Source organism: Acinetobacter rathckeae (assembly GCF_015627125.1).
GTDB classification, from domain to species: Bacteria; Pseudomonadota; Gammaproteobacteria; order Pseudomonadales; family Moraxellaceae; genus Acinetobacter; species Acinetobacter rathckeae.
In genome coordinates this window covers 57,672-106,465 of record NZ_VTDO01000007.1, presented here as the reverse complement: position 1 = coordinate 106,465, position 48,794 = coordinate 57,672, and the positions used below count along the sequence as shown (strand labels likewise).

43 protein-coding genes, 2 tRNA genes, 1 pseudogene and 1 riboswitch (1 of these 47 only partly in view) are annotated in these 48,794 nt (G+C 39.8%); of the genes and pseudogenes, 17 read left to right on the top strand and 29 right to left on the bottom strand.

What is annotated here, in order from left to right:
• The 6 genes from I2F31_RS11165 to I2F31_RS11140 form a co-directional block, all read right to left on the bottom strand.
• On the bottom strand, positions 1–418 hold a 418-nt coding region (locus I2F31_RS11165; RefSeq protein WP_195773905.1), incomplete at its 3' end, for a hypothetical protein.
• Positions 419–426: 8 nt separating this feature from the next.
• Positions 427–1,374 carry a hypothetical protein gene (locus tag I2F31_RS11160; RefSeq protein ID WP_195770158.1) on the bottom strand — a complete coding sequence of 316 codons (948 nt, stop codon included), beginning with the start codon at positions 1,372–1,374 and terminating at the stop codon, positions 427–429.
• Between the two features lie 255 nt (positions 1,375–1,629).
• Entirely contained in the window at positions 1,630–2,391 is a 762-nt protein-coding gene (locus I2F31_RS11155) for a hypothetical protein (RefSeq protein ID WP_195770160.1), read from the bottom strand.
• Between the two features lie 38 nt (positions 2,392–2,429).
• A complete protein-coding gene (locus tag I2F31_RS11150) occupies positions 2,430–3,722 on the bottom strand; it encodes a TolC family outer membrane protein (protein WP_195773904.1) in 1,293 nt (430 codons plus the stop codon).
• Between the two features lie 2 nt (positions 3,723–3,724).
• The gene (locus I2F31_RS11145) at positions 3,725–5,185 is read right to left on the bottom strand and encodes an HlyD family type I secretion periplasmic adaptor subunit (RefSeq protein WP_195770164.1); all 1,461 of its coding nucleotides are present in this window, start codon (positions 5,183–5,185) and stop codon (positions 3,725–3,727) included.
• A gap of 9 nt (positions 5,186–5,194) precedes the next feature.
• Entirely contained in the window at positions 5,195–7,309 is a 2,115-nt protein-coding gene (locus I2F31_RS11140; protein WP_195773906.1) for a type I secretion system permease/ATPase, read from the bottom strand.
• A 535-nt stretch (positions 7,310–7,844) separates the two neighbouring features.
• Here I2F31_RS11140 and I2F31_RS13355 point away from each other — a divergent pair.
• Positions 7,845–8,117: pseudogene (locus I2F31_RS13355) on the top strand (transposase); the annotation flags it as partial.
• A gap of 118 nt (positions 8,118–8,235) precedes the next feature.
• On the opposite strand, the gene I2F31_RS11130 reads toward I2F31_RS13355, so the two are convergent.
• From I2F31_RS11130 to I2F31_RS11100, 7 genes are all read right to left on the bottom strand, one after another.
• Positions 8,236–9,210 carry a HesA/MoeB/ThiF family protein gene (locus tag I2F31_RS11130; protein ID WP_195769561.1) on the bottom strand — a complete coding sequence of 325 codons (975 nt, stop codon included), beginning with the start codon at positions 9,208–9,210 and terminating at the stop codon, positions 8,236–8,238.
• Between the two features lie 8 nt (positions 9,211–9,218).
• Positions 9,219–9,980, bottom strand: coding sequence for a thiazole synthase (locus I2F31_RS11125; RefSeq protein WP_195769560.1), 762 nt, complete (start codon positions 9,978–9,980; stop codon positions 9,219–9,221).
• A gap of 4 nt (positions 9,981–9,984) precedes the next feature.
• Positions 9,985–10,182: a sulfur carrier protein ThiS gene (thiS, locus tag I2F31_RS11120; RefSeq protein WP_195769559.1), complete on the bottom strand. Its 198-nt coding sequence runs from the start codon at positions 10,180–10,182 to the stop codon at positions 9,985–9,987.
• Complete coding sequence (locus tag I2F31_RS11115; RefSeq protein WP_213014874.1) at positions 10,182–11,108, bottom strand: FAD-dependent oxidoreductase; 927 nt, start codon at positions 11,106–11,108, stop codon at positions 10,182–10,184. The genes thiS and I2F31_RS11115 overlap by 1 nt, the downstream gene beginning before the upstream one ends.
• A gap of 71 nt (positions 11,109–11,179) precedes the next feature.
• A riboswitch (TPP riboswitch) is annotated at positions 11,180–11,284 on the bottom strand.
• 137 nt (positions 11,285–11,421) lie between these two features.
• Positions 11,422–12,162: a copper resistance protein B gene (locus I2F31_RS11110; protein ID WP_195769557.1), complete on the bottom strand. Its 741-nt coding sequence runs from the start codon at positions 12,160–12,162 to the stop codon at positions 11,422–11,424.
• On the bottom strand, positions 12,149–14,155 hold the full coding sequence (locus I2F31_RS11105) for a multicopper oxidase domain-containing protein (protein WP_195769556.1): 2,007 nt from the start codon (positions 14,153–14,155) through the stop codon (positions 12,149–12,151). The genes I2F31_RS11110 and I2F31_RS11105 overlap by 14 nt, the downstream gene beginning before the upstream one ends.
• Before the next feature lie 53 nt (positions 14,156–14,208).
• Positions 14,209–14,433 (bottom strand): hypothetical protein, encoded by a 225-nt coding sequence (locus I2F31_RS11100; RefSeq protein WP_195769555.1) that lies wholly within the window; start codon positions 14,431–14,433, stop codon positions 14,209–14,211.
• 153 nt (positions 14,434–14,586) lie between these two features.
• Between I2F31_RS11100 and I2F31_RS11095 the strand changes: the two genes are divergently transcribed.
• Both I2F31_RS11095 and I2F31_RS11090 read left to right on the top strand, forming a co-directional pair.
• Positions 14,587–15,267: a heavy metal response regulator transcription factor gene (locus tag I2F31_RS11095; protein ID WP_195769565.1), complete on the top strand. Its 681-nt coding sequence runs from the start codon at positions 14,587–14,589 to the stop codon at positions 15,265–15,267.
• Positions 15,257–16,651 carry a heavy metal sensor histidine kinase gene (locus I2F31_RS11090; protein ID WP_195769554.1) on the top strand — a complete coding sequence of 465 codons (1,395 nt, stop codon included), beginning with the start codon at positions 15,257–15,259 and terminating at the stop codon, positions 16,649–16,651. The genes I2F31_RS11095 and I2F31_RS11090 overlap by 11 nt, the downstream gene beginning before the upstream one ends.
• Here the strand turns inward: I2F31_RS11090 and I2F31_RS11085 are convergent.
• Entirely contained in the window at positions 16,648–17,529 is an 882-nt protein-coding gene (locus tag I2F31_RS11085; RefSeq protein WP_195769553.1) for a copper resistance D family protein, read from the bottom strand. The genes I2F31_RS11090 and I2F31_RS11085 overlap by 4 nt on opposite strands.
• Before the next feature lie 99 nt (positions 17,530–17,628).
• Complete coding sequence (locus I2F31_RS11080) at positions 17,629–18,009, bottom strand: copper resistance CopC family protein (protein WP_195769552.1); 381 nt, start codon at positions 18,007–18,009, stop codon at positions 17,629–17,631.
• A gap of 354 nt (positions 18,010–18,363) precedes the next feature.
• Between I2F31_RS11080 and I2F31_RS11075 the strand changes: the two genes are divergently transcribed.
• Together I2F31_RS11075 and I2F31_RS11070 are read left to right on the top strand one after the other, a co-directional pair.
• The gene (locus I2F31_RS11075; protein ID WP_195769551.1) at positions 18,364–18,726 is read left to right on the top strand and encodes a hypothetical protein; all 363 of its coding nucleotides are present in this window, start codon (positions 18,364–18,366) and stop codon (positions 18,724–18,726) included.
• Between the two features lie 186 nt (positions 18,727–18,912).
• Positions 18,913–19,422, top strand: coding sequence for a hypothetical protein (locus tag I2F31_RS11070; protein ID WP_195769550.1), 510 nt, complete (start codon positions 18,913–18,915; stop codon positions 19,420–19,422).
• 21 nt (positions 19,423–19,443) lie between these two features.
• Here the strand turns inward: I2F31_RS11070 and I2F31_RS11065 are convergent, their stop codons facing one another.
• A complete protein-coding gene (locus tag I2F31_RS11065; protein ID WP_195769549.1) occupies positions 19,444–20,829 on the bottom strand; it encodes a phosphate--AMP phosphotransferase in 1,386 nt (461 codons plus the stop codon).
• 130 nt (positions 20,830–20,959) lie between these two features.
• Between I2F31_RS11065 and I2F31_RS11060 the strand changes: the two genes are divergently transcribed.
• The 6 genes from I2F31_RS11060 to I2F31_RS11035 all read left to right on the top strand — a co-directional run bounded on the left by I2F31_RS11060 (position 20,960) and on the right by I2F31_RS11035 (position 29,161).
• Positions 20,960–21,676 (top strand): FFLEELY motif protein, encoded by a 717-nt coding sequence (locus I2F31_RS11060; protein ID WP_195769548.1) that lies wholly within the window; start codon positions 20,960–20,962, stop codon positions 21,674–21,676.
• 140 nt (positions 21,677–21,816) lie between these two features.
• Positions 21,817–22,731: a bifunctional demethylmenaquinone methyltransferase/2-methoxy-6-polyprenyl-1,4-benzoquinol methylase UbiE gene (gene ubiE / locus I2F31_RS11055; protein WP_195769547.1), complete on the top strand. Its 915-nt coding sequence runs from the start codon at positions 21,817–21,819 to the stop codon at positions 22,729–22,731.
• An 87-nt stretch (positions 22,732–22,818) separates the two neighbouring features.
• A complete protein-coding gene (locus tag I2F31_RS11050) occupies positions 22,819–24,438 on the top strand; it encodes an ABC1 kinase family protein (RefSeq protein ID WP_195769546.1) in 1,620 nt (539 codons plus the stop codon).
• A gap of 91 nt (positions 24,439–24,529) precedes the next feature.
• Positions 24,530–25,318, top strand: a complete 789-nt coding sequence (gene hisIE / locus I2F31_RS11045) for a bifunctional phosphoribosyl-AMP cyclohydrolase/phosphoribosyl-ATP diphosphatase HisIE (protein WP_195769545.1) — start codon at positions 24,530–24,532, stop codon at positions 25,316–25,318.
• Positions 25,318–26,793: a UvrD-helicase domain-containing protein gene (locus I2F31_RS11040; RefSeq protein WP_195773902.1), complete on the top strand. Its 1,476-nt coding sequence runs from the start codon at positions 25,318–25,320 to the stop codon at positions 26,791–26,793. The genes hisIE and I2F31_RS11040 overlap by 1 nt, the downstream gene beginning before the upstream one ends.
• A 211-nt stretch (positions 26,794–27,004) precedes the next feature.
• Entirely contained in the window at positions 27,005–29,161 is a 2,157-nt protein-coding gene (locus I2F31_RS11035) for a TonB-dependent siderophore receptor (RefSeq protein WP_195769543.1), read from the top strand.
• Positions 29,162–29,221: 60 nt separating this feature from the next.
• Here the strand turns inward: I2F31_RS11035 and fbaA are convergent, their stop codons facing one another.
• Positions 29,222–30,301, bottom strand: a complete 1,080-nt coding sequence (gene fbaA / locus I2F31_RS11030) for a class II fructose-bisphosphate aldolase (protein ID WP_195769542.1) — start codon at positions 30,299–30,301, stop codon at positions 29,222–29,224.
• A gap of 767 nt (positions 30,302–31,068) precedes the next feature.
• Here fbaA and I2F31_RS11025 point away from each other — a divergent pair.
• Genes I2F31_RS11025 through I2F31_RS11000 form a run of 6 tightly spaced genes read left to right on the top strand, consistent with a single transcriptional unit; the run spans position 31,069 to position 37,310 of the window.
• A complete protein-coding gene (locus I2F31_RS11025; RefSeq protein WP_195773901.1) occupies positions 31,069–33,894 on the top strand; it encodes a monovalent cation/H+ antiporter subunit A in 2,826 nt (941 codons plus the stop codon).
• Positions 33,895–33,900: 6 nt separating this feature from the next.
• The gene (locus tag I2F31_RS11020; RefSeq protein WP_195769540.1) at positions 33,901–34,272 is read left to right on the top strand and encodes a Na+/H+ antiporter subunit C; all 372 of its coding nucleotides are present in this window, start codon (positions 33,901–33,903) and stop codon (positions 34,270–34,272) included.
• On the top strand, positions 34,269–36,092 hold the full coding sequence (locus I2F31_RS11015) for a monovalent cation/H+ antiporter subunit D (RefSeq protein WP_195769539.1): 1,824 nt from the start codon (positions 34,269–34,271) through the stop codon (positions 36,090–36,092). Before I2F31_RS11020 ends, I2F31_RS11015 begins: the two co-directional genes overlap by 4 nt.
• The gene (locus I2F31_RS11010; protein WP_195769538.1) at positions 36,093–36,614 is read left to right on the top strand and encodes a Na+/H+ antiporter subunit E; all 522 of its coding nucleotides are present in this window, start codon (positions 36,093–36,095) and stop codon (positions 36,612–36,614) included.
• Entirely contained in the window at positions 36,611–36,886 is a 276-nt protein-coding gene (locus I2F31_RS11005) for a monovalent cation/H+ antiporter complex subunit F (RefSeq protein WP_195769537.1), read from the top strand. Before I2F31_RS11010 ends, I2F31_RS11005 begins: the two co-directional genes overlap by 4 nt.
• Positions 36,887–36,896: 10 nt before the next feature.
• Entirely contained in the window at positions 36,897–37,310 is a 414-nt protein-coding gene (locus tag I2F31_RS11000; RefSeq protein ID WP_195769536.1) for a Na+/H+ antiporter subunit G, read from the top strand.
• Between the two features lie 47 nt (positions 37,311–37,357).
• Here I2F31_RS11000 and I2F31_RS10995 read toward each other — a convergent pair whose 3' ends face one another.
• The 12 genes from I2F31_RS10995 to I2F31_RS10940 all read right to left on the bottom strand — a co-directional run.
• A complete protein-coding gene (locus I2F31_RS10995; RefSeq protein ID WP_195769535.1) occupies positions 37,358–37,756 on the bottom strand; it encodes a ribosome-binding factor A in 399 nt (132 codons plus the stop codon).
• Between the two features lie 3 nt (positions 37,757–37,759).
• On the bottom strand, positions 37,760–40,462 hold the full coding sequence (gene infB, locus I2F31_RS10990; protein WP_195769534.1) for a translation initiation factor IF-2: 2,703 nt from the start codon (positions 40,460–40,462) through the stop codon (positions 37,760–37,762).
• Between the two features lie 10 nt (positions 40,463–40,472).
• Complete coding sequence (gene nusA / locus I2F31_RS10985) at positions 40,473–41,957, bottom strand: transcription termination factor NusA (RefSeq protein WP_195769533.1); 1,485 nt, start codon at positions 41,955–41,957, stop codon at positions 40,473–40,475.
• Between the two features lie 33 nt (positions 41,958–41,990).
• Complete coding sequence (gene rimP / locus I2F31_RS10980; RefSeq protein ID WP_195769532.1) at positions 41,991–42,515, bottom strand: ribosome maturation factor RimP; 525 nt, start codon at positions 42,513–42,515, stop codon at positions 41,991–41,993.
• A 205-nt stretch (positions 42,516–42,720) separates the two neighbouring features.
• Positions 42,721–42,797, bottom strand: a tRNA-Met gene (locus tag I2F31_RS10975).
• An 80-nt stretch (positions 42,798–42,877) separates the two neighbouring features.
• Positions 42,878–42,954: transfer RNA gene (locus I2F31_RS10970), tRNA-Met, on the bottom strand.
• Between the two features lie 175 nt (positions 42,955–43,129).
• A complete protein-coding gene (locus I2F31_RS10965) occupies positions 43,130–44,749 on the bottom strand; it encodes a PglL family O-oligosaccharyltransferase (RefSeq protein WP_195773900.1) in 1,620 nt (539 codons plus the stop codon).
• 46 nt (positions 44,750–44,795) lie between these two features.
• Positions 44,796–45,245 carry a pilin gene (locus I2F31_RS10960; protein ID WP_195773899.1) on the bottom strand — a complete coding sequence of 150 codons (450 nt, stop codon included), beginning with the start codon at positions 45,243–45,245 and terminating at the stop codon, positions 44,796–44,798.
• A gap of 276 nt (positions 45,246–45,521) precedes the next feature.
• Entirely contained in the window at positions 45,522–46,082 is a 561-nt protein-coding gene (locus I2F31_RS10955) for a TPM domain-containing protein (protein WP_195773898.1), read from the bottom strand.
• On the bottom strand, positions 46,076–47,152 hold the full coding sequence (locus I2F31_RS10950; RefSeq protein ID WP_195773897.1) for a TPM domain-containing protein: 1,077 nt from the start codon (positions 47,150–47,152) through the stop codon (positions 46,076–46,078). The genes I2F31_RS10955 and I2F31_RS10950 overlap by 7 nt, the downstream gene beginning before the upstream one ends.
• A gap of 18 nt (positions 47,153–47,170) precedes the next feature.
• Positions 47,171–47,764: a LemA family protein gene (locus tag I2F31_RS10945; protein WP_195769527.1), complete on the bottom strand. Its 594-nt coding sequence runs from the start codon at positions 47,762–47,764 to the stop codon at positions 47,171–47,173.
• Positions 47,765–47,956: 192 nt separating this feature from the next.
• Positions 47,957–48,794: the 3' portion of an FAD-dependent oxidoreductase gene (locus I2F31_RS10940; protein WP_195769526.1), read on the bottom strand. Its footprint extends 584 nt past the window's final position; 838 of the gene's 1,422 nt are visible here — the last part of the coding sequence; its start codon lies off the right edge, out of view; the stop codon is at positions 47,957–47,959.

Sequence of the window (48,794 nt, the reverse complement as noted above, 5' to 3'; positions counted from 1 at the left end):
CATCGTTAATTACCCCTGCCACAATTTTAAAGTTTTCTTTTAGGCTTTTATGAATGTCCATACCTTCTATTAAAGTAATAAATTCTTTATAGTCTTTGGCACTTAAAGGCGATAAATACATGGCACGAAAAGAAGGGACAAAGTAACTCATTCTGCCACTCTTGGTTTCTCTAGGTCGTGGCACCACATGATTCAAAACCCGATCAAACAAATAGATACGGCTTTTATCCATGAAATGGTCTTTGTTGGCCACAATATCTATATTGGGTGGGTTGCCACAATTTTTTCTATAGGCATGATGTGCGATTTCTTCTTGCTGAAACCGGTAGTATTTAATGGCTTTATGAATAAAATAATACGCAGTCAAACTGACGCACATTAAAATAAAGATTGTCCATTTGGGGTGTTTGATCTTCACGGGTTACTCTACTTTAAGTCAATGTTGTGACAGGTATCTACAGGGTCTGACTGTTCTCGTCCGTTAATACCAGAACTTGGTATTTTGGTATCTTTTCCAAACTGCACATAATCTTTTGTTTCAAAACGCCCGATTTGTCCAATCAGTTCGATATCACTGGTTTTTAAACCTAGATTAGGGTCTTTTTTTAAAGCTTCTGCTAAATTAGTAATATCTTTTAGTCTATAAATATCTTCTTTAGGATTTCTTTCTTTCATATACTTTTGTTGCTCTAATAATTCGTTTACATCACAACAATAACGATAAAATGGAAACTTTAAGTAATGGGTTAAATACTTCATAGGTGGGTATGGGTCTGCCTCAATGTCGGCTTTTTCTTCAAAGGTAATTAAACCGTCTTGTAAAGGAATAAACTTGATTGGATTAATTGGATCTTCATCATGTAAGATACTAAACTTACGTAAGTTATTCTTAAAGAATGTGATGTAATCTTCACGGCTCACATCTTGATTAGCAATGAAATAACGCACTTGCCCACCATCGTTAATTACCCCTGCCACAATTTTAAAGTTTTCTTTTAAGCTTTTATGAATGTCCATGCCTTCTATTAAAGTAATAAATTCTTTATAGTCTTTGGCACCTAAAGGTGACAAATACATGGCACGAAAAGAAGGGACAAAGTAACTCATTCTGCCACTCTTGGTTTCTCTAGGTCGTGGCACCACATGATTCAAAACCCGATCAAACAAATAGATACGGCTTTTATCCATGAAATGGTCTTTGTTGGCCACAATATCTATATTGGGTGGGTTGCCACAATTTTTTCTATAGGCATGGTGTGCGATTTCTTCTTGCTGAAACTGGTGGTGTTTAATGGCTTTATGAATAAAATAATACGCAGTCAAACTGATGCACATTAAAATAAAGATTGTCCATTTGGGGTGTTTTATTTTCATGTTTTACCCTACTTTAAATTTATGCTGTGACAGGTATCTACAGTGTCTGACTGTTCTCGTCCGTTAATACCAGCACTTGGTATTTTGGTATCTTTTCCAAACTGCACGTAATCACAAAAAAGGGCACTATTACATTCTGCCAGTAACCCAACCATCAATAGCTTGACGATAAAACCTGCCGAGGGTCTGTATTTAAATTTCATTTTCATTAAAAAAATCAATTTGGCTGTATGATTACATTAAGTTGGAAAATACTTATTTCTGGGTTAACAAACTTTTAGGCCTTACGCTTTCAGCATCTTTAAATAAACTAAACGTTTGGTTTACATAATTCACAACACCTGATATTTGTTCCATATAGTTTAATAATTCAGGTGTTTTCTCAGCTTTAATAAGCTTAGTAGAACGCGAAGGATCAAACCCATCAAACTGACAATAAAATAAAGGTTCACCACGTTTTAAAATTAAATCTTGCGTTGTATCATGCCATTCAAATGCCCACATTAAAGGTCTTGGCCAAATGTGAATCGGAAAACGTCCACCAAAAATAGTGCCAGGCAGTGGATTCTTTCGATAATGACAAAATGCATCTAATTGCGTGATATAAGCAACCTCATCTGCAACAAAACAATATGGAAGTTTGAGTTGGAGAATCGGAATCTGTGGTGATCGCCATTCTTTTTCTTGTACTAAACTTAAAAGTTTAGACAATTTATTTTGTCGAACTGCTGATTTATCACCCAAAACATTGACAAGAGTAGGCTTACCTTCTGAGTCTCTCGCAAACCTTAAGTGCAAGTCATACGGACAATTAATCACAAAATAGCGACTTTCTAATTGTAAAATTGCAGGACAACGAGATGCAGATTTAGCATGTCTATTCTGAGACATACTTCTTAATCGGTAAGGTGCTTCAAAAAGTAGAGCACCCTGCTCTTCCGTTAAAAACCAGCCCACTTGTAAAGGCCCATCTAAAGCCTTTTGCTCACAATCACCTATTGTAAAATTTATTTCCATCTACTTTCCCCAAATCACTTTCATTTACGTATCAATGATTAAAACAAATCAAACACTCTTGAACTAAAGCCCCCTGTAATTTGTAGTAAATTGATTTGTGCTTGTAAAAACTGATATTTCGCTTGCGTCAGCTTTAACCGTGCGTCATACAACTCTTTTTCAGCCCGTATACGTTCAACATTGCTCATTAAGCCATAGCGTTGCCCTAAAGTACTTGAAGTGACTTTAGTTTCATTGGTGTATACCAATGTTTCTAATGCATGTATACGCTGTTGCCCTGTTTGAACTTTGCTGTAGTTTTCAATTACGCTTAAACGAACTTTGTCTTGAGTAATACGCAACTCACTTTGTGCCACTTGTAGACTTGCTTGCGCTTGTCTAACTTGGGCTTTGGTTTGCCCACCGGTAAAAATGGGCAGATTAATACCAACCCCTACATAGGCTGTACGTGTATCTTCAGCTTGGTAAATGCCTGTATCACTGGGGTTGTAGGTATAGCCAGAAGACAACTCAACTGTGGGATAGTAGTTCGCTTTAGCAATTTTCAACTCCTGCTGTGCTTTATTAATGAGTTGTTCTTGCATTTTTATTTCTAGGTTGTGTGATGTTGCTTTACTTTGCCATGTAGATAATGTCTCTTCTGGAAAGTGAAGCATGTTTAATTGGGTGTTCTTCATTTCACTCAGTGCAATCGAACGTCCAACATAAGTTTCTAATTGAGCCAATGCTTGTTGTAATTGAGCTTGAATATCTAATTCATCTGCAAATGCCGATTCATATCCTGCTTGTGCTTCTTGCACATCTACAATAGAGACCACCCCTTTTTCAAATTGAACTTTTGCTTGCTTTTGTTGCATTAAAAAAGAGGCTTGGGCTTTTTGGCTACTGAGTAACGACTCTTGTGCAATAAGCACATTAAAGTAGGCTTCTGATACTTTTAATAAAAGCTGTTGCTCGGTTAAGTCGAGTTGCTGATGGGCAATCTGAAGGATGACATCTGCATTTTTGTACTTATACCACTGGCTTAAGTTGAAAATGGTTTGTGTCGCACTCAACCTAAAACTTTGGCTATTTCGTTGTAGCTGTCTAGGTTGAATCTGTTTTTGTAACTGATACGCACCACTCATGCCAATTTGTGGTAACAATGCGGCTTGAGCAAGGGGTTTTTGCTGTGCTGTCACCATATATTCATAACGGCTTTTCTCTAATACCGCAGCATGGTTTTGTGCAGATAGCATGGCTTCTTTTAGGCTTAAGGCATATGTGAGTGGTGTAGTCCCTAAAAGTAATCCAACCATGAGTGCACGATAAAGAGGAGATCGAATAGTCATGGTTATCGCTCTCTCATACTTTCATCAACTTTGGTTTGCAATGGGCTTAACAGATACGAAATAACACGACGTTTGCCTGTTTTAATTTCTGCAGAAACATTCATCCCTGCATCTAATCGTACCTCTTTTCCATCAATATTTAGCTTGTCTCGATCAAGAGTAATAATGGCACTATAAACTAAGCCTAAATCCTTATTTTCTACAGCATCAAAGCTCACGCTTTTTACTTTTCCTGTTAAATAGCCATAGCGGGTATATGGGAAAGATTCCACTTTAATTACAACCTCTTGTCCTGCACGAACAAAGCCAATATCTTTGTTCGGTACAATGGCTTCGACCTCTAGTCGGTCTTGTGGAACAATGGTCATGAGCGGTTGTGCGGCTGTAACCACGCCACCTAAGGTATGTGTAGCCAATTGTTGTACTGTGCCATCTACAGGTGAATTAATTTGCATAAACTGTTTACGTTGCTGACTTTTAAGTAACTCAGCAGCCAATTGAGGAATTTGTTCATTGGCTTGTCTGATCTGATCAAAAGCCTCTCGTTTTAAGTTTTGGCTATTGAGTATCAGCTCATCTTCAGCTTGCCGAATAGCATGTTGTACTTGCTCAGCATTTTGTCTTTGACTCATCAAATCATTTTTAGCTTGAATGTATTTACTTTGTTGCTCCAATAAGTTGTGTTTTGCTAAAAAGTTTTGTGAAACTAACTCTTGATAATCTGAGGTTCGTTGCTTTTCAATATCTGTCATAGCCACCAATTTTTGAATCTGTGCTTGAGTAGATGCACGCTCAGCTATGTGTTGCTCTTTTACAGAGATAAGCTGTTTATTCTTAGTGAACCATGCTTGGTATTGGTTAGAGACTAAATGTTCTGCTTGAATTTTTTCTTCTGTACTGATTGATGACAGTACTTGCTGAATGATGACGGAATCGTGAGGTTTGGCAACGGTTATGACTTTGTCTAAAGAGATATATTTTTGTTGATCAAGTGACTGTAAAAGCGATTCTGCACGCCATTTAGCAATATAGGCGGCTTTTAACGCATCATAAGCACGCTGATAATCTGTATCAGAACCAACCCCTGCAAGTTGTAGTAACGTCTCGCCTTTTTTAACCACCTGTCCATCGTGGACATTAATCTTTTCCACCACCGCAGTTTCTAAAGACTGTATGGTTTTACTGCGTCCACCTAGACTCGTTTTCCCTTGTGCTGTCGCAACAATATCGAACTTACCAATCAGTGACCATATCAGTGTTAACAGTGCAAATAGTATAATTAAACGTGCAATCCACTTCGGGGCAGCAGACAATGGGGTTTCCGTCAGCTCTAAATGTGCAGGTAAAAACTCTCGCTCATCTTTATCACGCTTGGGTGGGTCAAGTTGGTCTCGAATGGCCCACACTTGTTTCCATATTTTAATATATCTTTGAATAAAATCTTTAAGGGCTTCTTTATACATAGCACATACCTAAGATGACTGTAGATCAAATAGGTATTTGTAATACCCTTGTTTTTGCAGTAACTCTGCGTGTGAGCCTTGCTCAACAATTTGCCCTTTATCCATGGCCACAATTCGATGACAGCCACGTACGGTAGATAATCGATGGGCAATAATAATTACTGTTCGACCTTGGCAAATAGCACGCATATTTTTCATAATGGCATGTTCAGACTCATAATCAAGCGCACTGGTTGCCTCATCTAAAATAAGAATCCGTGGGTTGACCACCAATGCTCTGGCAATCGCAATACGCTGACGTTGTCCGCCTGAAAGACCTGAACCTTGCTCTCCAACCACCGTGTCATAGCCCTCAGAAAGTTCTGAAATAAACTCATGTGCACCTGCAAGCTGTGCCGCTCGAATCACACGTTCAAGTGACATACCAGGGTCACTTAAAGCAATGTTTTCTCGAATACTACAATTCATTAAAATATTTTCTTGCAGAACGACACCAATTTGTCGACGTAGCCATGCAGAGTCGGCTAATGCTAAATCATTGCCATCAATTAAAACTCGCCCATTTTCTGGAACATATAAACGTTGAATGAGACGTGTAATGGTACTTTTTCCTGAGCCTGACCGACCAACAAGGCCTAATACTTCACCGGCACGTATATTTAAAGAAAAGCCTCTTAAAACTTCAGGTGCATCTGGACGATAGCGAAAAGAGATTCGTTCAAATTGAATTTTTCCTTTAATTTCGGGGAGTGCCATACGACTGGTTGGGTTTTCAGTCGGTGTATTTAAAATATCTCCCAAACGTGCAACAGAAATTCCCACTTGTTGAAAGTCTTGCCACAGTTGAGCCAAGCGAATTACAGGTGCGGCAACTTGTCCTGCAAGCATATTAAAAGCAATCAATTGACCGACTGTTAAATCTCCTGAAATGACTAGTTTGGCACCGAACCACAATGTTGCGACCGTGACGAGCTTTTGAATCAGTTGTATCCCTTGTTGTCCAATAGTCGCCAAACGGGTCACCCTAAACCCTGCCGAAACATATGCTGCAAGTTGTTGATCCCATCGACGAGTCATTTGTGGTTCAACCGCCATCGACTTAATGGTACTAATTGTTGTCACTGACTCTACTAAGAAAGACTGACTGTCGGCATTTCTTGCAAACTTTTCATTCAACCGAGTACGTAAAATTGGACTAATACTGGCAGACCACAGTGCATATAAAGGCAAAGAAGCCAATACAATTAATGTCAGCCAACCACTGTAGTACCACATCACCGCTAAAAAGATGAATGAAAAGCAAAAGTCTAAAACTGAAGTGAGTGCTTGACCGGTCAGAAAGTTACGGATTTGTTCTAATTCACGTACACGAGCAACAGTATCGCCTACTCGGCGTGTTTCAAAGTAACTGATGGGTAAACTGAGTAAATGCCTAAATAAACGGGCACCAAGTTCTACATCTATTCGACTGGTGGTATGTGCAAAAATATAGGTTCTTAGCCCACCTAAAGTAATTTCAAAGAGTGTAACCACTAGAAAAGCGATCGCAATTACATCTAATGTAGAAAACCCACGATGGACTAAGACTTTATCCATCACAACCTGAAAGAATAACGGTGTAATCAGTGCAAAGAGCTGTAAAACCACTGAAACTGCAAGAACTTCTAAAAAAATTCGGCGGTACTTAATGACCGCCGGAATGAACCAAGTAAAATCAAATTTAGCTAAATTACCAAGTACAGAAGCACGTGACGTGACTAAAATTAACTGCCCTGAATAACGCTGCTCAAATTCAAGTTTAGATAAAAGTATGGGACGGTTTTGTTGTAAGTCTTGAATGAGAAATTTATCATTATCAATTTTTGCAAGAATAAAATGTTGCCCATCTTCTCTCCAAACTAAAGCCGGAAGATTAGCTAAATGCAATCGTTCTATTTTTTGGGTGGTAGAGCGTGCTTTTAAACCTAGTTCTTTGGCTGCCAATAACCAAGCGGTTTGGTCTAAACCTTTGCCACTGTGTGCAAATCTATGTTCGATATCTGCCATATTGGCTGCAATACCATGGTATTGAGCCAAGACCATCAGGCCAATTAATGCATAATCTGCTGTTTTTTTTTCAGGCATGGCTGATGATACAGCGCCTTTTGTTTCTTCTAAATGAGTCATAAAATTATTAAAAAACCAAAACTAGTTATCATTTAAGATTGAATTAAGATTATTAAATAATAAAATTATTACAATGTAAATACATATTATATAAAATGTAATTTTATGTACTTTTTAAGGTTTTATAAAAATATATCTTTTTTTGTATATAGAGTAGCTAAAAAATCCTTAGACATTGAAAAATATTGTTTTTCAATATAAAAATTTATAAAGATAAGGTCTTCAATGAACTAAATTACTGAATTATTTTGTACTTTGGATGAGTTTTGCAAAAAACTTAACGTAGCGTTAGAAAAAACCCTCATTTCAAATCAAAAAACACAACAACGAAAATTTAATTTAAGAATCCAAAGACATCTTATGTTTAAAAATTAAGCAACGAGAGAAAAAAGTATTACTGGTTGATTTTATAGGTTTAAGTTACATCTAATCATAAATTACTTAGGAGAGAGAATTAACCTAAAACTAATATCAGCGAGGTGTACATGACACAACGCTCATAGAGCAATTGACACGTGAATTAAAAGACATATTACTTGTTGATAAGAATAGTTACCTGAGTAAAGCAAAGACTGAAATTTTAGTATCAAGAGGATTAAAGCTTATTACCCCAAGATGTCGTAAGATAAAACAAAACCAGCCTGTGCCTGATGATACTAAAGCATTACTTTCAAAACGTGAACTGATTAAACCGTCAATGATCCACTTAAAAAATTACATTATATTGAGCATTCAAAACATCGTTCAGGGCTCAAGTTTATGCTGAATATGATAGCTACTGTTGTTTCAGAGGCTTTGGACACATAAAATATGCAAAACAATTAACATAAGGAAGATTAATTGTATACCTATAAAGCTCTTTTACATACCATGTGCTAAACAGACTATCCATCACCCATCGCTAAAATAGCAATATTTTCAACTCCTTGAGTATCATTTAAATATTGTGCCACGCTTAAAGCACGAACACCCTGCCGACATACCAAGACCAATCTTTTACTCGGGTCAGACCAATGCAATACCTTACATTCATCGACACTCATTCGAATGGTTGCGTCTATTGTAGGTGCTGTTTTTAACTCCTGCTCACTACGTAAATCCACCACATAATCATTTGCTTGCATAGATTGCATATCTATAAATGTCATTGCTACATGCGCTGGCTCTTCTGCCAAATGAAACTTCATGGTTTTATTTTGCCACGTGGTAAAGTCAAATTGAAAAAACTGTCCCAAAACCGAAGGTTTAAAATCTAGCAATAGGCTTAAAGCCACTTGTGCTTGCATCGCCCCAACAACAGCAACTGCCGAACCCATCACACCTTGTGTATTACATGACCCTAACTGCGTTGAAATTCGTGGGAAGACCGCACGGTAACTCGGTGCACCTGCGCAAAATGCCCCAACATAACCCTCTCGCATCATCACCGATGCACTCACAAAAGGAATATGACATGCAAAACATGCATCCGATAACAGATATGTCGTCACAAAATTATCTGCAGCATCAATCACTAGATCAATATCTTGTAATGCCTGTTGAGCCTCTGGCACATATAAACGTGTGGCATGGCCTTCAATCACCACATCGGGGTTCAATGCCTGCAATGTCTGAATGGCAGCATGCACCTTCTTCACCCCAATATCGCTCATACGGTACAAGGTTTGACGATGCAAATTACTTTCATCCACCACATCTGCATCGTACAAACGAATAAACCCGACCCCAGCCCCCACCAAAAGGGGTAATACCTGACAGCCTAGCCCGCCTGCACCCACCACAAGCACACGGGCATTGTGCAATTTGTGTTGCCCTTGCTCACCAATTTCAGCCATTTGGGTTTGGCGACAATAACGCATAACACCTCCTAAAACAGTGAAGCTAAGCCATAGGCAGGCGTGGATGCATGTGCCATATTTCGCTTCGGCATCAAACCTGCCTGATATGCCGCATGCCCTGCTTCAATTGCAGATCTAAATGCGCCCGCCATTTGAACGGGTTTCACCGCTTTTGCCACAGCAGTATTTAGCAAAACGGCATCAAAACCCATTTCCATCACCTGTGCCGCTTGGCTCGGTGCACCAATGCCTGCATCTACAATTAACGGCGTATCAGGGAAATAAGCACGCATGGCACGTAAGCCTTCTATATTACGCACCCCTTGCCCTGAACCAATCGGAGATGCCCACGGCATGAGTACCTGACAACCCACTTGCAATAGTTTTTCAGCCAAAACCAAGTCTTCTGTCATATAAGGAAACACTTGAAAACCATCTTCACATAAAATTCGCGCCGCTTCGACCAATGCAAAAGGATTGGGTTGTAAGGTGTCGGCATGACCAATCACCTCTAATTTAATCCAATTGGTTTCAAAGACTTCACGTGCCATATGTGCGGTGGTCACAGCCTCTTTTACCCCAAAACAACTGGCCGTATTGGGCAAAATTTTCTTATTGGTTCTTTTAAGCAACTCACGAAAATGTGCCCCCCCAGATGCACCCTCTCTGCGTAAACTCACCGTAATAATTTCTGTACCAGAGGCATCAATCGCTTGTTCTAATGTCTCAGGAGATGGATAACCTGCTGTGCCAAGCAACAAACGAGATTGTAAAGGAAAGTCATAAAGCATTGTTTTATCCGCCTTGCATGGGTGAGACCACTTCAATGCTCATCCCTTCAGTTAACTCAGTGGTTGCATATAAAGAACGTGGTACAAAATCAGTATTGACAGCCGTTGCAACTGACTGAATATCAATCTCTTTTGATAATAAAAACTCTTTTAAATATACACAGCTGGTCACAACAACTTGACCATTAAATATAATCTTCATCAATTCACCTTTGATGTACTGAGTAACTGAATAAACTGCTCTGCTAAAACAGGTGCAAGTAAAAACCCATGCCGATACATACCATTAATAAAATACCGTCCCTGCTGATACTCAATTTTAGGTAAATTATCAGGAAATGACGGACGCAAGCCTGTGCCTGTTTCCAAAACTTTGGCTTCGGCAAATGCAGGATTCAATACATACAATGAGGTCAGTAACTCTAATAAAGCCCTTACACTAATTTTCCCTGCATCTTGGCTTTCTAACATGGTTGCACCGAGCATAAACTGCCCCTCTGCACGAGGCACTAAATAGCATGGAAACCGAGGGTGTAAAAAGCGAATTGGACGAGAGAATGTTACATCATGACTTTGTAAAATCAGCATTTCCCCACGCACGGCACGTAAGTTTTGCAACTGATCTGTAGCAGCAATACCCCGACAGTCAATGATTTGACCACTCGGTGCTTTGCTGTGAAACACCACGCCGTGTTCAATAAGTTTTTTTTTGAGCTGTGCCAAAGCATGACGAGGGTCTAAATGTGCTTCATCTGCAAAAAATAAGCCTTTTTCAAAACCATCTGCAAGGTCAGGTTCAAGTGCTCGTGGGTCAACCCACTGATGGTTTTGCGTCCTCTGGGAAAAATACTGTAATTCTTGCCGATCTCTTGCAGGAGCAACCACCAATGTGCCCTTTTTATGCACCGTTTGAATGTTCTTTTGCCACCACTCAATGCCTTTCAGACCTTGTTCAGTGACATACGCACTGGCACTTTCTGCCTCACAGTATGGTGCAAGCATACCACCTGCCCAGTGTGAGGCAGCAATATGCGCTGATGTAATCACTTCACAACGTTCACCCGCTTGCATGAGTGCAGTTGCAACACATAAACCTGTCACGCCATCGCCTAAAATAGACCACGTCATGACCATTTACTCATCTTTAAAAAAATATACATCGTAGTCTCTCTGGTTGAGACCCGTGATTATGCAGAAGATCATCATCTTATATGTCTTCCTACACCCGCATCGACTGGGTCAGGTTCAAAGGGTCGCTCTAATAGCCTCTCAGTCTTAAATACAAGACTCCCCCGACAGCCCACATACTATCCTATATTTTACGCTTATGTCACAAGCCAAGAAAAAACCCATCAAAACCGCCCGAATTTCAGGTCATTTGATGGGTTCATTCTCACTTTCATACCAAGGTATAAAATCACACCTTAAAAGTGCAAAGTATTTAAAAAATCAGCTCTACACCTAAACCATATCGCCAGTCTTTTTCAACTGCCTTGCCTTTCTCGCCTTTTTCATAAGCATAGGCCACATCTACAAAAGGGCGAACCCGCTTATTGATTTCATAACGGGTTTTTATCCCTGTTTTAAACTCAGATAAACCTGATTTTGCGGCCTCTTTAGACTGATCACGAAAAACAAATTCGGCATCAACATACGGCTGCGTAATGAGTTTTTGTGTTAACAAAAAGTCACGCTCTAACGCCACACTTGCACCCAAAAAACCATACTGACCTGCATACACATAGGCTTTGGTTTCAAAAAAGTATGGGGCTAAACCTAAAATACCCACCACAGCATCAACGCGTTGGCTGTCTGAATTATTGCGTTCTGCCTGATACTTTACACCTGCCTGAACATCCCAAAAATCTGAAACATTACGGCTATATAATGCAGATACATTATAATTTGGCTGATGGCTTTCTGCTTTATTAAAACTGGCTTCAACAAATAAACGATTTTCATCTGTACCTATCAAGCTTTCCAAACTTGAGCCAAAAGTCCCTTGACCATCTTTATTCATAGACCATTCATTGGATAATTTAGTGACTTGATACACCTGATCACCATGTTCAGCCATATGATGCATTTCAATCGCATGACTTTGGGCAAAACTTAGCTGAGCAAGTCCAAGTAAGCTCATAGACAGAACGGTTTTAAACATGATTTGATTAGTGGTTTGCATGTGGATTTACCCTCTGTTTTTGTGCAGGCACAGGTGTATTTACATTGGTACTAGCATCAACATTGGCAACGACCAGTTTATTCATCATCCCTGCCGCCATGTGGTACATCAGATGACAATGTATTGCCCATTCACCCAATTCATCAGCGGTGAGTAATGCAGTAACGGTCTGACCTGGTGGCACAATTAAGGTATGTTTATTTGGCATATTGCTTGGGTCTTGCCCATTTTCAAGTTGCATAAACATGCCATGTAAATGCATTGGGTGTGCCATCATGCTTTCATTCACAAATTTCAAACGCACACGCTCGCCATATTTCACCGTCAAAGGTTGTGGTGAATCACTATACTTTTGGCCATTCATAGTCCAAATATAACGTTCCATGTTTCCACCCAAACGTACTTCTATTTCACGATCTGGTGCTCTGGTGTCTTTTTGTGGGGTTAACGATTGTAGGTCACTATATTGCAATGCTTTATCACCCTTCGGTGTTGATGCATTCGCCCAACCATACACAGGCTCATTTTTCTGACCATTTGGCATATCTTTCATCGAAGACATATCATGGTTCATACCTTCATGCGATGGCATGTCTTTCATTGCTGACATATCATGATTCATACCTGCATGTGACGGCATATCTTTCATCGAAGACATATCGTGGTTCATACCTGCGTGTGACGGCATGTCTTTCATCGAAGACATATCATGATTCATACCTGCGTGTGACGGCATATCTTTCATTGCTGACATATCATGATTCATACCTGTATGTGACGGCATATCTTTCATTGCTGACATATCATGATTCATACCTGCATGTGACGGCATATCTTTCATCGAAGACATATCATGATTCATACCTGCGTGTGACGGCATATCTTTCATTGCTGACATATCGTGACCTGCATGACCCATGCCCATGTCTTCCATCGTTAATAAAGCACGAGGACGAGATTCGGGCATGACAATCTGTTTTACAGGTGCAGTATTGGCATTGTGCAATGTACCAATAGAGAAACCACTACGGTCAATCGACTCCGCTTCAATCTGATAATTGGCTTGTTTAGGCTCAACCACCACATCATAAGTTTCTGCTGTACCAATACGGAACTCATCTACAGGCACAGGTTTTACAGGTTGTCCGTCTGCGGCAACCACGGTCATTTTTAAATGAGGAATACGCACATCAAAAAAAGACATCGCCGATGCATTAATAAAGCGTAAGCGAATTTTTTCACCTGACTTGAACTCACCTGTCCAATTTTGTTCAGGTGTTTTACCATTCATTAAATAGGTATAACCCGTCACATCAGACATATCAGTTTTCAGCATACGCATCTGATCCCACATCGAACGATCTTTCCATGTTGCCTTTAGACCATCACGCTTCACTTGGTTCAACACATCAAAGACCGTTTCACGCTGATTTTGATAATAATCTGCTTCTTTCTTCAGATTCTTCATGATCTGTCCACTGGTCGATGCATGAAAATCTGACAACAACACCACATAGTCACGATCAGTTTTTTCATAACTTGCTAGCGGTACTTTGCCTTTTGGATAAATCACCAATGGGCCATACAAGCCATCTTGCTCTTGCCCTTTACTGTGCGAGTGATACCAATAGGTACCATTTTGCACTACTTTAAACTTATATTCGTAGGTCTGATGTGGTGCAATACCATTAAACTGATTGAGTCCAGGTACACCATCCATAATCCCAGGTAAAATCAAACCATGCCAATGCAATGAGGTATCTTGATTTTTAAGATGATTATGCACACGTATCACCGCCTCATCTCCCTCTTCAAACTCAAGCAATGGTGCAACAAACTTGCCATTCACCGTGTGTCTTTTAAGGGGTTTCCCTGTCACATTGACCATCTGCTCATCAATATTCAGGTCATAGATTTTCACTGCAGCAATGCTCAACGTTGATGTAAACAACCCTGCCCCTAACAGTAAAATATGAATAAAACGCTTTGACATGTAATCACCTTTAAAATGCAAAAAACTCATAACGCACACTGGTTATGTATATATTACTTTTGCGTGTTTGCTTCGGACATATTCATTTTTGTATGATCCATATGCTCTTTATCTGACATATGATGATGTGGTGCAGATTGTTTCGTTTTCACTTTACACGGCGTTGCACAATCAGACTCACCTGCTGTATGGCCTTCATGTGCCCACAACTGTGTCGTGCCAACCAACACCGCTATACCAAGCATGAACTGAACACTGTGTTTTGCAATTGCTTTCATTTTATATTCCATCCTTTAGTTTCCATTATTACAATAAAAGAGCTGACCCAACATATAGGTGACATGAAAATGACATCTTTGTAATCTATCCCCATGCGACTCATTATCTCGCTATGATAGGGCGTATAGCACAGGCATCTTTAGGAGTGCATGATGAAAATATTATTGGCAGAAGATGAATTTAAAACAGGGGATTACCTTACCCAAGGACTCTCTGAAGCGGGTTATATTACAGACTGGGTGAAAGATGGCATCAGTGCACAACACCAAGCCCTATGTGAAGAATATGATCTGATTATTTTAGATGTTATGCTCCCGAAGCTTGATGGTTGGCAAGTCATTCAAGCCATTCGAAAACATGGTAAAAGCATGCCGATTTTATTTTTAACCGCAAAAGACCAAATAGAAGATCGCGTTAAAGGCTTAGACTTAGGTGCAGACGACTACCTCGTTAAACCCTTTGCTTTTGCAGAACTTTTAGCACGAATTAAAAGCCTATTACGCCGTGGGCAACAACGAGAAGAAAACAATATTTGTATTGCCGACCTTGAGCTTGATCTCATCAAACGCCGTGTTACTCGCTCAGGGCAACGCATAGACCTGACTGCCAAAGAATTTGCACTGATGGAACTGTTTATGCGTCGACGTGGTGAAATACTGCCTCGTGCCTTAATTGCATCACAAATATGGGATATGAATTTTGACAGCGACACCAATGTGGTTGAGGTGGCGATTAAACGCCTGAGGAATAAAGTAGACCAAGATTTTTCACCAAAGCTGATTCAAAATATTCGTGGCATGGGCTACGTGTTAGAGATCGACAATGAAAAATAAGTTTTTTAAGGCCATTGGCTTTCAAATTGCGATTATTTTTTCTATATCGACCATTACCATTTTGATTATTATGGGCATCGTCATACACCACTTGGTCACCCATCATTTTGAAATGCAAGACCGTAGCCAGCTCGAAGGTAAAGTTCAACTGGTACAACATATTTTAAAACAAAATACCATCAATGAGAATAACTTAGACAGCTACCTCACCGATGCATTGGTCGGACATCACGACTTAATTGTTCAAGTCGAACGCCCAATTGGTCATGTCATTTTCAAGTCGATGCCTGAAGAAATCACACTCCATCAGCTCACCACATCTGCACCACAACAATGGCTTAACTGGACAAGCCAACATACCCACTACCGAGGTTTAATCGACCAACATTCCTCTACGCCTGAGTACCCATCTACAAAAATTATTGTCGGCATTGATACCTCACAGCATTCACATTTTTTAAATGACTTTCGCTACCAACTGCTCTACATTGGTCTAGCAGGCACAGCTTGCCTAATGTTTTTGGGTTGGTTTGCTGCATGGCGTGGCTTACGCCCCATTCAAAACATGGCAAAAGTCGCTGAAGGCATTTCGGCACAACATTTGTCAGAACGTTTAGACATTGAAAATACGCCTTTAGAATTACAGTCCTTAGCCATTGCCTGTAACGACATGCTTGATCGCTTAGAAATGGCATTGGCCAAACTCTCTGACTTTTCATCCGATCTTGCCCATGAAATTCGTACACCACTGAATAATTTAATGACACAAACCCAAGTTTGTTTATCTCGCCCAAGAGAAATGAATGACTACAAAGAAGTGTTATTTTCTAATTTAGAAGAATTAGAGCATTTATCTCGTATGATTTCAGACATGCTTTTTTTGGCAAAAACAGAACATGGCCTACAGCTAACCCAACTGCAACCAATTGATTTGGCCAAAGAAACCCAAGCCTTAATTGACTTTTATGATGCCCTCGCCGCCGAAAAAGACATCACTTTTCAGCATACAGGCACGGCAATGGTCAATGCCAATCCGACCATGTTACGCCGTGCGCTGAGTAATTTATTTTCCAATGCAATTAAATATGGACAAGCACAATCCATCATTTACACCGAATGCCATCAAGACCATGAAAAAACCATCTTCCGCATTAAAAACAACGGCGTTGCATTGTCCAATGAACAATGTGCCCGACTCTTTGACCGTTTTTACAGAACCGATGTGTCTAGACAACGCCTAGAAGAAGGTACAGGATTAGGGCTTGCAATCACAAAATCAATTTTAGATTTACATCACGCAAGCATTGAGGTGCAATCAGATCAGGGCTTTATTATTTTTACGATTGTCTTTAAAGGGCTAAAAACAGCACCACATCAGGCTTAATCTATACCCACCACCGTGGTGATATAACCTGTAGTGAGCAATATACTTAGCCCCAATAGCATCTCAAATAAAATGGCATAGCCAAATATTTTCGCCACGTTTACTTGCTGTAATCTGGGCGTAAAATAGTATTTATTGAGGACAGCCAAACTCAAAATGGCCAATACAAAAACCATTTTAATCATAAAGCCATAGCCATACGGCGTATTCAGCAATACATCTATATTTTGTATGAGCATGAGTGCAACACTGATGCCACAAAGCAATAAAATAGCCACAATAAAAGAAGCAATTACACCAAACAAATGAATACACTGCTTCAGTGGTAAGCCAGCAATTCTCTGCGTACTTAACCATAATGGATACAATGCGCCGAGCCAAATAGACATGGTTAAAACATGCACAGATAATAAAATTTGTGCCAAAACTGTACTGTTGACCACATGACCCAACTGCGAAAAACTATAAATTATCGGCAGTATAAATAGTCCAAGAAGTAACTTTTGCCATGTATAAAAATGAATCGGTTTACGCATTACAACCACAGCTAAGAATAAGGCGATCAATCCAAAACTCAGAATCCGAATCACATGCACATGACCAATAGCGGTATTTAAAAGCAGACTGATATACTGATCATTCAGCATGCCACGCAGGCCTGTATTTGAAAAGCTCCCCACCAAAACAGCAAAACCGAACAGACTCGACACCACACCTAAACATGCACCAAGCAGGATGTATTTCAGTAATTTGTCTTTGATATCTATATATGGCTTGAGTAAAAAACCACTCAAGCTTCCCCCGACCACCATAGCAACTGCAAGGTATAACGTGACTTTGGCGATCCAACTTGCACATGCCCAACTTTCAAAAACCATCGTAAATATCCATGCAGTGAAACACCGTTTAAAATATTAATCATCATGATAAAAAAGGCGAATGTATCAAATATTGACACATCAGCCCCTCAATAATTTTTACTTGGTTGGTTCAATGGTAAAGCTATAGTCACCTGTCATATTGTGACCATCGTTACCCATTGCACCCCAAGTTACGGTGTATTTCCCTTTTGCAGACAAAGTCAAAGGCACATCAAATGATTTTTTCATACCATGATTAATTTCATAGTTCAGTGGCACGTTTTGTTGTTGCGCATCGACTACTTTTATACTCATGAGCATTACCTCATCAGCAAAATTTAAAGTAAGTTTGGTTGGCGTAACTGAGGTTGTCGCATTGATTGCAGGACTTGCACTCATTAAATGAATATGTGCAAAGGCACTGTGTGCTGAAAATAAAATGGTTGTTGCCAGTAAAATACGTTTGAAGCTTGAAGATGTGTTGTGAATTTTTTGCATAATCTAAACCCTTATAAAAGATAAATTGCTCTACGCTTTGTGTGTTTATTATTAAAAACAGAGCAAGACTTTTACATGACTTAGGAATTACATTTTTGTTATTTAAACGATATTCAAAGGAAGTTAACTAAGCTTCAATCAAATTTAAACGCTTAGACTCATCTTATACAGTCACTGATTAATGCTTCAATGACAGATGGCCAATTATGAGTCATGCTAAAAAATCATCAGCTGAACAAAAAACCTATCACGTAACACATACTGTCTAAACTTCAAGATCATATTAGAATCTTATTAAAGATCTTGAAGCATATTTTTCAGACAAACTTCTTAAAATAAAATTTAGGGCTATTTATGAAAATTGAGTTTATCATTAGAACAATCTATGCACTTTGTCTAATAGGTGCAGGACTAAATCATCTCATCACAATTATAATTCACGGTATTTTTTGGGATTATTATAATGCTCCGATATTATCAAGACTCTTTTTTACTTCCTTGACAGTCCTAGACCCTATAGCTGCAATACTATTATTCTTAAAAGCGAGAGCAGGTTTAATATTAACTTTTTTAATCATTCTGGTTGATGTTATACATAATAGTGGACTCCTTTTATACGAAGGGCGTACTTTATTGAATGATATGTTTATTTCACAATTTATATTTTTACTATTTGTGATGTCTACAATACACATTCCATGGAATAAAAACAGATAAATTAATGATAGTGTTGCAACATGAATGAAGATTTTAATCTGTATATTTAATAGCCTATACGCTCAAACCCGTAGCATAAATCTTTGTATGTTTATGTATTTTTCTATTGTCTATCTATGAGAGTAATTTAAAATCAGTAATATAAGCACTTTAGATTGCTAACAAAAATATTTAAGGGATCGTCAAATGAAAATTGAAAATGTACCCGAGTTTATTGACCCAAGATTAAACCTAGAAAAAGCCAAAGAAGAGGCACTCGCTTTAATTAAAAAACGTGCTTACATTTCAGCAGGGGCAGCCATTGTACCTATTCCTTTTTTTGATGTCATGATCGACGTGGGTATCCTGACTGCACTCATTCCGCAAATTAACCAAAGTTTTGGATTGTCTAAAAACTACACCACCGTGTTTAACCCAAAAACCAAAGAAATTCACTGGGACGAGCTCAAAAAACGTGGCATTGAATTTTCAGGGCTGATGGTGGCACGTACAGGGGTAAAAAAATCAATTAATGGTTTTGTCAGTCGTATGCTCACCAAACAAGTGACAAAATTTATTCCACTGGGTGGGCAAATTATTGCAGCCAGTCTAGGTTATATTGTGTTTAAAAAAATTGCTGAATCACACATTGAAGACAGCTATAAATTGGCCAAAAGCATTCAAACAAAAAACCAAGACACCACTATTCAAGGTTAAATACAACAGGCCACTACATACTTATTTTGTAGTGGTCATGTGCTCGATGACCGCCTTTAACACTTCAAGACGAGCACGACGTTTATCATTCGTTGCAATCACATACCACGGTGCATGAACATGATCTGTATAAGCCAGCATATCTGAAGCCGCTTGCACATAATCCGCCCACTTTTCACGGTTTCGCCAATCTTCAGCTGTAATTTTAAACTGCTTACTTGGTGTAGATGCCCGAGATTTAAAACGTTTGCCTTGCTCTTTTTCATCTATCGCTAACCAGAACTTGACCACCAGTGTATTGTGGTTCACCAAGTCCTGCTCGAACTGATTAATTTCCTCATACCCCTTTTGCCACATGGCCACTGGAGTGATTTGTTCTACTCGCTCAACCAACACACGCCCATACCAAGAACGATCAAAAATTGTGAGCTTTTTTTGATTTAAATGACGCCAAAAACGCCATAAATACGGTCGCTGTAGCTCGTATGGTTTTGGTGCAGCAATCGAGTGAATACCATATTCCAAAGGGTCTAAATCTGTAATCACGCGTTCAATCGCACCACCTTTCCCTGCTGCATCCACGCCCTCAAACACCAACACCACACGGCGTTTTTCTTGCCGAAGTAAATCAGCAAACTGTTCGGTGTATTCAGCCAACATGTGCTCATACCTTTCACGGCTAAGTGTGGCTTGCTTGGTCACATTTAAACGTGGCGACAACGTAACTTCTTTAATGTCAGACAGCTCATACTTAGGTAAACTGCTGTGTTGGCAGGTATATAAGATATGCTGTGCAAAGCTCAGACTAGGCGTTGGATCATCTGAGGCAATGTGCACCCAATGTTGCGTAAAAGATTGCCGTAATTGCTGTGCTTTTTGATATTGCTTTTTACTCAACCAATCTATGCCATATTTTTGCTGTACCTGCATGGCTAAAGTGGTCTCTGTAGAGGATTTTTGTTTAAGCTCAGACCATGGTAAATCAAACCAAAAATGCATAACCTCAACACGTTGGTCGATTAAATACCTTTCAAACTGTCCAATTTGCTGTAAAACGTGCTGAAAGTCTACCTTCGTCATGGGCTGATGCATAGCAGTTGCCAACAATTGATCATACCAATGCCCAAGCAACACCGTAATCTGCCCCTCTTGCGGTATATTTTCAACAAATGATTGCCAAAATGGCATCTTTACATCTAAACCACAAACCTGATGTGCATGTATAGATAATCCATGTGGGTCTAACAAAGTGCGTAACTGCTTCACTGCTTGCATTTTTGGGGAAAATGCCACCCCAGACACCAAAATTAAAATACTACGAGCCTGAGACGTACCCTGATAACTTTGTAATGCACGCTGTGCTTTAATTAGTTCAAAAGATAATTGTTTTTTATGTATTTTTTCCAAAATTCTCACTCCTTGTGACGTGTTATACCTCTTCAAACACAGATATACATTTTTTACTTTATAGTCATATTCTTTCTAATCACAATCTTTTATCATCAGTACATCTTTTTATCACCAGACCCATGTGTAAATGTCTAAACTCAGCATACTCGATGAACTGGTTGAACGGTACTATCAACTACAATACCACCAAAATCATGCCTTAAAACAACGCTTAACCGATGTACAACAATGGCAAAAACAGCGACTACAACTGAGCCATCAGACACTCTTTAGCCAGCCTAAAAACCAACATATGGCGAGCTACTTCGTCAGTCGTTTATATGGTAGCCCCGACTTCGATGCGTTAGCCACACAAATTGAACGCATGATTCAACATGCCCATAAAGTAGAAAAACTCATTCCCGCAACAGCCATTCATACAGGTACACATGCCATTAGTTTGGCACTTTTAGCCGTAGAGCTTGATGAACAGCTGGCAAAAAACTTACTACACCACTACCCTGCCAAACTTGCCATTTCAGATGATATGATCGCATCATCGCTCAAAGAACTGAATCAACAACACAAAAGACAACAGCAACTCGACATGACCGACCAACTTGGCGAATATTTAGACCAATACTTACGCTCTCGTCTATTACATACAGCATTTAAACTGGCAAAACCTTTGGCGTATAAGCATCGATTTCATACAGCCTATGACTTCATTGCAGAAGGGTTTCAAGCACTCAAGCCCATGACATCAGCCAATGACTTTGTCAAAGAGTTCACCCAGCAAGAACGCCAAGTACTTTTACAGATACAACATGGCAAAGCTCAACCCTTTCAAATTCAACGTGAATAAATATAAGCAAAATACAGCAATATCTTATTTTTGCCGATATTCTGCCTCGACGTGCACATAATGCACTGCAAAAAATGTAAAATGCTGTCATGATGTGACCCTTTAAAATGATTCTTTCTTTGGTGGTTAGGAGAAATTCCATGTCAAATGAAAACCAAGTGCCTAAAACAGCTCAAAATACGGCCCCCCAAGACACAACAAGCCCATTTTTAACCGAACCATTACCTAAAGGCACACCACAAGGGCAAACGCAAACCCTTAAACAAAACCCGACACACGATGACTTACCTACGGGTGCAACACGTACCGAGCATGTGGGCGAAACGACACACTTTGGTTTTCAGACTGTAAATACGGCCGAAAAAGAACAAAAAGTGGCACAAGTTTTTCACTCTGTCGCACAAAAATATGACCTTATGAATGACGTGATGTCATTTGGTATTCACCGCTTATGGAAACGCTTTGCCATACAAATGTCTGGTGTACGCCAAGGTCAGCACGTCCTTGATATTGCAGGCGGTACAGGCGATCTTGCCAAAGTATTTAGTAAAGAAGTCGGTGCAGAAGGCCGCGTGGTTCTATCTGACATCAATGCATCTATGCTCAAAGTTGGACAAAACCGTCTGCAAGCAAAATGTAAAAACATGGAGTTTATCTTGGCCAATGCCGAGTCGCTCGAACCGTTTGCAGACAACAGCTTTGACCTTGTCACCATCAGTTTTGGTTTACGTAACGTCACCGACAAAGATGCAGCCCTTGAAGCCATGTATCGTGTCCTTAAACCAGGTGGGCGTTTACTGATTTTAGAGTTTTCAAAACCTGTATTTGAACCATTTTCAAAACTCTATGACCTTTACTCATTTACCGCATTGCCACTCATGGGTAAAATTATTGCCAATGACTCAGAAAGCTACAAATATTTAGCCGAGTCTATACGCATGCACCCGGACCAACGCACACTTAAACAAATGATGGAAAATGCACAGTTTAAAGACTGTGATTACCACAACCTTACAGGTGGTATTGTTGCGGTACACCGCGGCTTTAAACTCTAAACTTGATCACATGGCACACAAACAGACATGCTAAAACCCTTTAGCATGTCTACTCAAAAGACACGGTAAATACAGGCACTTGGCATTATGATTCCGCATATTTCACGGTTACTCGAACTTTGGCGTATTGCCGCCCACTACCGACTTGACACACTCATTGCTAAAGATGACCTGCCACCCAAAGCCAAACCGCTCATCAAACTCATTACCCTGCACCCTGCGGCATGGTCAAGTAAGCATAATAAAAACCCTGAAAAACTCAAACAAGCCCTTGAAGACATGGGGCCCTTAGCCATTAAGCTTGGCCAACTGTTATCTACACGGCGAGACCTAATTCCACCGCATATCCTCAATCAGCTCATTACTTTACAAGACCGTGTTAAACCCTTCGATGCCCATACTGCAAAAGAGCGTGTGCAAAACTCACTCAAAGCAGACCTAAACACCTTATTTCAACGTTTTGATGAACAGCCCCTTGCAGCAGCATCTATTGCTCAAGTACACACAGGTGCATTGCATGATGGCAAAGAAGTGATTATTAAAGTCACTCGTCCAGACATTAAACAACAAATATTACAAGACTTTGATATTTTGACGTGGCTTGGCAAGCACTTTGAAAACCGCCTAGAGGCGGCACGTGCACTACATTTAAACCAAATTATACAAGACTACCGCCAAACCCTTTTAAATGAGTTAGACCTTACATTAGAGGCAGACAACACTCGTCGTATGCGTGCCTACTTCAAAGGTTCAGACATGATGTATGTCCCTGAAGTCTATATAGAAAGTACAGACGTGATGGTAGCAGAACGCATTACCGGCGTCCCCATTTCAGACACAGATACATTTGACCGCTTAGGCATAGACCGCAAACGCTTGGCTGAAAATGGCCTAAAGATTTTCTTCACCCAAGTATTACGTGATAACTTTTTTCACGCAGACATGCACCCGGGCAACATTTTTGTTGAAACCATGCACACCCAAAAGCCTCGCTACATCGCACTCGACTGTGCCATTATGGGGGAGTTGTCGAAGCAAGACCAAATGAATGTCGCTCGCATGTTATTGGCAGTCATGAATAGCGACTTTGACCAACTGGTGCATATTATTTACCAAGCTGCATGGGTGCCACCAAGTATCGACCAAGATGCTTTAGCACGTGATATGCGGCGTACCGTTGGGCCAATGACTGCCAAACCCATGAATGAGCTGGACTTTGCAGGTATTTTATTGCAAATCATGGATATCGCACGGCGTTTCCAATTAGAAATACCGCCACAACTGATGTTACTGATTAAAACACTCATACACGTAGAAGGCTTAGGTACAGCCCTTTACCCACAACTCGATATTTGGAAACTGGCACAACCCATTTTAACCAACTGGGTCAAAGCCAACAGTAGCCCGACCAAAAACCTAAAATACTTAAAACAGCATTTGCCTGACTTTATGCTCAGTGCCCAAGAAATTCCGAACCTTATTTTGGAAAGCCTAAACAGCTTAAAAATGCAGGCACAGTGGCAAGAAAAACAAGTACGTGAAATTCAAAACATGCGTATTCAGCTTGAATTACAGCAAAAACGCAGTTGGGTTTTTGGTAGCATCATGGCTATTTTAATCAGTTTGGCCCTCGTCTCACCGTGGTTTATGGCCATTCCACTGATTATCTGTAGTGCAATGATTGCCGCATGGCGTTTGGTCAAATAATTACCCTTGCCACAAAAGCATTTGGAAAAAGCCAAATATACCGTACACTATATGCCAACAAAACCATATTTTATGCAACAGGTAACATCTGATGAACAATACACAATGGCTAGATGAAGTGAAATTTAATGAGCAAGGCTTAATACCTGCCATTGCACAACATCATCAAACTGGCCGTGTATTAATGGTCGCTTGGATGAACCGTGAGTCACTACAGCTCACTGCAGAAAAAAAACAAGCCGTCTATTTTTCTCGCTCACGCCAAAAACTCTGGCACAAAGGCGAAGAATCTGGCCACTTTCAAACTGTATTTGAAATTCGTTTAGACTGCGATGCAGATGTCATTGTGCTACAAATTGAACAACATGGTGGCATTGCCTGCCATACAGGTCGTGAGTCTTGCTTTTACCGCACACTCACCCCGCAAGGTTGGCAAATTGTCGATGCACAAATCAAAGACCCAAATGAGATTTATCAAAACGCATCACACAGCCCCAACGCTCATACCCAAGCCATGAATGCTTCTACAGCCACTGCAGAATCTGTAGAAATACTCGACTACTTGGGGCAAATGATGATTGAACGCAAAAAATCTGACCCTGACCAATCTTACGTGGCCAAACTGTACCAAAAAGGGCTGAATAAAATTTTAGAAAAAGTCGGTGAAGAATCCATTGAAAGCATTATTGCTGCCAAAGATTTTGCTCGTGAAAACAATACAGATAACAAAAATGACCTCATTTACGAAACTGCCGATCTTTGGTTTCACAGCCTTGTCGTGCTAGGTTATTTTGACCTTAACCCACAAGATGTACTTAATGAGTTGGCACGTCGCCAAGGGTTGTCTGGTCTTGTAGAAAAAGCCAACCGTAGCGTTTAATGACACAAAACATACGCCCTACAACCGAACAAACCCACGCCATTGATATGGCAACACAAGGCCAATCGTTTAAAGTGGTGGCATACGCAGGTACGGGAAAAACCACCACTTTACAAATGGTCAGTGCAGCACTGCCCCACAAGCGTGGCATGTATTTGGCATTTAACAAAGCCATTGCCAGCGAAGCACAACAAAAATTTCAAGGCCGAGTGGACAGCCGTACTTTTCACTCGCTCGCCTTTCGTCATGTGCCCCGTGCCATTACAGACAAACTCCGTCTACCCCGTTTAAGTCCAAGTTTTTTAGCCAAATCTTATCGTTTAGAACCACTGACATTACGCAGATTGATGGGGGGAAGATACGAACGCTACACCCTTATGCCAAGCCGTTTAGCCAGTTTAGTCAGCAATGCAGTGGGCTACTTTTGTGCCACCAGTTCACAATACCCTGCACCAAGGCATATTCAAGCCCCGAGTTGGTTACATCAAGACGACATCGAAACCTTACAAAAATATTTATACCCATTTTTTGAACGGCGTTGGCTTGAGTCCATACACCCCCAACATGAAGCAGGCATCGGGCACGACATTTATTTAAAACTGTGGGCACTGTCTGACCCTATTATTCCTGCCGACTATGTTTTGTTTGATGAAGCACAAGATACCGACCCACTCATGTTAGGTATTTTACTCAAACAACAACACAGCCAAGTCATTTATGTGGGTGATGCACACCAACAAATCTATGCATGGCGTGGTGCAGTCAATGCCATGCAAAAAATGCCATTACCCGAATCTCGGCTGACCACCTCATTTCGTTTTGGGCAAGACATTGCAAATGTTGCCAATCTACTACTGCGTGATTTAAATGAAACTGTGCCGTTACAAGGCAACCCACAGGCCACATCTAAAGTCATCAACGCACCACATCACAAAAAACGTGATGCCATTTTATGCCGTACCAATGCCAGAGCAATGGAGCTCCTTTTAGCAGGTTTAGTCAGTGGTGATCGTGTCAGTTTACAGGCAGACCATGCACGGCTTGGGCGTTTTATAGATGCTGCAACCATGCTCAAACAAGGTAAACGTGTCACCGATGTGCCCGAACTCGCATGGTTTAACTCATGGAATGACGTACACGAATACTGTGAAACCAATGAAGGCAGTGACATTAAACCGCTTGTCCGCTTGGTCGATGATCATGGTACATCACCCCTCAAAAAAGCATTACACCAAATTACACCACTTGAGCAAGCAGACTACGTCATTTCCACCGCACATAAAGCCAAAGGCCTTGAGTGGGAAAGAGTACATATTGAAGATGACTACCAATTTAAAATCAATGCACATGACTACAAAATTAGTGACGAAGAGTTACGTTTACTGTATGTGGCCTGTACTCGTGCCAAGCAAAGCTTAAATATCAACAACATTTATGATTTAATTGAGCAATTGAAGAAAAAAGGTAAAAAATAATTTTATAATTAAAAATCAATATTTTAATAAAAAAACAAAAAAACTCTAAATTATGAAAAAATTTAAAAAAGTAATTTAAAACATCAATTTAGTTTTAATGATAAAAAATAGGACTATTTTTTTGGCATACAACACACGATGCCTTAGTATTTTACAAACAATTATCTTATGTTAATGTAAATCGTTATTATTAAAAACAGCTTAAAACACAATGACTACATTTAAAAAAAAATCCCTCTATTTATCTGTCTGTTCTATCTTATTTTTGTCAGTAACACATCTTGAGGCAGCTCAAGGTGCTAAAGATGAAACAGCAACCCTACCTGTACTAGAAATAAAATCTGAATCAGACGCGAACACTTATGCTGCGACAAAAGCAGTATCTGGGCTTAAATCTGATACACCTTTATTTAAGACAGCACAATCCGTTACGGTTGTTACATCAGAACAGCTGAACCAAAAACAGGCCTCTACCCTCGCCGATGCTATTAGTAACATTTCGGGTGTGTCAGTTGGATACCGTAGCCGTCGAGGTCTAGATGATATTATCATCCGTGGACAAAATGCCTCGAACCAAATTTATATTGATGGTCTACGACAAGGTACAGGTACAGATGTTGCTGTGGACCTCTCTGGCGTAGATCAGGTTCAAGTCATTAAAGGTCCAGCATCTGTTAACTTTGGTCAAGTGTTACCCGGTGGTCTTGTAAATTTAGTCACCAAACGCCCAACTGCCAATAGTTTTGCCAATGTAGACTTAACTTATGGAAGCTATGACTTTAAACAAGCACAATTCGACCTAAACTATAGCCCGAATCAAAGTGAAAAAGGTGCATTTCGTTTAGATGGCCGTGTGGCAGACCAACACGACGAGATTGAAAAACTATATTTTAAAAACTTTTACATTTCACCTTCATATACTTTTGACTTAGGTGACAAAGCAGAACTTTCAACCATTGCAAGCTACCAACACCGTGAGTACTTACGCATACAAGGTATTCCTGTTTTAGGTACGCTCAAAACTAACCCTAATGGTCCAATTCAAAGAGATATTTATCTTGGTGAACCGGCTGCAGGGCCGTATAAAGCAGATGTATATCGCTTAGGTTATACATTCAAATATCACTTTGATAATGCATGGCAATTTGAACAAAACTTTGCTGTCAGACAAGCCAATTATGATGGTAATTTTATCACCATGGACCGCTGGGCAGGTGGTAAAACGCCAGACTACAAATCAATTATTCGAGTATCTAACGCACAAGATTCAGACAACCGCATTTACACATTAGATAATCAGCTCAAACGTAATTTTGACTTTCACAATATTAGTCATCATGTACTTATTGGTGTAGATGCTCTACATGACCAACGTAAAATGAACAGTTATGACTGTAGTATCTCGGACTTCAATTTCTACACGCCAGTTTATGGCACAAATGTTGATTGTAGTAATCGAAACTATCGCCCAAGAAGTATCATCAACAAAATAGATACGACACAATTTTTAGGACTATATTTACGAGATCAAATCTTCATTAAAGACAACCTGATTGTCAGTCTAGCAGGTCGTCATGATTGGGCAAAAACCAGTAGCCAAAACTTAGTGACAGCAAAAGAGACTAAACAAAGAAATCATGCTTTTTCTGGCAGTGCGTCGGTTTTATATAATATCAATCATTGGGTTTCGCCATATGCGAGCTATTCAACCTCATTTTTACCCAATGCAGGCACAGATAAAAATGGGAAAATATTCGACCCTCAACAAGGCAAACAACTGGAAGCTGGTTTTAAATTCCAAAATGAAAGCCAGAGTTTGCAGGGAAGTCTCGCTTGGTATGACTTAGCTTTAGATAATGTTTTAGTCAGTGATACTAGCGCAACGGGTTATAATATTGCCGATGGTCAACAAAAAACCAAAGGTATAGAAGCCGAAATTGTAGCAAACTTGTCAGATCAACTACGAATTAATGCCTCATTCAGCCATATGTATGAAGCAAAAATTAGTAAAGATACGCGACCTGCTCGCGTGGGACAACGTTTAGAAAACACACCGACCAATAACTATAGCCTTTCTACTCGCTATTATCCAATCAGTGACAAAGAGGGTTGGTATATTGGTGCAGGCGTACGTGGCGAGAGTGCTAAACCTGTTGTTGGTGATACCAGTATTAAAGTACCTAGCTATGCATTATTTGATGCAGAAGCAGGCTATAATGCCTTACATTGGGGAGCCCAACTTTCCGTACGCAATATGTTCGATAAAGAATATTATGCAGGTACAATTGCCAATGTAGACAACAATAACCGAATTATTACTCTAGGTAGCCCTCGTCAAATTAACTTTACATTGAAGTTTAAGTATTAAAGTGTTCAATATAAAAAAACCGAGCCTATAAGGCTCGGTTTTTTTATATTCATTGACCGGTTAGTTACGATCAACGTTATTTAACTCTGCAAATGCTTGCTCTAAACGAACAACCATAGAAGTTTGTGCTGCACGCAACCAAACACGTGGGTCATAATATTTTTTGTTTGGCTTGTCTGCACCTTCTGGGTTACCCAATTGGCTTTGTAGGTAGCCTTCATTCTTTTTATAGAACTCAAGTACACCTTGCCAATTCGCCCATTGCGTGTCTGTATCAATGTTCATTTTAATCACGCCGTAGCCAATTGACTCTTCAATTTCTTGTGCAGAAGAACCTGAACCACCATGAAATACAAAGTCTAGGCTATTATGTGGCAAGTTATGTTTTTTACTCACGTATTCTTGTGAATCACGTAAAATTGTTGGCGTTAATTTTACATTCCCTGGTTTGTATACACCGTGTACGTTACCAAATGATGCTGCAATGGTGAAGCGTGGGCTAATCGCACTCAGTTTTTGGTAAGCGTAGTCTACATCTTCAGGCTGTGTATACAGTGCTGAAGCGTCCATATGGCTGTTGTCTACGCCATCTTCTTCACCACCTGTGCAACCTAATTCAATTTCTAGTGTCATGTCTAATTTAGACATACGCGCTAAGTACTGTGCACAAATTTCAATGTTTTCTTCTAATGACTCTTCTGACAAATCAATCATGTGTGAAGAAAATAATGGCTTACCTGTTGCTGCAAAGTGTTTTTCACCCGCATCTAGCAGGCCATCAATCCAAGGTAATAGTTTTTTTGCACAGTGGTCAGTATGCAAAATAACAGGTACGCCGTAATGTTCAGCCATCAGGTGTACGTGCTGTGCACCAGAAATTGCGCCTAAAATTGCAGCACCGTGTGGTTTATCTGTTTTTAAACCTTTACCTGCAATGAATGTTGCACCGCCATTTGAAAATTGAATGATAATTGGTGCTTTGACTTTGGCAGCAGCTTCAAGTGTTGCATTAATAGAGTCAGTACCTACGCAATTGACCGCAGGTAAAGCAAAAGCATTTTCTTTCGCAACAGCAAACACTTTTTGAACGTCATCACCTGTGACTACACCAGGTTTTACAAAATCAAAAATCTTAGACATATTCGTTTTCCTATTTCATCCATTTTTAGACGGGCTAATTCACTTACTACCCAGCATGTTGCTTTATTTCAAGCATTATCATCTTCTGCGTAGCTCGCTTTATTCATCATTTGCTAGCATGTTGACCATATCTCTTATGGTATGGATTTTTACATATACCCATAAACGAGTACATGGTTAAGCATCACATTCAACAGTCTATCGGGCATCAGATGTATATTCTTTCCTTGATTCTTGCAATATACATGACCAAATCATTACAGCAGATTATTTTGTACAGCGACGATCTCTCTTAAACTACACGGTTATCCTGTGAATCTGACCATGTAAACTAACATTGATTGCTCTTATTCTCTACAAAAAATATATGCTGTCACTTAAGACTTTGGCATAACACTGCAGATTTCACATCAATACTGCCACTTCATTTATAAGATAGCAGATTTGCACTTTTTTGGGTTAAAGTTTTTTAAAATGCTCACTATTGACTCAATCAATCACGCACTAAAATGAATCATGTTAAAATGTACGCAGTTTTAGCAATCTTGCTGTTTTTTAATGTTAAAAAACTCTGAATTATCCGTATTTATTGATTACAATATCAACAGATAGTGTCTAATTCCTGTAGATTTTTTGTTTTACATTAGACAGTAAAATCAAACGATTGGCTTTTAAAATTTGAATATTGGATTTCTCTTTGCAAACCTCTAAATTTTAAAGGAAAAGATTCATCAGGCACATGCCTACACCAAAATAAGGATACGAGCGTGCTGGCCATTATTATTATTTTACCTTTATTGCTAGGTACTGGACTCAGTGCACTACTCAATAAAGCCCCTCGCCTTGCCAAAATGTTAGTCGCTGTTGGCATTAGTTTAAGTTGTTTTATTCTACTGCTCAGTCAAGCTCAGCCTGTACTACAAGGTCAAACCATTTTACAGCAATGGGACTGGTTGCCTCAGCTTGGTATTAATTTAAGCTTTCGCCTAGATGCCATTGCATGGCTATTTGCATTACTCATTAGTGGTATTGGTACGCTTATTTTCATCTACGCTTACTATTATCTGAGTAAAAACAGCTCTTTAAGTAAGCTGTATGTATTACTCAATCTTTTCATGGCCGCTATGTTGGGTATCTCTCTTTCAGATAACCTGATTATTTTATTGGTCTTTTGGGAGCTCACCAGTATTTCTTCATTTCTATTGGTGTCTTACTGGCACCAATATGATGCAGCACAACGTGGTGCACGTATGGCACTCACCATTACGGGTATGGGTGGATTGGCTTTACTCGGTGGCTTTGTATTGTTGGGGCAAATTGCAGGCACGTATCAAATTCATAATATTCTTGCCATGGGCTCAAGCCTACAACAGCATGCGTTGTTCACTCCCGCCATGTTACTTATTTTACTGGGTGCAATGACCAAAAGTGCACAATTTCCATTTCACTTTTGGCTACCAAATGCCATGGCAGCACCAACGCCTGTGTCGGCATATCTACACTCTGCCACTATGGTGAAAGCGGGTATTTTCCTGATTGCTCGTTTATTGCCTATTTTTGTAGGCTTTGGTTTATTTCATACTTTAGTGACCAGTATTGGCCTCATCACCTTTTTTATTGGGGCATTTTTTGCCATTTTCAAAGAAGACCTTAAAGGCTTATTGGCGTATTCAACCATTAGTCATTTAGGCTTAATTGTCTGCTTACTCGGGATTGGTTCCCCGCTTGCTGTAGCAGCTGCTGTATTTCACATTATGAACCATGCCACATTTAAAGCGGCGCTATTTATGATTGCAGGGGTGATCGACCATGAAATGGGAACACGAAGCCTACGCAAGCTCAAAGGTGTTTGGCAACTGCTTCCATTTACAGGCACGCTCACCTTTATTACCGCATCAGCAATGGCAGGTGTACCACTCACCAACGGCTTTTTATCCAAAGAAATGTTTTTTACCGAAATCGTGGCACAGTTTTCGGGAACAAGTTTAACCATCGCAATTATTATCACCACATTGGCAGGTATTTTTGCAGTGGCTTACTCAACACGCATGATTCACGGCATATTTTTTGATGGGGCTTTAGGACAAGATATTCCAAACAAAGAAGCACATGAGCCCCCTTTTGGTATGCGTGCTCCCATTTTACTGCTCGCAATTTTATGTATTTTAGTCGGCATATTACCTGCATTTTTTGCTGAAAGTATTGTGAACAGTGTTACACAATCTATTTTATTAACCAGCAACCATCATATTGCTCACTTGGCGATTTGGCATGGTGTAAATACACCACTCATCATGAGTATGATTGCCCTAGTCGGTGGTATTAGTCTGTACTTTTTCTTTGCTCGACAAGGCAAAATCAGACATATTGAGCTTGAAAAACATCTAGGCCCACTACAAGGCAAACTCATTTTTGAAAAGCTATTGCATCGTTTAGAAGTGATTGCCCGCCAAATTAAACTAGCGACAGAAACCAGTCGCCTACAAAGCTATTTGTTTTGGGTGATTAGCTTTAGCATTGTGATGATTTGCATTCCATTGCTCCCCTACCAAATTGGTACAGGCACGCGTGTACTTACCCATGCACCTATGTTGGCAATTGTACTGTGGTTACTGTTATTTAGTGCCTGCTGGATGATGCTATGGTTTCACCACGAACGGATTAAAGCGGTGCTGATTAGTGGTGCGGTGGGTCTTGTGGTCTCTATTACCTTTATTACACTCTCCGCCCCTGATCTTGCACTCACACAAATTACAGTTGATGTGGTCACCACAGTGCTACTGTTAATGAGCTTGTCTTTATTACCACAGCTCACCCCCTATGAATCATCTCAAGCCAGACGTTGGCGAGATGCCTTTATTGCGATTGCTGCAGGAGGTGGCATTGGTTGGGTGACTTGGCTGATTTTAACCCGCGACTACAGCTCAATTTCTTGGTTCTTCGTGCAACAGTCTTTACCACTTGGTGGTGGTGCAAATGTCGTCAATGTCATTTTAGTGGACTTCCGTGGTTTCGATACCTTTGGCGAGATCACCGTTTTAGGCATTGCAGGCATAGGTACACTGTGTTTAATGGATGGCATGCGAGCACATGGTACACAAACCACCAAAGGTCTAACCTACCGCTTTAACCCATCGCCACTTTTATTACGTACGACGGCATCTTGGGTCTTACCTATTGCTTTAGTGGTCAGCTTTTATATTTTCATGCGTGGGCATAATTACCCCGGTGGTGGTTTTATTGCGGGCTTAATTACCGCGATTGCACTTATTTTACAATATATTGCCTTAGGTCAAGACCGGGCTGAACGCCTTATTCAAGCAAAGTCTGGGCGTTTATACGAAATTTGGATTGGCTCAGGCTTAACCATTGCAGGACTTTCAGGCATTGCTTCATGGTTTTGGATGCGACCATTTTTAACCAGTGCACATATTTATATTTCACCACCGTTGCTCGGCGAAACACATTTAGCTTCTGCCGTTTTGTTTGATCTAGGTGTGTACTTTGCAGTGGTTGGCTCAACCATGCTCATGATTTCTGTACTAGGGGATTCCCGACATTCTTCAATGTCTGGTCCTATGCCAAAGGGGTAAGCCAAGATGATTAGTATTGAACTGTTAATGGCATCCGCGATTGGATTACTATTTGCAACTGGCATTTATTTAATTTTACGTGCCAGAACATTTCCTGTGGTGCTTGGCTTGGCCATGCTTGGTTATGGGGTAAATTTATTTTTATTTGCCACAGGTCGAGTACATATTAACTCACCAGCCATACTCACAGAAACCACCTCTGTGACTGACCCACTCCCCCAAGCACTGGTACTCACCGCAATTGTAATCGGCTTTGCAACCACTGCTTTTATTGTACAGTTAGCACTACGCAGTCGCTATGAATCTGGTACAGACCATGTCGACTCTAAAGAAATCACCGAATTGGCAGATGACCCAAATGAGGACAAAGCCTCATGAATAGCTTTTTACATTTTTGGCATGCCCAAACTCCAATTATTAGCATACTGATTCCTGCCTTTGCTGGCTTTATTTTATTACTACTAGGCAACCCCCGTGCTGAAGAGCTACTCACAGATAAACTTCAACCATGGCGACGCTTTATCAGCTATACCGCAACCATTGCAGGTTTTATTACGGCACTTAGCTATGTGATTCAAAGTACTCATGGCCAACTTTTTGTATATACACTCAGCCAATGGTCTGCGCCTTTTGGGATTGTTTTAGTATTAGACCGTTTATCTGGTTTTATGCTATTACTCACCTATCTTTTAGCACTACCTATTTTATGGTTTGCTAGCTCAGACTGGGACTTACGTGGTCGTTATTTCCATGCATTACTACAATTTTTACTGATGGGTTTATGTGGTGCATTCCTTACAGGTGATTTGTTCAACCTCTTTGTATTTTTTGAAGTGTTGCTCATGTCATCGTATGTATTACTCATTTACGGTCAAGGTAAAGCACGCTTTCAACTGGGCATACACTATGTTGTGATTAACCTTGTCGCCAGTGCAATTTTTCTTGTGTCATTGGGTTTAATTTATGCCAGTGTCGGCAGTTTAAATATGGCTGATGTGGCCCGTATTATGCCAACACTACATGCAGACCAAAAACAGCTTGCGACCGCAGGTGCATATCTACTCTTCACTGTATTTGCCATTAAAGCCGCAGTCTTACCTTTAGGTTTTTGGTTACCTAAAACCTATGCTGTGGCGAGTACACCTGTTGCTGCTTTATTTACCCTCATGACCAAAGTGGGTATTTATGCCATTTTACGCGTAAATTCCGTACTTTTTATTGAGCAAGAATACACTGCCTTATTTAATATTTTATTGGCACTTGGCTTACTTGGCTCACTCTATGGCGTAATTGGAGCATTAGGTGCAATACGTTTAAGACGTTTTGTTGGTTTTATGATTTTATCGTCACTTGGTACAATCTGCGTGGCTCTAGGTATAGACCGCCCCACTTCATGGACTGCAGGGCTATATTATCTGTTTCATAGCACCATTGTGGGAGCAGCATTTTATTTACTTTGTGGGTGGATTACTGCACAACGAGGTGAGTTTAAAGACCACTTTAAAGTTGCACCACGCATGAAACAAAATACGCTCCTATCTATTTGCTTTTTTCTGATTGCCCTAATGATGGCAGGTTTACCACCATTTAGTGGCTTTTTAGGTAAAGTCTTTATTTTACAGGCCACTGCAGGCTATCCATACCAAGTCGCTATTATTATCACTATATTAGTAGTGAGTTTACTCAGTATCTTGGCTTTTGTGAAAGCAGGGTTCATTTTATTTTGGCAAGCCAGTGAGCCAGAAAACAATCCTGCAAATGAAGCATATGCACAGTACCAAGCACTGCCTGAACGCTCACCAAAACGCTATGACATCACAGTATATTTTTTCTTAATCATGCTGATCGCATATGTTATTTTTGCCAGTCCGATTCAGCAATATTTGGCGGCTGCAAGCACCGATTTATCACAGCAATCGTTTTATCAAAATGCCATACTCAAGCAAGACCCGCGTGGTAATGTGATTAGTACCCAGCCTTTTGATTCAAAATATATTGCAGAAACAAAATATGCAGGTGAAAATTTGGACCCAAATGCACACCTTATTCCTTATATTGTTGCACCAGAAACACTCAATGGTGAGCATGTTTCTCAATATAAAAAAGAGCAAATTGAAAAACAGCAACAAGAATTATTAAGACCAACCACCTTACCCATTAACAACGATGGTGCAAAACTACAGCGAATGGAGCCTTAAATGAAAAGAAAGTCATTGCTTATACGCTGGTTGCCCCACCCTTTTGTTTCTGTGCTGTGTGGCTTAATTTGGCTTATGCTCAATCACAGTATTGCTTTGAGTGAGGTAATCACCGCATGTCTCATTGCAATTATTATTCCAAAACTCTCAGCACCATTTATTGCTCGCACCCCAAATATTCAATGGCAACCGAGCATCTACTTATTTTTTACCGTACTGTGGGACATAGTTGTTTCTAACTTTGTGGTTGCTAAACTTGTACTTGGGCCTAAAAAAAACCTAGAACCTAAATGGTTCCGCATACCACTAGAAACTAAACATGAGCAAGTTAACTCATTACTTGCAATGATTATTACCACAACACCAGGCACAGTCAGTGCAGGCATAGACCAAGCCCGTGGTGATATTTTAGTTCATGCACTCAATGCAAAAGACCCAGATGCTGAGATTAAGCTCATTAAACAACGCTATGAACAGCCTTTGATTCAAATTTTTAGTGCAAAAACAGGAGTTAATCAATGATGATATTGCCTTATGTACTTGGAATTTGTCTCACCATGATCACAATTTCTATGCTGTTGTGCCTTGTTCGCATGGTCACTGGGCCATCTATTGTTGATCGGCTTTTGGCACTTGATACATTATTTTTAAACACATCTGGACTTATTATTGTACTTGGTATTTATTGGGCAACGAACCTTCTCTTTGAAGGCGCGTTGTTTATTTCTATGCTAAGTTTCATTTCAACAGTTGCACTGGCTAGATACTTTACCAGTGGCCATGTGATAGATTAAGGAGTAAATGATGCAACTTATCATGGAAATTTGTGTGTCATTCTTCTTACTGCTAGGTAGCTTTTTTATGCTGACTGGCGGTATTGGCATGATTCGCCTACCCGACTTGTTTACTCGTTTACATGCACCAACCAAATCAAGTACTTTAGGCTTAGGCAGTTTTTTAATTGCTGCAATGATCTATTCGGCCTTTCATCATCATTTTGGATTTGCTGAATTAATTATTACACTATTGGCTTTTATTAGTGCACCTGTATCTGCCAACCTGATGGCACAAGCAGCACTTCACTTAAAACTGCGTTCACTAAGTGGCGATGTACCTGAAACCATTCAACGCCCTTTACCATGGTCTAAAACTAAGTTTTCAACGCGTGATGTGAACAACAAACTCTCGAACCAACCAACCAATAAGCCAAATCAATAAGAAAAGCACATATAAAAAAGCCACTAGAAAGTGGCTTTTTTATTGTATTAATCTTGCTCTTTTTTACGCTCAGGTAGGTCTTTTACCGCTTCTTCGATTAAATCAAACATATAGTTACCATATGCATTGGTTTTATCATAATGAAAACGTAAACGTGGCGTGACTCTTGTCTTAATGCGTCGACTCAACTCTTGACGCAAAAATCCAGACGCTTTATTTAACACATTTAGCGTCTCTTTATTTGCTTCTTCAGTCTGTTCATCGCCAAGCTCACGTCCCATCACTGTGACATAAATTTCAGCATAACCCAAATCTGGGCTTACTTTCACAGCAGAAATGGTCACGTAACCACCTAAGCGAGGGTCTTTTAACTCCTGACGAATCAGTTCAGCGACTTCTCGCTGAACTGAGTCTGCCATACGTTTTAAACGCTGACTACCTGCCATAAATTAAAGGCTCCGCTTAATAATTTGTACATCATATACTTCAATTTTGTCTAAGGCTTTAATATCTTTATAGCCCTTAACAGCTAGACCACATTCCATACCTGCACGTACTTCTTCAACTACATCTTTATAACGACGTAGTGATTCAAGCTCACCTTGGAAAATCACAACATCATCACGCAAGATACGGATCGGTTTATTACGATGAATCACACCTTCCATCACCATACAACCAGCAGCAGCACCAAACTTACTTGAATGGAAGACTTCACGTACTTGCGCCACACCAAGAATCGTTTCACGATGTTCTGGAGCAAGTTTACCACTCATGGCATTTTTCACATCATCAATGAGCTGATAAATCACGCTATAGTAACGAATATCAATTTCATCTTGATCTGCTTTTTGACGTGCTGTTGTATCTGCACGTACGTTAAAGCCAAGTAATACTGCATCTGATGATTCAGCTAAAGTGACATCAGACTCTGTAATTGCACCAACACCAGAACCAATCACACGTACTTTCACTTCATCAGTTGCAAGGTCATACAATGCTGTTTGTAGTGCTTCTAAAGAACCACGAACATCAGTTTTAAGTACGATATTCACCGTTGGAACTTCTTTTTTACCCATAGAAGACATGAGGTTCTCTAGACGCATTGCACTTGCACGCTCTAAACGCTTTTGACGTTCACGGGTCATACGTGCATCTGCAACTTCACGTGCTTTTTTCTCGTCGTTTACAACAAGGACTTCATCACCTGCCATTGGTGCTTCTGGTAGTCCTAAAATTTCTACTGGAATAGAAGGACCTGCAGATTTAATACGAACGCCATTTTCATCAGACATCGCACGTACACGACCATAAGATGAACCAGCAAGTACCAAGTCACCTACATTTAATGTACCGTTTTGTACAAGAATAGAAGTCACTGCACCGCGTCCTTTATCAACACGTGCTTCGATGACTACACCTTGTGCAGCACCTTTTGCTGATGCTTGTAATTCCATGAGTTCAGCTTGAATTGAGATCAAGTCCAATAGCTCATCAATACCTTCACCTGTGTGTGCAGACACTTTCGCAACGGCAACATCACCACCCCATTGCTCTGGCACAATTTCTTTTGCTGTTAATTCATTCAGAACGCGATCTGGGTCAGCAGATTCTTTGTCCATCTTGTTCATAGCAACAATAATTGGTGTACCTGCAGCACGTGCATGGTCAATTGCTTCAGCAGTTTGTGGCATTACACCATCATCAGCGGCAACAACCAATACTACGATATCTGTTGCTTTTGCACCACGTGAACGCATTGATGTAAACGCTGCGTGTCCTGGTGTATCTAAGAAAGTAATAATGCCTTTGTCTGTTTCAACATGATATGCACCAATGTGCTGTGTAATACCACCTGCTTCGCCTGCAGCTACTTTTGCACGACGAATACGGTCAAGCAATGACGTTTTACCATGGTCAACGTGCCCCATAATGGTCACAACTGGTGGACGAACGGTCAATTCACCACGTGCTTGCTCTGCTTGCTCTAACAGGTTGTCTTCTGTTGCAGTATCAGACACAAGAACAGGGTTATGCCCCATTTCTTCAACCACTAAAGATGCTGTTTCTTGGTCAATCGCTTGATTTTCATTGACTAACTCACCCATTTTCATGAGCATTTTAATCACTTCGCGAACCTTAATAGCCATCTTTTGAGCAAGATCGCCAACAATAATGGTTTCGCCAATTTCAACATCATATACTTGTTTTTTAACTGGTTTTTCAAAACCATGCTTATTTGAAGCACTGGTTTTTAAACCACGTTTATGATGGTTTTTGCTAAAGCTTTGCTCTTCTTGCCCATTACGACCTTTCTTTTGACCACGGGTGTCTTTAGTACTACCACCACGCTTAATTTCACGGTCTTCTTTCTTGAAAGATTCTTCATACGCTTGACCAACAAGGCCTGCAGCAATTGGGGCATCATCGACTACACGAATGGTTTTAGTATCATCATTCGTATATTTAGATGCCATTTTACGCATTTGTTCAAGTGTACGTTGCTGTGCTTCTTCAGCTGCTTTACGACGTACAGCTTCTTCAGTTGCACGAAGCTGTGCTTCTTGTTCCTGACGTGCTTTTTTCTCAGCAGCATTGACTGTTGGCTTAGTATTTGGACGAACCACTGCACCATTACGTTTTTTCACAACAACAGCAGCTTTAGAAGAAGTCGTCACTTGCTCTTTCTTTTGTGCTTGTGCTGCACGCATCGCTTCAAGCGTTGCATTGGCTTTGTTTTCAACAACAGGCTTACTTTCTTTAGCATCAGACTTTACAGCTTTTGCCATTTCTTTTAGCTTGTCTGCATCAGTTTTAGCTTTTGCAGCCGCTTCAGCAGCCAATTGCTTTGTATCAGGCTTGGTAAAAGTATGCTTTTTGCGTACTTCTACATTAATAGTTTTAGGCTTACCAGAGGTACTTGCAACTTTTGCTGTACTGGTGGTTTTACGTTTCAAGGTAATTTTTCCTGCATTGCCTTCGTCTTGACCATGTACTTTTTTAAGATGGTTTACGAGGGTATTTTGCTGTTCTATTGTAAGCGTATCATCAGCGTTTTTTTGTGGCAATCCCGCATCACGAACTTGCTCTAGGAGCTTCTCAACAGGACGTCCCACATTTTTCGCCAATTCTTTAATCGACTTGTCCGTCATTTAATACCTCCTAGTTAAACCATGATTCTCTGGCTTTCATAATTAATTGACCTGCTTGTTTGTCATCAAGACCTTCAATATCTGAGATATCGTCAGTGGCCTGATCTGCAAGGTCATCTATTGTTACAATGCCACGGCTTGCAAGTGCATACGCGATTTGCTTCGTTACGCCTTCCATATTCAATAATTCATCGCTTGGCTCTTGAATATTTTCTTGCTCTTTTAACGCATCTGCCAAAGCAACTTCTTTCGCTCGACTCTGTAAAAGTTCAACAGTTTCAGCATCTAAGTCAATTTCATTGAATGTTTCTGCAGGCACATACGCCACTTCATCAAGTGAAGTAAAGCCCATTTCAACCAATGCAACAGCCAAGTTTTCATCAATATCTAAACGCGTTACAAACATGTCTAAATACTGTTGCGCTTCATTTTGTTGACGAGCATGGTAGTCTTCCTCAAGCATCATATCAAGCTTATAGCCTGTCAAGTCTGATGCAAGACGGACATTTTGCCCTTGTGAACCAATCGCACGTGCAAGTTGTTCGCTTGTCGCAAAAATAATATCTGCTGTACGCATGTCTTCATCAATCACAATACCAGAGACATCTGCTGGCTCAAGTGCACTAGCAATATATTGTGCAGGGTCATCTGACCATACAACAACATCAATACGTTCGCCATTGAGTTCTTGTTGTACCGATTGAATACGTGTACCACGCATACCAATACATGCACCTACAGGGTCTATACGGTGATCATTGGTTTTTACTGCAATTTTAGCACGCACACCTGCTTGGCGTGTGGCCGCTTTAATTTCAATAATTTCTTCTGAGATTTCAGGAACTTCTTTCTTAATCAGTGCCTTTAACATCTCTGGTCTAGAACGAGATAGCAATAATTGTGCACCTCGACCTTCGCGGTTTACTTCATACAAAATTGCACTTAAACGCTGTTTTGGACGTAAGTTCTCTTTTGGAATCGTTTCTTCACGCGCCAAATAACCTTCTGCGTTATCACCTAAGTCGATAATGTAGCCATCTTTGGTTTGTTTTTTCACTTCACCATAAATAAGCTCACCGACTTTAGACATATACGCATCAGCAATCAATGCACGCTCAGCTTCACGAATTTTCTGTACAATCACTTGTTTTGCAATTTGTGCAGCAATTCGTCCAAACTCAATCGACTCAACTTCTAACTCACGAATATCACCAATTGAACATTTCGTAGGGTCTAGATCTGAAATTGCATCTTGGCATGCTGGCATTTCATGGTCTTCATCAGCAACAACTTCCCACTGACGAAATGTACGATACTCACCTGTTTTACGATCAATTTCTACACGTAGTTGTGCTTCTTCAGAGTTTGTGCCTTCGTAAAACTTCTTTTTAGTTGCAGCCACTAATGCCTGTTCTAGTGCCTCAAAGATGGCTTCGCGGCTAACACCCTTTTCGTTACTAACCGTTTCTGCAACGGTAAGAATTTCACGACCCATAAGTCACCTATACTTTCAAATTTTCTTAATAATTTAGTCTTGATATACCAAATTGGCCTTGTCGATATTTTGACTATCAATTTCAATAACGTGTTGCTTTTCCACTTCTACTTGAATCGTTTCATTTTCAAGATCAACAGCAACCAGTTTCGCTTGAAATTTACGGCGATTTTCAACAGCAGCAATTAAACGTAAAGCGATTTGTTGGCCAATATATGCTGGCATTTGAGTAAGTTGAAAAAATGGACGATCCCACCCAGGTGAAGATACTTCAAGAGAATATTCACCAGAAATAGGGTCATGTACATCTAAAATTGCGCCGACTTGCTTTGTCACATTTACACAATCTTGAACACCAATGCCACGACCTTTGTCGTCGGTATTTTCATCTTCAGGGGCTTCTATTTGATCGACTTGATCAGGTCGATCTATATAAATACGTAGCATTGAACGCTTACCTTGCGGTAAAAATTCAATACCCCATAGTTCAACATTACATGCTGCTACCGCAGGTGCAATGAGATCTTGTAGCGCTTGATTTTTGTTTGATAATTTCATGTACTCTCATCATTTTATGCAATGCAACAGTTGGCTTTTGTACCAACCTACCTGTATGTAGTGAAGCATGTATTGTTGACGAATTGATGTCTACACAACATAACGACCATTAAAAAAGGGCGTGTATCCGCCCTTTTTGCACAGAAAAAGCAAAGCCCACTGTGCAAAAAGGCCCACCTATTTGTGAGCCTTTTAGCAAGAATCTTGGTAGCGGGAGCTGGATTTGAACCAACGACCTTCGGGTTATGAGCCCGACGAGCTACCAGACTGCTCCATCCCGCAATAGTGTGCAATATTCTAACTTACTTTTAGTTGCTTTACAACTTTGAATAAGCCCAATGATTTTGCAAGCTTCATTGAATTGGTAGCGGGAGCTGGATTTGAACCAACGACCTTCGGGTTATGAGCCCGACGAGCTACCAGACTGCTCCATCCCGCACCGACATTACAATGTTCTGGTAAACATGTAATCTTAAAACCAAGCACTAAATAACTTGATGGAGCGCATTGTATAGAGCTAAACCATGCAACGCAAGCTGTTTTTTTAACTTTGCTCTATTTTGGGGTTAAGTGGTTCTTTTTTGGGCAAAACCAAAACAAAACCATAGCTAATGCTACTTATCGAATAATTGCTCATATGTTAGATTTCGACGATACGTATAATTTAAAATAGCAAGTTGTCTTTTTGCCTCTTGCTCTTGCCCATTCACGGCAAGGACCTGAGCATATTTTATTAAGTCGTAAGGCATAATATACAATTCAGCCATTTTTTTTGCATTCACCCAATCAAATGCTGTCATTTTTTGATGTACATTTAGACCAATCCATTGTGCTCTAGCGTCATATTGGTCAAACAAAAAAAGAGTGTAAGGTAAATCTACTTTTCCTTTATGATCGTTCATTTCCGCTGTTTTTCCAGCCAGAGTATTGTCCCAAACTAAATTATATTGCTGATAAACATGATATCCAGCAAAAAAAGAAAAAGACACGATAATTGGTATAAACCAGCGACTTATTAAAAGCTCAGAACGTGATTGATACCTAAATGAGATGCCAATAAGCAAACCCAAAGGTAATAAGAAATACATATAATACAATGGAAATTCAAGCATTGAATGAATACCTAATGCCGAGACTATGAGAAAGATTATCAGTGTTTCAAGATTAACAATATGGTTAAATAAGTTTTTATATATCCAGAGAATATATAAAACAACTATTGAACCCAAAGGTAATCCACACCAAACAATAATATCTAAAAATAAATTATGTGCACTGGATGCCCATTCATAGCCTTTATAAACATCAATAACCTGTGCTTGTGCAACACTGGTTTGATTCCAACCATAACCCCAAAGAGGCTGTTTCATGACAGCATGAATCATTTGGTTCCAAATATCTAACCTTAAATAGCCTGATGAAATTCTTTCAGATGCCGAGCTAATAGGTGCAATATCAAAATAAGGAGCTAAAAGATGATTTAAACTTGGCAACACTAAAATTGCTAAAATATAAAAGAGTGTTAAAAAAATAAAATCTTTATAATTAGACTTTAAATCCATTTTATTTTGCCAAACCATAACAAAAATAAAGCAAAAAGTAATGATCAACCACCCTGTACGGGATTGTGAAAGTGCCATGGCAAATAGAAATAGGCAACTAGAAATAATAAATATATTTCTTTTTAGAATAGCTCGTTCAAAAAAATACAAGCCTGATAGTAAACCTAAGGATAACAATGTAGATAATTGGTTAAATTGCCCGATATTTGCATATGGACGATTGCCAGTGAAGCCCATTATCCATGCTTGCCCCTTAAACACCCCTAACCACTGAAAAATAGCGAGGCAAGAAGAAAATAAAGATGCAACAAAAAATGCAGTGTATACAGCATTCAAAAGTGAATTTTTAGTATGTTCTTTTATTGTTAAGTTATAACCAACGATAACAGCTAACATGAAAGTAAATAGATACAGTGACGCCGACCAAGCAATAGTAAAAAAGAAAATTTGGGTAAAATAATATTGTAAAAATGGTACAGCTGATAATAATAAAAATGGAAAAATAAAACGAGGGATAGCTATATTTCTTCTTAAAAATAACAATGGAAGTAGAAAAACAATACTAAAAAAAGCTAAAAACTCTGATAGGAAGCTAGACCACGGAAGGTAATGGGCTGGATTGGCATAAGACAACCAAAGCAATACGCTAAAAAGACTTAGAAATATTTTCATAATAAATGCGGAAGTTTAAAACCTCCGCACTGTTTACCACAAATAATTAAGAAGTAGCAATTGTACGACCAGTACAAGATTTTGGTATATAATCTGCTGGTGCATCTGAGTTACACGTCCAAGTTCCAACAGCACCTGTAGTCGTGTTATCTGCAGAACGTGCCCATTGAATTTTCTTACCTGTAATTGAAGTCGTACCTTGCATTGTACAAGTAATCACGGATGTTGTGCTTGAAATACTTACGGCAATTGCTGAACAGTTATTAGTAGATGTCTGTAAGCCAACAGCAGATGCACTAGTAAGCGTTGTAGATACACCAGTTGCAAGTAATGCTTCGGCATTGGTTTTACCTGGGCTAATTTCCGCTAAGCTTGCGGCAATTTGTGATTTAGCAATATAGCCTTGATACGCAGGAATCGCAATCGCAGCCAAAATACCAATAATCGCAACAACGATCATCAATTCAATTAATGTAAAACCTTTTTGAGCGTTCATTCATTTACCCCGATATTGAGTTTGAAAGGAATATAATTCAGTTAAATTAAACATGCTAAACATAACATATTATATACCAATATACATAGCATGATTATATGTGAATAAATCTAGCACAGCCATGTGATAACTAAATTACAGCAACAAGCATGCCAATAAAAATAGATATTAAAAATTTAGACATCTACACATATTACAAGTACTTAATCATACTTACGAGGTGTTTAAAACATTAAATATTTTTGTAACTGGCCACTTAAATCTATAACAATCGGTCTATAAAATCATCGGATCATCAGATAATTCATTATTAGCGTCTAATGGCTCTATACTTGAATAGTGGTGATTGAGTGTTTTCCCAATTTGTTCTACACCATAGGTGATCGCTACTTTATAGGCCTTATTTTTCATTTGTTGTATCACACTTTGGCAAATATTTTGCCAAGTCCTTGGGTCTGTTGTTTTCTTAATACCACGATCAAATACAATATCGACCTGTCGTTCGCATAAATTAACATACAAAAGTACACCACTATTATATTCAGTATCCCAAACACCCAGTTCTGCAAATAGCTGACGCGCTCTCATCGTAGTATTTTGAAAATATGCAGCATTTGAAGGTATATAACTCTCTATGACCACTTGTATTTCACCAACATGCCCCTGTTCAGCAGACTGAATGGCTTGAGCAATATCTATTCTGTCCTGCTTAGAAAAGTAATATTTACTGTTAGACAAATAAAAAAAATGTTTCAACCAACGCTTAAAGCTAACTGTTGTTTTTTTATCTACACCAGTACTACTTAAAATATAGGTTGCTTGTGTTTTATTTACCATGAGCCCGAAGCACCTCCACCACCAAAGTCGCCACCACCGCTATAACCACTACTACCATTACCGCCACTACTGTCGCCACCACTACCACCACCTGATGTAAATACTTGTAGTAGTAACTGTGCTAAAGAAGTGATTAAAAGGAAAAAAACACCAGCACCGAGCAAAAGGCTGACCAGTAGTCCAGCCCCACTGAGTAAACCTGTACTGACCGCAGTCACACCAGCCACAGATGCTGTTAAACGATGACCAAAGAATGAAGATGCAAATATACCTACAATTAAAATAATGGCGGTATAAAGTAGCATCTGATCTCTAGATTCTTGCTCACGAATCGCAATTTCATGCTGTTGTTTTAACTGTTGTGCCGCTTGCTGAGCAATCGCTGGGTCTAAATTAATGATTCTTTGAATTTCATTGATACCCGACATTAAACCCAGTGCAATATTGCCTTCTTTAAATGCAGGGGTAATTTGGTTGCGTATAATCCGACTTACCACAACATCTGGTAATACCCCTTCCAAACCATAACCTGTTAGAATTTGAATCCGACGATCATTGACTGCAACAGCAATCACAATACCATTGTCTTGTTTTTGTGTGCCTAGCTTCCACTGGTTTGCAAGTCGTATTGCAAAATCAAAAATATCTTCTTGCCCTGTACTTGGTACAATCACAACGCCTATCTGTGCTTTTGCAGTTCGATGGATTTGGGTAATTTGGTCAGATAACTGTTTTAACTGTGTTGTATTTAAAAGGTGTGTTTGATCGATAACAGGTTGATTAAGCGTAGGCAAAGTACGTGTACTTTGCCCATCTTGTAGGTCATTTGCCACAGACTGTGGTGTATTCGTACTCTGCTGTGACGGTTTATTGTTGTTTTTTTTAGCTTGTTGCTCCTGCACCACCTGACCCACAATTGCATCATCAGGAGACTGATCACTCAAAGCAGTGGTTGTAAGTAGTTGCTTGTTTTGATCATCACTCCAAGCCAAGACTGAACTGCTTAAAAGTAGCACACTGATAAGCACCTTAAAAAACAATCCTAGCTTATTTGAACACCAAATATGCATTGGCCAGACCTATCTAAACTAATTATCAAATGATACCGTTGGTGCTTTTTCAGCACCTGCTTGTGCACTAAAATTAGGGCGCACTTTCATACCAATAACCTTTGCAGTGAGTGCCTGAGGGAATTGGCGAACATAGGTGTTATAGTCCTGCACAGTTGTAATATAACGATTTCTTGCAACAGCAACTCGGTTTTCAGTACCTTCAAGCTGTGCTTGTAAATCTAAAAATTGCTGATTCGCTTTTAAATCAGGATAGTTTTCAGATACAGCGATCAGACGTGACAAAGAGCTTGTAAGTTGATCTTGTGCCTTTTGGTACTTCTGAAATAACTCTGGGTTTTCAAGTACTTCTTTATCGACTTTAATACCTGCCACATTTGAGCGAGCTTGTGTCACTTCGGTGAGTGTACTTTTTTCATGTTTTGCATAGCCTTTTACAACATTCACCAAGTTTGGTACAAGATCGGCACGGCGCTGGTATTGGTTTTCTACATCTGACCAAGATGCATTCACTGCTTCATCTTTTGCTTGTAATACATTGTAACCACAGCCTGACGTTACCAGTGTTGCACCCAATACGCCAACAAGTGCAAGTTTTTTTAAAGTGTTCATACTTTCCTCATTTTTATAGTCACTGATCTCTATAATAAGCATTTTTTCTAAGTATGGTGTTTCTTTTATTTAATAAAGCCCCCAAAATAATTTGGAGGCTTCATTCTTTACAAAACAATTTAATCAGGATGACACTCATCACAACAATAAACCATAAAAGTCCTTTATTGTAGAAAGTGTCTAAATAATAGATTAAACATCTAGGTACTCTAAAATACCTTCAGCTGCTTGACGACCCTCCCAAATGGCAGTCACAACGAGGTCTGAACCACGTACCATGTCTCCACCGGCAAATATTTTCGGATGAGATGTTTGGAATTTATATTGTTGCTCTTCCTTAGCCACCACGCGACCTGAACCATCGAGCTCAATACTTGCAGTACTAAACCAATCCGCTGGGCTTGGTCTAAAACCAAATGCAAGGAGTACAGCATCTGCAGGTAAAATTTCTTCTGAACCCGGCACAGGCTCTGGACTACGGCGACCACGTACATCTGGTTCACCCAATTGTGTGGTCACGACCTTCACGCCAGTGACTTTGCCATGCTCACCCACAATTTCAATCGGTTGGCGGTTAAATAAAAACTCTACACCTTCTTCTTTAGCATTTTGTACTTCTTTACGAGAACCCGGCATATTTGCTTCATCACGGCGATAAGCACACGTGACTTCCGCCGCACCTTGGCGAATAGAAGTACGGTTACAGTCCATGGCTGTGTCACCACCACCAAGTACAATCACCTTTTTGCCTTCCATGCAAATATATTCAGACGCATCTTTTTCCCAGTTTTGACAACGGTTCACATTGGCAATCAGGAAGTCTAAGGCATCGTACACACCATCTAAATCTTCACCGGCAAAACCGCCTTTCATGTAGGTATATGTACCCATACCCATAAATACGGCGTCATAATCTGCTAAAAGTTGTTCTATAGTAATGTCTGTGCCAATCTCTACATTCAGCTTAAATTCAACACCCATGCCTGTGAAAATTTCACGACGGCGTTTCATGACATCTTTTTCCATTTTA

Coding starts and splice junctions, on each gene's coding strand:
- I2F31_RS11160 (WP_195770158.1), bottom strand. CDS start 1,374: ATGAAAATAAAACACCCCAAATGGACAATCTTTATTTTAATGTGCATC.
- I2F31_RS11155 (WP_195770160.1), bottom strand. CDS start 2,391: ATGGAAATAAATTTTACAATAGGTGATTGTGAGCAAAAGGCTTTAGAT.
- I2F31_RS11150 (WP_195773904.1), bottom strand. CDS start 3,722: ATGACTATTCGATCTCCTCTTTATCGTGCACTCATGGTTGGATTACTT.
- I2F31_RS11145 (WP_195770164.1), bottom strand. CDS start 5,185: ATGTATAAAGAAGCCCTTAAAGATTTTATTCAAAGATATATTAAAATA.
- I2F31_RS11140 (WP_195773906.1), bottom strand. CDS start 7,309: ATGCCTGAAAAAAAAACAGCAGATTATGCATTAATTGGCCTGATGGTC.
- I2F31_RS11130 (WP_195769561.1), bottom strand. CDS start 9,210: ATGCGTTATTGTCGCCAAACCCAAATGGCTGAAATTGGTGAGCAAGGG.
- I2F31_RS11125 (WP_195769560.1), bottom strand. CDS start 9,980: ATGCTTTATGACTTTCCTTTACAATCTCGTTTGTTGCTTGGCACAGCA.
- thiS (WP_195769559.1), bottom strand. CDS start 10,182: ATGAAGATTATATTTAATGGTCAAGTTGTTGTGACCAGCTGTGTATAT.
- I2F31_RS11115 (WP_213014874.1), bottom strand. CDS start 11,108: ATGACGTGGTCTATTTTAGGCGATGGCGTGACAGGTTTATGTGTTGCA.
- I2F31_RS11110 (WP_195769557.1), bottom strand. CDS start 12,162: ATGCAAACCACTAATCAAATCATGTTTAAAACCGTTCTGTCTATGAGC.
- I2F31_RS11105 (WP_195769556.1), bottom strand. CDS start 14,155: ATGTCAAAGCGTTTTATTCATATTTTACTGTTAGGGGCAGGGTTGTTT.
- I2F31_RS11100 (WP_195769555.1), bottom strand. CDS start 14,433: ATGAAAGCAATTGCAAAACACAGTGTTCAGTTCATGCTTGGTATAGCG.
- I2F31_RS11095 (WP_195769565.1), top strand. CDS start 14,587: ATGAAAATATTATTGGCAGAAGATGAATTTAAAACAGGGGATTACCTT.
- I2F31_RS11090 (WP_195769554.1), top strand. CDS start 15,257: ATGAAAAATAAGTTTTTTAAGGCCATTGGCTTTCAAATTGCGATTATT.
- I2F31_RS11085 (WP_195769553.1), bottom strand. CDS start 17,529: ATGGTTTTTGAAAGTTGGGCATGTGCAAGTTGGATCGCCAAAGTCACG.
- I2F31_RS11080 (WP_195769552.1), bottom strand. CDS start 18,009: ATGCAAAAAATTCACAACACATCTTCAAGCTTCAAACGTATTTTACTG.
- I2F31_RS11075 (WP_195769551.1), top strand. CDS start 18,364: ATGAAAATTGAGTTTATCATTAGAACAATCTATGCACTTTGTCTAATA.
- I2F31_RS11070 (WP_195769550.1), top strand. CDS start 18,913: ATGAAAATTGAAAATGTACCCGAGTTTATTGACCCAAGATTAAACCTA.
- I2F31_RS11060 (WP_195769548.1), top strand. CDS start 20,960: ATGTCTAAACTCAGCATACTCGATGAACTGGTTGAACGGTACTATCAA.
- ubiE (WP_195769547.1), top strand. CDS start 21,817: ATGTCAAATGAAAACCAAGTGCCTAAAACAGCTCAAAATACGGCCCCC.
- I2F31_RS11050 (WP_195769546.1), top strand. CDS start 22,819: ATGATTCCGCATATTTCACGGTTACTCGAACTTTGGCGTATTGCCGCC.
- hisIE (WP_195769545.1), top strand. CDS start 24,530: ATGAACAATACACAATGGCTAGATGAAGTGAAATTTAATGAGCAAGGC.
- I2F31_RS11040 (WP_195773902.1), top strand. CDS start 25,318: ATGACACAAAACATACGCCCTACAACCGAACAAACCCACGCCATTGAT.
- I2F31_RS11035 (WP_195769543.1), top strand. CDS start 27,005: ATGACTACATTTAAAAAAAAATCCCTCTATTTATCTGTCTGTTCTATC.
- fbaA (WP_195769542.1), bottom strand. CDS start 30,301: ATGTCTAAGATTTTTGATTTTGTAAAACCTGGTGTAGTCACAGGTGAT.
- I2F31_RS11020 (WP_195769540.1), top strand. CDS start 33,901: ATGATTAGTATTGAACTGTTAATGGCATCCGCGATTGGATTACTATTT.
- I2F31_RS11015 (WP_195769539.1), top strand. CDS start 34,269: ATGAATAGCTTTTTACATTTTTGGCATGCCCAAACTCCAATTATTAGC.
- I2F31_RS11010 (WP_195769538.1), top strand. CDS start 36,093: ATGAAAAGAAAGTCATTGCTTATACGCTGGTTGCCCCACCCTTTTGTT.
- I2F31_RS11005 (WP_195769537.1), top strand. CDS start 36,611: ATGATGATATTGCCTTATGTACTTGGAATTTGTCTCACCATGATCACA.
- I2F31_RS11000 (WP_195769536.1), top strand. CDS start 36,897: ATGCAACTTATCATGGAAATTTGTGTGTCATTCTTCTTACTGCTAGGT.
- I2F31_RS10995 (WP_195769535.1), bottom strand. CDS start 37,756: ATGGCAGGTAGTCAGCGTTTAAAACGTATGGCAGACTCAGTTCAGCGA.
- infB (WP_195769534.1), bottom strand. CDS start 40,462: ATGACGGACAAGTCGATTAAAGAATTGGCGAAAAATGTGGGACGTCCT.
- nusA (WP_195769533.1), bottom strand. CDS start 41,957: ATGGGTCGTGAAATTCTTACCGTTGCAGAAACGGTTAGTAACGAAAAG.
- rimP (WP_195769532.1), bottom strand. CDS start 42,515: ATGAAATTATCAAACAAAAATCAAGCGCTACAAGATCTCATTGCACCT.
- I2F31_RS10965 (WP_195773900.1), bottom strand. CDS start 44,749: ATGAAAATATTTCTAAGTCTTTTTAGCGTATTGCTTTGGTTGTCTTAT.
- I2F31_RS10960 (WP_195773899.1), bottom strand. CDS start 45,245: ATGAACGCTCAAAAAGGTTTTACATTAATTGAATTGATGATCGTTGTT.
- I2F31_RS10955 (WP_195773898.1), bottom strand. CDS start 46,082: ATGGTAAATAAAACACAAGCAACCTATATTTTAAGTAGTACTGGTGTA.
- I2F31_RS10950 (WP_195773897.1), bottom strand. CDS start 47,152: ATGCATATTTGGTGTTCAAATAAGCTAGGATTGTTTTTTAAGGTGCTT.
- I2F31_RS10945 (WP_195769527.1), bottom strand. CDS start 47,764: ATGAACACTTTAAAAAAACTTGCACTTGTTGGCGTATTGGGTGCAACA.